Origin of the sequence: Paraburkholderia sp. SIMBA_054 (assembly GCF_046534875.1) — a bacterium.
Classification (GTDB): domain Bacteria; phylum Pseudomonadota; class Gammaproteobacteria; order Burkholderiales; family Burkholderiaceae; genus Paraburkholderia; species Paraburkholderia hospita.
Map to the genome: position 1 here is coordinate 171,253 of NZ_JAWRXV010000013.1, position 55,584 is coordinate 226,836.

At 62.6% G+C, this 55,584-nt stretch carries 46 protein-coding genes and 1 pseudogene (1 of these 47 only partly in view); 29 read left to right on the top strand and 18 right to left on the bottom strand.

Annotated elements, in window-relative coordinates:
• The 8 genes from SB822_RS18160 to SB822_RS18195 form a co-directional block, all read right to left on the bottom strand.
• Positions 1 to 506: the 5' portion of a Fe2+-dependent dioxygenase gene (locus SB822_RS18160; protein WP_410855306.1), read on the bottom strand. 178 nt of this gene lie to the left of the window's left edge; the window shows 506 of its 684 coding nt (coding positions 1-506); the start codon lies at positions 504 to 506; the stop codon falls past the left edge of the window.
• A gap of 100 nt (positions 507 to 606) precedes the next feature.
• On the bottom strand, positions 607 to 2,844 hold the full coding sequence (locus tag SB822_RS18165; RefSeq protein WP_007744082.1) for a TonB-dependent receptor: 2,238 nt from the start codon (positions 2,842 to 2,844) through the stop codon (positions 607 to 609).
• Positions 2,845 to 3,183: 339 nt separating this feature from the next.
• A complete protein-coding gene (locus tag SB822_RS18170; RefSeq protein WP_007587603.1) occupies positions 3,184 to 4,926 on the bottom strand; it encodes an ABC transporter substrate-binding protein in 1,743 nt (580 codons plus the stop codon).
• Positions 4,927 to 5,012: 86 nt separating this feature from the next.
• On the bottom strand, positions 5,013 to 5,294 hold the full coding sequence (locus SB822_RS18175; protein ID WP_007587602.1) for a DUF2160 domain-containing protein: 282 nt from the start codon (positions 5,292 to 5,294) through the stop codon (positions 5,013 to 5,015).
• Positions 5,294 to 6,106 (bottom strand): carbohydrate ABC transporter permease, encoded by an 813-nt coding sequence (locus SB822_RS18180; RefSeq protein WP_410855307.1) that lies wholly within the window; start codon positions 6,104 to 6,106, stop codon positions 5,294 to 5,296. Before SB822_RS18180 ends, SB822_RS18175 begins: the two co-directional genes overlap by 1 nt.
• Positions 6,099 to 6,992 carry a carbohydrate ABC transporter permease gene (locus SB822_RS18185; RefSeq protein ID WP_035537215.1) on the bottom strand — a complete coding sequence of 298 codons (894 nt, stop codon included), beginning with the start codon at positions 6,990 to 6,992 and terminating at the stop codon, positions 6,099 to 6,101. Before SB822_RS18185 ends, SB822_RS18180 begins: the two co-directional genes overlap by 8 nt.
• A complete protein-coding gene (locus SB822_RS18190) occupies positions 6,989 to 8,095 on the bottom strand; it encodes an ABC transporter ATP-binding protein (protein WP_007744079.1) in 1,107 nt (368 codons plus the stop codon). The genes SB822_RS18185 and SB822_RS18190 overlap by 4 nt, the downstream gene beginning before the upstream one ends.
• A complete protein-coding gene (locus tag SB822_RS18195) occupies positions 8,082 to 9,194 on the bottom strand; it encodes an ABC transporter ATP-binding protein (RefSeq protein WP_007587587.1) in 1,113 nt (370 codons plus the stop codon). Before SB822_RS18195 ends, SB822_RS18190 begins: the two co-directional genes overlap by 14 nt.
• Positions 9,195 to 10,097: 903 nt before the next feature.
• On the opposite strand from SB822_RS18195, the gene SB822_RS18200 reads away from it, so the two are divergent.
• The 4 genes from SB822_RS18200 (at position 10,098) to SB822_RS18215 (ending at position 14,541) form a co-directional block, all read left to right on the top strand.
• Positions 10,098 to 11,492, top strand: a complete 1,395-nt coding sequence (locus SB822_RS18200) for an FAD-binding oxidoreductase (protein WP_007587586.1) — start codon at positions 10,098 to 10,100, stop codon at positions 11,490 to 11,492.
• Between the two features lie 172 nt (positions 11,493 to 11,664).
• Positions 11,665 to 12,498, top strand: a complete 834-nt coding sequence (locus SB822_RS18205; RefSeq protein WP_410855335.1) for a DMT family transporter — start codon at positions 11,665 to 11,667, stop codon at positions 12,496 to 12,498.
• Between the two features lie 102 nt (positions 12,499 to 12,600).
• Positions 12,601 to 13,125: a hypothetical protein gene (locus tag SB822_RS18210; RefSeq protein WP_410855308.1), complete on the top strand. Its 525-nt coding sequence runs from the start codon at positions 12,601 to 12,603 to the stop codon at positions 13,123 to 13,125.
• Positions 13,126 to 13,224: 99 nt separating this feature from the next.
• Positions 13,225 to 14,541 carry a DUF2325 domain-containing protein gene (locus SB822_RS18215; protein WP_410855309.1) on the top strand — a complete coding sequence of 439 codons (1,317 nt, stop codon included), beginning with the start codon at positions 13,225 to 13,227 and terminating at the stop codon, positions 14,539 to 14,541.
• A gap of 25 nt (positions 14,542 to 14,566) precedes the next feature.
• On the opposite strand, the gene SB822_RS18220 is transcribed toward SB822_RS18215, so the two are convergent.
• The 3 genes from SB822_RS18220 to SB822_RS18230 all read right to left on the bottom strand — a co-directional run bounded on the left by SB822_RS18220 (position 14,567) and on the right by SB822_RS18230 (position 16,138).
• Positions 14,567 to 14,890, bottom strand: a complete 324-nt coding sequence (locus SB822_RS18220) for a winged helix-turn-helix domain-containing protein (protein WP_007744075.1) — start codon at positions 14,888 to 14,890, stop codon at positions 14,567 to 14,569.
• A gap of 164 nt (positions 14,891 to 15,054) precedes the next feature.
• Entirely contained in the window at positions 15,055 to 15,546 is a 492-nt protein-coding gene (locus SB822_RS18225; RefSeq protein WP_410855310.1) for a molybdopterin-dependent oxidoreductase, read from the bottom strand.
• Between the two features lie 166 nt (positions 15,547 to 15,712).
• On the bottom strand, positions 15,713 to 16,138 hold the full coding sequence (locus tag SB822_RS18230; protein WP_410855311.1) for a TOBE domain-containing protein: 426 nt from the start codon (positions 16,136 to 16,138) through the stop codon (positions 15,713 to 15,715).
• Positions 16,139 to 16,335: 197 nt separating this feature from the next.
• Between SB822_RS18230 and SB822_RS18235 the strand changes: the two genes are divergently transcribed.
• From SB822_RS18235 to SB822_RS18255, 5 genes are all read left to right on the top strand, one after another.
• On the top strand, positions 16,336 to 16,725 hold the full coding sequence (locus SB822_RS18235) for a DUF3022 domain-containing protein (RefSeq protein ID WP_410855312.1): 390 nt from the start codon (positions 16,336 to 16,338) through the stop codon (positions 16,723 to 16,725).
• A gap of 125 nt (positions 16,726 to 16,850) precedes the next feature.
• Entirely contained in the window at positions 16,851 to 17,555 is a 705-nt protein-coding gene (locus SB822_RS18240; RefSeq protein WP_410855313.1) for a YceH family protein, read from the top strand.
• 298 nt (positions 17,556 to 17,853) lie between these two features.
• Positions 17,854 to 19,551, top strand: coding sequence for an acid phosphatase (locus SB822_RS18245; RefSeq protein ID WP_410855314.1), 1,698 nt, complete (start codon positions 17,854 to 17,856; stop codon positions 19,549 to 19,551).
• Positions 19,552 to 19,582: 31 nt separating this feature from the next.
• Positions 19,583 to 19,819, top strand: a complete 237-nt coding sequence (locus tag SB822_RS18250) for a hypothetical protein (RefSeq protein ID WP_007587576.1) — start codon at positions 19,583 to 19,585, stop codon at positions 19,817 to 19,819.
• Between the two features lie 228 nt (positions 19,820 to 20,047).
• The gene (locus tag SB822_RS18255; RefSeq protein WP_079488400.1) at positions 20,048 to 20,938 is read left to right on the top strand and encodes a M23 family metallopeptidase; all 891 of its coding nucleotides are present in this window, start codon (positions 20,048 to 20,050) and stop codon (positions 20,936 to 20,938) included.
• Positions 20,939 to 21,016: 78 nt separating this feature from the next.
• Here SB822_RS18255 and grxC read toward each other — a convergent pair whose 3' ends face one another.
• The 3 genes from grxC to SB822_RS18270 form a co-directional block, all read right to left on the bottom strand.
• Positions 21,017 to 21,283 (bottom strand): glutaredoxin 3, encoded by a 267-nt coding sequence (gene grxC, locus SB822_RS18260; protein WP_410855315.1) that lies wholly within the window; start codon positions 21,281 to 21,283, stop codon positions 21,017 to 21,019.
• A gap of 33 nt (positions 21,284 to 21,316) precedes the next feature.
• The gene (locus tag SB822_RS18265; RefSeq protein WP_410855316.1) at positions 21,317 to 21,655 is read right to left on the bottom strand and encodes a DUF4148 domain-containing protein; all 339 of its coding nucleotides are present in this window, start codon (positions 21,653 to 21,655) and stop codon (positions 21,317 to 21,319) included.
• A gap of 253 nt (positions 21,656 to 21,908) precedes the next feature.
• On the bottom strand, positions 21,909 to 22,925 hold the full coding sequence (locus tag SB822_RS18270; protein WP_410855317.1) for an AraC family transcriptional regulator: 1,017 nt from the start codon (positions 22,923 to 22,925) through the stop codon (positions 21,909 to 21,911).
• A 198-nt stretch (positions 22,926 to 23,123) separates the two neighbouring features.
• Here SB822_RS18270 and SB822_RS18275 point away from each other — a divergent pair, with 198 nt between their 5' ends.
• From SB822_RS18275 to SB822_RS18325, 11 genes are all read left to right on the top strand, one after another.
• Positions 23,124 to 24,518 (top strand): dihydrolipoyl dehydrogenase, encoded by a 1,395-nt coding sequence (locus tag SB822_RS18275; protein WP_410855318.1) that lies wholly within the window; start codon positions 23,124 to 23,126, stop codon positions 24,516 to 24,518.
• A 733-nt stretch (positions 24,519 to 25,251) separates the two neighbouring features.
• On the top strand, positions 25,252 to 25,422 hold the full coding sequence (locus SB822_RS18280; protein WP_410855319.1) for a hypothetical protein: 171 nt from the start codon (positions 25,252 to 25,254) through the stop codon (positions 25,420 to 25,422).
• Positions 25,423 to 25,730: 308 nt separating this feature from the next.
• Positions 25,731 to 29,537 carry a nitrate reductase subunit alpha gene (locus SB822_RS18285; RefSeq protein WP_410855320.1) on the top strand — a complete coding sequence of 1,269 codons (3,807 nt, stop codon included), beginning with the start codon at positions 25,731 to 25,733 and terminating at the stop codon, positions 29,535 to 29,537.
• Entirely contained in the window at positions 29,534 to 31,060 is a 1,527-nt protein-coding gene (gene narH / locus SB822_RS18290) for a nitrate reductase subunit beta (protein WP_410855321.1), read from the top strand. Before SB822_RS18285 ends, narH begins: the two co-directional genes overlap by 4 nt.
• Position 31,061: 1 nt before the next feature.
• The gene (gene narJ / locus SB822_RS18295; protein ID WP_410855322.1) at positions 31,062 to 31,778 is read left to right on the top strand and encodes a nitrate reductase molybdenum cofactor assembly chaperone; all 717 of its coding nucleotides are present in this window, start codon (positions 31,062 to 31,064) and stop codon (positions 31,776 to 31,778) included.
• Entirely contained in the window at positions 31,775 to 32,458 is a 684-nt protein-coding gene (gene narI / locus SB822_RS18300) for a respiratory nitrate reductase subunit gamma (RefSeq protein ID WP_007745182.1), read from the top strand. Before narJ ends, narI begins: the two co-directional genes overlap by 4 nt.
• Positions 32,459 to 32,468: 10 nt before the next feature.
• Complete coding sequence (locus SB822_RS18305) at positions 32,469 to 33,263, top strand: peptidylprolyl isomerase (RefSeq protein ID WP_410855323.1); 795 nt, start codon at positions 32,469 to 32,471, stop codon at positions 33,261 to 33,263.
• Between the two features lie 14 nt (positions 33,264 to 33,277).
• Positions 33,278 to 34,540 carry an MFS transporter gene (locus SB822_RS18310; protein ID WP_086915121.1) on the top strand — a complete coding sequence of 421 codons (1,263 nt, stop codon included), beginning with the start codon at positions 33,278 to 33,280 and terminating at the stop codon, positions 34,538 to 34,540.
• Between the two features lie 562 nt (positions 34,541 to 35,102).
• The gene (locus tag SB822_RS18315; RefSeq protein ID WP_007583536.1) at positions 35,103 to 36,269 is read left to right on the top strand and encodes a porin; all 1,167 of its coding nucleotides are present in this window, start codon (positions 35,103 to 35,105) and stop codon (positions 36,267 to 36,269) included.
• Between the two features lie 199 nt (positions 36,270 to 36,468).
• Positions 36,469 to 37,221 (top strand): NAD-dependent epimerase/dehydratase family protein, encoded by a 753-nt coding sequence (locus SB822_RS18320; protein WP_410855324.1) that lies wholly within the window; start codon positions 36,469 to 36,471, stop codon positions 37,219 to 37,221.
• A complete protein-coding gene (locus SB822_RS18325) occupies positions 37,218 to 37,736 on the top strand; it encodes a cupin domain-containing protein (RefSeq protein ID WP_410855325.1) in 519 nt (172 codons plus the stop codon). The genes SB822_RS18320 and SB822_RS18325 overlap by 4 nt, the downstream gene beginning before the upstream one ends.
• Positions 37,737 to 37,746: 10 nt before the next feature.
• Here SB822_RS18325 and SB822_RS18330 read toward each other — a convergent pair whose 3' ends face one another.
• On the bottom strand, positions 37,747 to 39,261 hold the full coding sequence (locus SB822_RS18330; protein ID WP_410855326.1) for a PLP-dependent aminotransferase family protein: 1,515 nt from the start codon (positions 39,259 to 39,261) through the stop codon (positions 37,747 to 37,749).
• A 235-nt stretch (positions 39,262 to 39,496) separates the two neighbouring features.
• On the opposite strand from SB822_RS18330, the gene SB822_RS18335 reads away from it, so the two are divergent.
• The 5 genes from SB822_RS18335 (at position 39,497) to SB822_RS18355 (ending at position 46,333) form a co-directional block, all read left to right on the top strand.
• Entirely contained in the window at positions 39,497 to 41,395 is a 1,899-nt protein-coding gene (locus SB822_RS18335; protein ID WP_079501453.1) for an AI-2E family transporter, read from the top strand.
• A 204-nt stretch (positions 41,396 to 41,599) separates the two neighbouring features.
• Complete coding sequence (locus SB822_RS18340; protein WP_007583545.1) at positions 41,600 to 42,685, top strand: alpha/beta fold hydrolase; 1,086 nt, start codon at positions 41,600 to 41,602, stop codon at positions 42,683 to 42,685.
• Between the two features lie 244 nt (positions 42,686 to 42,929).
• Complete coding sequence (locus SB822_RS18345; RefSeq protein WP_410855327.1) at positions 42,930 to 43,898, top strand: hypothetical protein; 969 nt, start codon at positions 42,930 to 42,932, stop codon at positions 43,896 to 43,898.
• A 606-nt stretch (positions 43,899 to 44,504) separates the two neighbouring features.
• Positions 44,505 to 45,140, top strand: a complete 636-nt coding sequence (locus tag SB822_RS18350; protein ID WP_079501455.1) for a VC0807 family protein — start codon at positions 44,505 to 44,507, stop codon at positions 45,138 to 45,140.
• Positions 45,137 to 46,333 (top strand): amidohydrolase family protein, encoded by a 1,197-nt coding sequence (locus tag SB822_RS18355; protein WP_410855328.1) that lies wholly within the window; start codon positions 45,137 to 45,139, stop codon positions 46,331 to 46,333. The genes SB822_RS18350 and SB822_RS18355 overlap by 4 nt, the downstream gene beginning before the upstream one ends.
• Positions 46,334 to 46,429: 96 nt before the next feature.
• Here SB822_RS18355 and SB822_RS18360 read toward each other — a convergent pair whose 3' ends face one another.
• From SB822_RS18360 to SB822_RS18370, 3 genes are all read right to left on the bottom strand, one after another.
• On the bottom strand, positions 46,430 to 48,583 hold the full coding sequence (locus SB822_RS18360) for a phosphocholine-specific phospholipase C (protein ID WP_410855329.1): 2,154 nt from the start codon (positions 48,581 to 48,583) through the stop codon (positions 46,430 to 46,432).
• Positions 48,584 to 48,690: 107 nt separating this feature from the next.
• Positions 48,691 to 49,053: a hypothetical protein gene (locus SB822_RS18365; protein ID WP_410855330.1), complete on the bottom strand. Its 363-nt coding sequence runs from the start codon at positions 49,051 to 49,053 to the stop codon at positions 48,691 to 48,693.
• 198 nt (positions 49,054 to 49,251) lie between these two features.
• Positions 49,252 to 50,745 (bottom strand): amino acid racemase, encoded by a 1,494-nt coding sequence (locus SB822_RS18370; protein WP_410855331.1) that lies wholly within the window; start codon positions 50,743 to 50,745, stop codon positions 49,252 to 49,254.
• 373 nt (positions 50,746 to 51,118) lie between these two features.
• On the opposite strand from SB822_RS18370, the gene SB822_RS18375 reads away from it, so the two are divergent.
• The 4 genes and pseudogenes from SB822_RS18375 to SB822_RS18390 form a co-directional block, all read left to right on the top strand.
• A complete protein-coding gene (locus tag SB822_RS18375) occupies positions 51,119 to 51,562 on the top strand; it encodes a response regulator (RefSeq protein ID WP_042308177.1) in 444 nt (147 codons plus the stop codon).
• 235 nt (positions 51,563 to 51,797) lie between these two features.
• Positions 51,798 to 52,385 (top strand): YSC84-related protein, encoded by a 588-nt coding sequence (locus SB822_RS18380; protein ID WP_007731118.1) that lies wholly within the window; start codon positions 51,798 to 51,800, stop codon positions 52,383 to 52,385.
• A 422-nt stretch (positions 52,386 to 52,807) separates the two neighbouring features.
• Entirely contained in the window at positions 52,808 to 54,430 is a 1,623-nt protein-coding gene (gene glgA / locus SB822_RS18385; RefSeq protein ID WP_410855332.1) for a glycogen synthase GlgA, read from the top strand.
• Positions 54,431 to 54,539: 109 nt separating this feature from the next.
• A pseudogene (locus SB822_RS18390) lies at positions 54,540 to 55,584 on the top strand (IS3 family transposase); the annotation flags it as partial.

The following is a 55,584-nucleotide window of genomic DNA, read 5'->3' on the forward strand; positions in this document are numbered from 1 at the left end:
GCACCGCGTGTCACGGGCCGCACCTGATGCAGGCTCGTGCCCGGATACACAATGGCGTGTCCGGCAGGCAGCTTCACTTCCTGCACGCCGAAGGTATCTTCGACCAGCAGTTCGCCACCGTCGTATTCGTCCGGCGGCGTGAGAAACAGCGTGATCGAAATATCGGTGCGTACGCGCACGCCGCTGCCCGGCACGAGCCGGATCGCGCCGTCGACATGACTGCCGAAGTGCATCCCGCCTTCGTAGCGGTTGAAGAGCGGCGGATACACCTTGTTCGGCAGCGCGGCGCTGATGAACAGCGGATGACGCTCCAGCGACGCGACAATCCGGTCGCCCATGTCCAGAGCGATCTGCGAGCCTTCCGCGATCTGCTGGTTGCGCTTGACGGGCGCGCCCTGGTAGCCGGCCGTCGCGCGGCCATCCACCCATGCGTCGCTGGCTTCGAGCGCCGCGCGCATCGCGGCGGCTTCGGCGGGACTCAGTACGTCCGGGATCGAGACAATCATGGTTCAACGTTCCTGCATAAGCAGCAGCGCCGCGCGCCTCCGCATGAATCGCTTCATGCGGGCGAGCGCGCGGCGTGCCGTGGGCTATCGCTTCGTGCGATCAGAAGAAGCGATAGTTTAGCGTCGCGAGGAACGTACGGCCGTAACCCGGCACCGCGCGTCCGCCGTCGGACGGAATCAGCGCGTCGTAGTAGTTCTTGTCGGTCAGGTTCAACACGTTGATCTGGACGTCGTAGCGCTTCGCGTGATATGCGGCCATCGCATCCCAGCGCGTGTAGCCGCCAACCTGCACGAAGTTGTTGTTCGCCGCATAGCGCGACGACATGTACGTCGGACCGCCGCCGATTTCCCAATGCGGTGTGAACTGATACGTCGTCCACAACGTCAGCGTATTGCGCGGCGTATTCGCGGGCGTCTTGCCTTGCGTGCCGTCGAACGCCTGCAGAATCACGCCGTCCATGTACGTATAGCCGCCGAACACCTGCCAGTTGCTCGTGATGTGGCCGGCCAGGCCGAGCTGATAGCCGCGCACGCGGATATCGCCGTCGAGCGTGTAGCTGCCGTCGGGGTTTGCGGTCCGCGCATTCGTCTTCTCGATGCTGAAAAGCGATTGCGTCACCGACAGGCCGCCGCCGAGCAGATCCAGCTTCGCGCCGACTTCATACGACTTGTTGTGCTCCGGCGGCAGATTCTGCTGTCCGTTCGTGAGCGTCAGCGCTTCGAGCGACGGATCGAACGACGTGCCATACGACACGTAGTACGACTGCCAGTCGGCCGGCTGATAAATGATGCCGCCGCGCACGCTGGTGAAGTAATTGGTCTGCGTCGCGTAACCCGGCAGGTTGATCGAGTTCTTGATCGACGCTTCGTAGCGGTCCCAGCGCACGCCGCCCACCACCTTCCAGTGCTCGCCAAGCGAGATCGTGTCGTTCAAATACAGGCCCACGTCATTCGCGCTCGATTCCGCGAGATTGGTCGCCACTTCCTTCACATTCGCGGGACGCGTCGTGTACGGCGGATTTATCAGCGGCACCACGCCGATCGTGTTCGACGTCATGCCCGGCGAAGTCGCCGTGAAGCTCTGGTTGCTGTACGTTTCGTGGCTCAGATCGACGCCGGCGAGCAGGTCATGTTTGACCGGCCCCGTGTTGAACTTCCACTCGACGTCGGTCGAGTTGTAGACCGAATGGTCGTTGATGTTTCGGTCCTTGCCCTGCAGCTTGACGAACAGCTTCGACGGATCGATGTTCGTGAAGTTGCCGTTGGCGAGCGCCGTCGACGTCGAGAGCGGCCCCGTCAGCACCGACGCCGCATTGGTCGCACGCGCTTCCGTGCTGTAGTGGCTGAACTGCGTCTGGTTGCGCACCGTCACGTCTTCGTTGAAGCGGTGCTTGATGCGCGCGCTGAACGTCTGCACGTCCTGAATCGTGCGGTCGTCGGTGTAGCCGTAGAACGTGCCGCGATTCACCGGCGCGGGATGGCCGTTCAGCGGCGGAACGCCGTAGTCGGGCTGATCGCGGTTGTGCTGGATCAGCGCGGACAGCGTGATTTCCGTCGGCGTGCCGATGCCGAACTTCACTTCGGGCGCGACGCCATAGTCCTTGTTCTTCATCACATCGCGCGACGAACCGAGGCTCTGGCCGAATGCGTTGATACGGAACGCGGAGGTATCGGTGATCGGCGTGTCGAGGTCGACTGTGGTGCGGTAACGGTCATGCGTGCCCGCCTGCACGGAGACGTCGGCGCGCTTTTTCAGTTGCGGCTCCTTGCTGACCTGGTTGATCACGCCGCCCGTCGAACCGCGTCCGAAGTACAGCGACGAAGGACCGTACAGCACGTCGATCGAGTCGAGGTTGAACGTGTCGCGATAGTACTGGCCGCGATCGCGGAAACCGTCGAGGTAGATGTCGGTACGCGCCGAGAAGCCGCGCAGGTTGATGTTGTTGCCGATCTGGCCGCCTTCGGCGGCGCCGATCGTGATGCCGGGCACGTTGCGCAGCGCGTCGGAGAACGAGTTCGCAGCCTGCGACTGGAGCACGGCCTTCGGTATGACGGTGACGGCCTGCGGAATATCGCGCAGCGCGGTCGGTACCTTGGCGCCGACACTGGATGTGTCGGACTGGAAGTCGGTGGCGTTGTCGACCTGCCCCGTCACCTTGACGGCGGGCAATGTGTTGCTTTCGGAAGGCTGGCTGGCCGAGGGCTGGCTGGCGGGAGAAGCGGACGTTGCAGCCTGGGCAACCTGTGCTGCCGGTGTGGCTGGCGTCGTCGTTTGAGCAAAGAGCGGCGTCGCAAAGACGGCCATGACGGCCGCTGCGAGTGGCGTGGTTCGAAGCATCACGATTCCCTGTCGTTGTAACTGAATTTTTTATGTGTAACGAGCGGTGCCTGCCCGTCAGGTTCGCAAATTTCGCGAACTGGTCCGCCTGGCAACGGATTCCGGCCGGTCACATCTAAATGAGAATCGGTATCATTACATGAACAGTAATGGTTCGCAATCATCCGTAAGGCATATGTGGTCTTTATGCATCAAACGTTTAAATGACAATTTGCTTTCGATCGATGAATGGGTCGCGCCTGTTTAATCGCGCGTTCTTGCGGCATAAAACCAATAAAAAACGGGCGGCGTCTTTCGACACCGCCCGCCTCAACCTTCCCGCTCTTCTACGTCAAATAATTAGCGAACCTTGCCCGCCTTCCATGCCGCGAGCAGCTGGTCGTACTTGACCGTTTCGCCCTTCGGCTTCTCGTTCGCGAGCTTCTTCCAGGGCGCATGCTGATCCGAGAGCCATTTCGACGGATCGCTTTCCGGGTTCAATTCCGGCGCGCACACCTTCATACCGGCGCGCTGCAAACGGCCCAGCACCTGGTCCATTTCCTTCGCGAGGCTGTCCATCGCGGCTTGCGGCGTCTTCTCGCCAGCAGCCGCTGTCGCGACGTTCTTCCACCAGAGCTGCGCCATCTTCGGATAGTCCGGCACGTTGTTGCCCGTCGGCGTCCACGCGACACGCGCCGGGCTGCGATAGAACTCGATCAGGCCGCCGTACTTGTCGGCGTTCTTCGTGAAGTAATCGCTATGAATGTCGGAGTCGCGAATGAACGTGAGACCGACAATCGACTTCTTCAACGACACCGACTTTGACGTCACGAATTGCGCGTAAAGCCATGCGGCAGCACGCTGGTTCGCGGGCGTCGACTTGAAGAAGGTCCACGAGCCGACGTCCTGATAGCCGTTCTGCATGCCGTCCTTCCAGTACGGGCCATGCGGCGACGGCGCCATGCGCCACTTCGGCGTGCCATCCGCATTCGTCACGTTGCCGGGCTTGAGCATCGACGCCGTGAACGCCGTGTACCAGAAGATCTGCTGCGCGATCTTGCCTTGCGCGGGAACCGGGCCCGCCTCGCTGAACGTCATGCCGGACGCTTCCGGCGGCGCATATTTCTTCAGCCAGTCGACGTACTTGGTGGTCGCGAAGACGGCAGCCGGGCTATTCGTGCCACCGCCGCGCGACACGGATGCACCCACGGGATGACAACCATCCGGCGTCACGCGAATGCCCCATTCGTCGACGGGTATGCCGTTCGGAATGCCTTTATCGGCTTCGCCCGCCATCGAAAGCCACGCGTCTGTGAAGCGCCATCCAAGCGACGGGTCTTTCTTGCCGTAGTCCATGTGGCCATAGACCTTTTCGCCATCGACGGTCTTCACGTCGTTCGTGAAGAAGTCGGCAATATCCTCATACGCGGACCAGTTCACGGGCACGCCGAGATCGTAGCCATACTTTGCCTTGAACTTGTCCTGCAGATCTTTGCGCGCAAACCAGTCCGCGCGGAACCAGTACAGATTGGCGAACTGCTGGTCGGGCAACTGATAGAGCTTTTTATCCGGCGCGGTCGTGAAGCTCGTGCCAATGAAGTCCTTCAGATCGAGGCCCGGATTCGTGTACTCCTTGCCCTCGCCCGCCATGTAATCGGACAGCGGCACGATCACGCCATAACGATAGTGCGTGCCGATCAGATCCGAGTCCGAAATCCAGCCGTCGTAAATACTTTGACCGGATTGCATCGACGTCTGCAGCTTTTCGACGACATCGCCTTCCTGAATGATGTCGTGCTTGACCTGAATGCCCGTGATTTCCGTGAATGCCTTGGCAAGCGTCTTCGATTCATACATATGCGTGTCGATCGTTTCCGACACCACGTGCACTTCCTTGACGCCTTGCGATTTGAGTTTTGCAGCTGTATCGATGAACCATTTCATTTCGTCCATCTGCTGCTGCTTGCTCAGCGTGCTGGGCTGGAATTCGCTATCGACCCATTTCTGCGCTTCTGGCGTACCCGCCAGTGCAGCGTGATTCGCACAAGCCCCCGCGACCACTCCTGCCACTGCGAGCGCGACGATCCGTCTCCTGTGTTGCATGGTCTTCTCCTGTGTCTCCACACCCCTTTGGATCATCAGCCGGTTGCCGCCCGGGGCATCAACGAAACCGGTTTATTCTTGATGCTTTATCCCTTCCACATGATCACGAGCAGCACGACGACAGACGCCGCAAAGCCCGGCCATGCGCTCGCGCCTTCGCCGCTAATCGCAATCCACGCGAGATTCACATAGGCCGCCGTCAACAGTCCGATAAAGAGCCTGTCGCCACGCGTGGTCGCAATCGGCAAAAAGCCTTTGCGTTCGATAGTCGGCGCGCGAAACTCCCACAGCGTCATGCCTGCGAGCATCGCGACGACGCAGCCAAAGAAGATCCCGACTTCGGGTGTCCAGTACATCCACGTGAACATCACACTCTCCCCATCGCAAAGCCCTTCGCGATGTAGTTGCGCACGAAGTAAATAACGAGCGCGCCGGGAATGATGGTCAGCACGCCGGCTGCGGACAGCACGCCCCAATCCATACCCGCCGCCGATACCGTGCGCGTCATCACAGCGGCAATCGGCTTGGCGTTGACGGTGGTCAGCGTGCGCGCAAGCAGCAGCTCGACCCAACTGAACATGAAGCAGAAGAACGCCGTCACGCCGACACCCGCCTTGATCAAAGGGAGAAAGATCTTGATGAAGAATGCGGGGAACGAATAGCCGTCGATATACGCGGTCTCGTCGATTTCACGCGAAACGCCCGACATGAAGCCTTCGAGTATCCACACCGCGAGCGGCACATTGAACAGCATGTGCGCGAGCGCGACGGCGACATACGTGTCCATCAGCCCGACGCTCGAATAGAGCTGGAAGAACGGCAACAGGAACACGGCGGGCGGCGTCATCCGGTTGGTGAGCAACCAGAAGAACATGTGCTTGTCGCCGAGAAAGCGATAACGCGAGAACGCGTACGCGGCCGGTAACGCGACGAGCACCGACATCACCGTATTCATCAATACATAAACGATCGAATTGATGTAGCCCCAGTACCACGACGGGTCGGTGAAGATCACCTTGAAGTTGTCGAACGTCACGTGATGCGGCCAGATCGAGAACGCCGACATCGTTTCTTCGTTCGTGCGCAGCGAGATCGACAGCATCCAGTACAGCGGAATCAACGCGAACGCGATATAGCCGAGCAAGACGAGCCCGCGTATCCAGCGGCGGTTATCACGCATTGTCTTCTCCCGTCGTTGCAGGACCGCCCTTGCCGACGCGCTCCATCCAGTTGTAGAGAATGAAACAGAGCAACAGGATGATCAGGAAGTAGATCAGCGAGAAAGCCGCCGCAGGCCCGAGATCGAATTGACCGACGGCCTTTTGCGTCAGGTACTGGCTCAGGAATGTGGTCGAGTCGCCCGGACCGCCGCCCGTCAGCACGAATGGCTCCGTATAGATCATGAAGCTGTCCATGAAGCGCAACAGCACCGCGATCATCAGTACGCCGCGCATCTTCGGCAGCTGGATATAGCGAAACACCGCAAAGCGGCTTGCACCGTCGATTTCCGCGGCCTGATAGAAGGCATCGGGAATAGCGCGCAACCCTGCATAGCAGAGCAATGCAACGAGCGGCGTCCAGTGCCAGATATCCATTACGAGCACGGTGACCCATGCGTCGGTGGGACTCGCCGTGTAGTTGTAGTCGACGCCGATGCGATTCAGCACGTAGCCGAGCAAACCGATATCGGGTCGGCCGAAGATCTGCCAGATCGTGCCGACCACATTCCATGGAATCAGCAGCGGCATCGCGAGCACGACGAGCGCCGCCGATGCGCGCCAGCCGGAGGCCGGCATCGCGAGTGCGAGTCCGACGCCGAGCGGAATTTCGAACAGCAATACACAGGCCGAGAAAATGATCTGCCTGCCCAATGCGCCGCGCAGATCGGGATCGGTCATGATGTTGCGAAACCATTCGGTACCGACGAACACATGCTGCGTCGGGCTGATGATGTCCTGCACCGAGTAGTTGACGACAGTCATCAGCGGCAGGATCGCGGAGAACGCGACGCAAATGAAAACAGGCACGACGAGCAGCCACGCCTTCTGGTTGAGCGGCTTCATCACGCGCCTCCTGCGGCTCGCACCGCAATGCGTTCGTCGTTGCTGAAATAGACGGTTTCGGGCGCAGCGACGCGCAACCACACGGGGCCATCCACGACGCGCAAATTCGGCTCCATCTTTGCGTTGAAGATGTGACCTTCGCAGTTCGCCGTCACGAGCTGATAGTTGCCGAGCTGCTGCGCGCGCGTGACTTGCGCGCGGACTGCGCCCGCTTCGCCGTCGTCGGCGAGACGCACGAACTCGGGCCGAATGCCGAGCTTCAGATCGCCGTTCGTGCTCTTGAGGGTCGCGAGCGTATTCGCGTCGACGGCGACGCGCTGCGAGCCCAGCCTGATCGCGCCTTCATCGAGACTCACGGGGCACAGGTTCATCCCCGGACTGCCGATGAAGTAACCGACAAACGCATGATCGGGGCGAAGAAACAGCGCTTCCGGCCCGCCCTTTTGCACGACGCGCCCATTCGTCATCACGACCACTTCATCCGCGAATGTCAGCGCTTCGACCTGATCGTGCGTCACGTAGATCAGCGTGAGCTTCAATTGCTGGTGGATCTTCTTCAGCTGACGCCGCAGCATCCATTTCATGTGCGGATCGATGACGGTCAGCGGTTCGTCGAAAAGAATCGCCGCCACATCCTTGCGCACGAGTCCGCGTCCAAGTGAAATCTTCTGCTTCGCATCCGCCGACAGATTGCTCGCCTTGCGCGGCAACTCACGCGCCATGTCGAGAATGTCGGCCACTTCATGTACGCGCGTGCGGACTTCGGCGGCAGGCAGCCCGCGATTGCGCAGCGGAAAGGCGAGATTGTCGAACACGGTCATCGTGTCGTAGATCACCGGGAACTGGAACACCTGCGCGATATTGCGTTCGCGCGCGCCTTGCACGGTGACATCGCGTCCATTGAAAAGCACTTTGCCTTCCGATGGCGTCAACAGGCCCGACACGATATTGAGCAACGTCGATTTGCCGCAACCCGAAGGACCGAGCAGCGCGTATGCGCCGCCGTCTTCCCACACCATGCTCATCGGCTGCAGTGCGTAGTCGTCGAGCGAGGCGGGGTTTGGCCGGTACGCGTGACCGAGATTCTGAAACTCAATGCGCGCCATATGCCACCTCCTGGACCTTGGGACGCGCGACAAGATTGGCGTCCGCGCCGAACACGAACAGTTCGTCGGGGTCGATATAGACGTCGAGCTGCGTGCCGAGCGCGATCTGATGCACGCCTTGCAATTGCGCGACGAGATCGATGCCGCCGTGACGTGTATGCAAGTGAAGGTACGTTTCTGAGCCGCTCAGTTCGGCGAGTTCGAGCAGACAGGGCACGGCAATCGAATGCGCGTTGCGCGGCGCAAGACGCAAATGGCCAGGCCGGATGCCGATCCGGCAGGTGCCCGTTCCGACAGCCGTGGCCGCGGCGCGGCGCACGGGCACGTCGATGCCGATGGGCAGACGCGCGTCGCCGCTCTCGAGCAGTTCGCTCGTCAGCATGTTCATGGGCGGATCGTTGAAAACGGCGGCGACATCGACATTCGCGGGCGCGTTGTAGACGTCGAGGGTCGGGCCGAACTGCAGCACGCGGCCCTTGTCGACGACGGCCGTGTAGCCGCCTAGCAGCAGCGCTTCGAGCGGATCCGTCGTCGCATAGACGACCGTGGTCTTGCCGTCGGAAAAGAGTGTCGTGAGTTCGGCGCGCAATTCCTCGCGCAACTTGTAGTCGAGATTCACGAGCGGTTCGTCGAGCAGCACGAGCGACGTGCGCTTGACGAGCGCGCGCGCCAATGCGCAACGCTGCTGCTGGCCACCCGACAGCTCCCCGGGACGCCGGTCGAGCAGATGCTCGATGTGCAGCTTCGACGCGACCTCGTTCACGCGGCGGCGTATTTCGCCCGCTTCCGTCTTTTGCAGCTTGAGCGGCGACGCGATGTTGTCGAACACCGTCATCGCGGGATAGTTGATGAACTGCTGATAGACCATGGCAAGGTTGCGCTGACGCACGCTCACGCCCGTCACGTCCTGGCCGTCGGCCAGCACGCGCCCCGTCGTGGGCCTGTCGAGTCCTGCCATCACGCGCATCAACGTGGTCTTGCCTGCCTGAGTGGGACCCAGCAGTACATTGATCGCCCCCGGGACGAGCCGCAGATCGACGCCGTACAGATGCGTCAGCCCGCCCGAAACGACGGTGACCCGCTCGAGTTCCAAAACCAAATTGCTCTCCTTTGTTCGATGCTTCTGATGCAGCTTCGCTTTTCTTCTGCTTGTTCTTTGTTCAACCGCGGCTTCGACGCAAATGCAGATGCTTTGGTACGGCTACAGCAGTGATTCGATTACGGCGTTCGCATACGCCGGGCGCCGCAAGGCGCGGCCCGGTTTGCTGACGAGAGGCAGGGCAAGGGATAGCGCCGCACGGGCGCCGGAGAAGCTGTTATCGATCCATTGTCCCGATGGTTTTTATTCGGGCACTTCAAAAACAGGCCATACGACCCATGTTCAAAAAGGAAATCAAAACAACAGCAACAATGTTCTCTTTTGTTCGTTTACGTTTAAATCGGGGTTAACCATACAAAACGTGAACAATCACCATCTACTGTACTTACGGACAGTAGAACAATCTATTACGCATTGACGCTGGTTTACTTACAGAGAGCAAGTTGGCGGTCAGCGTAACAGAAGAAATGCGGTGCACCGGGCGGCAGTGCAATTCGTCTGAGCTGTCGAAACCGCCGGTCCGGAAAACCGCAATCCGCGTGCGCGAGTCAATCGCATGCGTTTGATGTTCGCGCGATGAAACGACAGCAGGCTTAGTGTTTCTGATGGTTCGTCCGGCACAGTTGAAAAACGTCGCTGCGTGAGCGAGCACGAGCTGAACTCACTATTTACGAAGCACTCCATCCGCGAGTCTTTTCAGAAAGGGCCCTGTTTTTCGGGCTTTTCACGTGTGCTAGCCCGTATTCAAAGGAACCTGGATGAAACGCGAAGGCGTGCGGGTATACGTTAATTTGTGAGCGCCGGTCAGCCTCGTTTACTGAACGAAAGCCAGGTCGTCCGAACTACTTTGATCAGACATGATCGAGGGGTTCGGACGTTGTTTGTCCGTACCGGAGGTGTAGCATGGCGAATCTGTCCAGCAGTGCAATCGACGAATTCAAAGCTCTCACGCGGGGCCAGGTCGTATTGCCCGGCGATCCAACGTTCGATGAAGCACGCAGTATCTGGAATGGGATGATCGACCGTCGACCCGCGATCATCGTTCGCTGCGCGGGCACGGCCGATGTCCGTCGCGCCGTCAATTTCGCGCGCGACAATAAATTGCTGCTCGCCGTGCGCGGCGGCGGCCACAACATCGCGGGTAGCGCCATGTGCGAAGGCGGCATGGTGCTCGACCTGTCGCAGATGAAGTCCGCGCGCATCGATCCCGTCGCGCGCCGCGCCTATGTCGAGCCGGGCTGTCTGTTGCGCGACTTCGATCACGAAGCGCAAGCCTTCGGGCTCGCCACGCCGCTCGGCATCAATTCGACGACGGGCGTCGCGGGCCTCACGCTTGGCGGCGGGTTCGGCTGGATCAGCCGGCGCTTCGGGATGACGGTGGACAACCTGATTTCAGCCGATGTCGTCACCGCCGACGGCGAATCGATCCGCTGCAGCGCCGATTCGCATGAAGATCTGTTCTGGGCGATTCGCGGCGGCGGCGGCAATTTCGGCGTCGTCACGATGTTCGAGTTCAAGTTGCATGAAGTGGGACCCGAGGTCTATGGCGGTCTCTACGTGCTGCCGATGGATCAGGCGCGCGACGCGCTCGTCAAATACCGCGCCGCGCTCGAAACCTGGCCGGACGAACTGACCGTCTGGGCCGTCGCGCGCTTCGCGCCACCGCTGCCCTTCCTGCCCGCCGACGTGCACGGCAAGCCGATCATCGCGTTTGCGGTCTGCTACACGGGCCCTGTCGCGAACGGTCCGGCCGTGGTCGAAGAAGTGCGCAAGTTCGGCACACCCTACGGCGAACATCTCGGGCCGATGCCGTTCACCGCCTGGCAACAGGCATTCGATCCGCTACTGACGCCGGGCGAGCGCAACTACTGGAAGTCGCACAATCTCGCAACGCTCGACGACGGCCTGATCGACGCGTTCGTTGATGCCATCGGCAATCTGCCGTCGCCGCAGTGCGAGATCTTTTTCGGCGCAATTGGCGGCCAGACGATGCGCGTGGCACCCGATGCAATGGCTTACTCGAATCGCGACGCGAAGTACGTGATGAACGTGCACGGCCGCTGGACGGAAGCCGCCGACGACGAGCGCTGCATTGCATGGTCGCGCGCGTTCTTCAATGCATCGGCGCCGTTCGCGCTCGGCAGCGTGTACGTGAACTTCATGACGGAAGAAGAATCCGCGCGCGTGGGCGACGCATACGGTCCGAACTACGCGCGGCTCGTCGCAGTGAAAGACCGTTACGATCCGCAGAACCTGTTCCGCCATAACCAGAACATCAAGCCATCCGCAATGGCCTGAACGCTGCGCCTCCGACATGCCGGATAGCAATCGTTGTCTCGTTGCTATCCGGCATTGTTTTTCAACGCCCCGCTTCCATCGATTCACGTTGCACCGCGCCATGCGTAGACGCATCGCCTCACGCTAAAGTATCGTGCACGCCCACGACGCCACCCCTTCCGCCCAACGCACCATGCCGCGCATGCGCATCGCCTTGCTGACGATCGTCGCCATGTTCGCCTTCGCGGGCAATTCGCTGCTATGCCGCATCGCGTTGAAGGGCACGTCGATCGATCCCGCAACGTTTACGTCTGTGCGCATCGTGTCGGCTGCCATCGTGTTGTGGATCATTCTGCGCAGCCGCGGCCAGTCGCAACCCTTCGCCGGCAACTGGCTTTCCGCTTTCGCGCTTTTCACGTACGCAGCGGCGTTCTCATTTGCCTATGTATCGCTGGCGGCGGGAACGGGCGCACTGCTGCTGTTCGGTGCGGTACAGGCGACGATGATCGGCTATGCGCTCTGTCGCGGCGAACGTCTGCGCATGCTGCAATGGACGGGTCTCGCATGCGCGCTCGCCGGCCTCGTCGCGCTCGTGCTGCCCGGCGTGAGCGCGCCGCCTCTGCTCGCGTCGCTGCTGATGCTGTGCGCCGGCATCGCGTGGGGCGCGTATTCGCTGCGCGGCAAACGCGCCGCCGATCCGACGGCCACCACGGCAGGCAACTTCATCCGCGCCATTCCCTTCGCCGCGGCGATCAGCATCGCGATGTTTGCGCGCGCATCGATCGACAGAACGGGCCTGCTTTTCGCGGCGATATCCGGCGCGTTGACGTCGGGTGTCGGCTATGTGATCTGGTACGCCGCGTTGAAGGAGATCAAGGCCACCACGGCCGCGACGGTGCAATTGAGCGTGCCGCTGATCGCCGCCATCGGCGGCATCGTGCTACTCGGCGAACCACTGACCACGCGCCTCGCGTTGAGCGCGGCCGCGATACTCGGCGGCATCGCGCTCGTGATCGGCCGCCGCTGACTATCGAACGAACGGACGAACGAACGATCGAATCGCGACGTGACAAGCGCACCGATATATACGATAGAATACATCGATCGTTCTAATCTCGGGAGAGTCGGGGTGGGCAGCACTCGTCGCGATGCGCCAACGGATGCGCTATCCGGGAAAATCAGCACGCTCAAGCCGATGTCGGCCGACGTGCGCGCGCAGCAGATCCGTGACGTAGTCGATGCGTTCAGGCGTCTGCGCAGCAGCGTCACGCGCTTTGTCCAGATGTTCGCGGCTACGCGAGACGCGGCGTTGGCGGCCGAAGGCCTGTCTTCCGCGTCGCTGCGTGAATTGCTGTCGATGCTCGGCAACGAAGCGCAAGCCGCCCATTTTGCGCGGCTGCGCGAGCTGAAGATCGCGATCCGCCAGGCACGCGTGCTCGAACGCACACGCGACGCGGTGTTTTCCGAGTCCTTCAGCACGAACCCGACGGCGATGCGCGAAACGGTGACGGCGCTGGAGCGCGTCGATGCGATCCTCGTCGGACTGTGCGTCGAGCACGTGCTGGAGCGGCACAAGCCCGCGCCGCCGCGCACGGTCGCGCTCAAGCCCGCGCCGCTGCCAACGCGCAGGCGTCAACCCGAACCGGTGCACTGATTTTCGCCCCGGCGCGCACCCGATATATTCGATGGTATATTTCGATAGCCCGTTCGCGCATCCACCCCGGTCCGCCGTCATGTCCGGATAGAGGTCTTCATGCACGCTCCGCCCTTTCGTCTCGCCCACCCGAGCATCGATACGTCCATCGGTTCCGCACAACGCGCCGATCCCTGCTGCGCGCCGTCGAAGGCGCAACTCGCCGATCTGAAACGACGCACCCGGCTCGCGGAACTCGATGCGCATCTGCACTGCTCGATCATCGGCACGTGTCTGAGCACGCATGAACTGCGCAAGCTCGTGCCGAAGTTCACCGACCTCGACCGTCAGCGCGCCACCGACCTCGAAATTCATCACACGGCTGTAGAGCTTGCGATCGAAGGCGGCGCGGGCGGCAAGGCGCTGCAAAAGGCACTGGACGAGCGCTATGCCGGCGCGCTCCGGCTGTTCGACAAGGCGAAGGAGCCCGACGCGGTGCTCGCGCTATGGAAAGAAGCGCTCAAGAGCGGTGACATTCCGCCCGCCTACTGGGCGCTGATGACGCATCCGCAAACCACCATGAGCGTGCGGCAATCGGCGTTCGGCGATCTGCACATGCTGTCGCATCTGGTCGGCGCCGCGAATCGTGCGGATATCCGGCGGCTCGTCGCACTGGAAGAAGACAATGCCACGTTGCGCACGAAGATCGATCGCCAGCAAAGCCGTCTGCAGGAGATGAGCTTGCAGCGCGACGCCGCTGCGCAGGAACTGGAAACGCGCGCGGCGCACGCCAAGGCGCAGGATGCCGGCACCGACGACGCGCTGCGCGCCGAAGTGCACCTGCTCCGTGAAGCATTGACGGCGCGTGACGAGCGTCTCGCGCTGCATACGAACCGTCGCGAAGCCGCCGAACAGCGTGTCGCCGCCGAACAGGAAAGCGCCCGTGCGTTGCGAGCGCGGCTCGATGAAATGGACGCGCTCGTGAAAACGCTGCAAGCGGAAGCGAGCGCGCTGGAACGTACGCTTCAGGCCACGGCGGGCGACGACCCGTCCGGGCGTTCGGCCTCGCTGGCGATCCTGGAGCGCATGCGCATCGTGTATGTCGGCGGAAGGCCGGGTTCGAATGCGGCGATCAGGCGGATCGTCGAATCGGCGGGCGGCGAGATGACCGTGCACGACGGCGGCATCGAGGATCGTAAGGGACTGCTGGCGGCTGCATTGCCGGGCGCGGATATCGTGGTGTTTCCCGTCGACTGCATCGATCACGACTCGATGAACATGCTCAAGCGTGTCTGCGAACGCGGCCACATTGCGTGGTATCCGCTGCGCACCGCGAGCGTCGCGAGTTTTGTCGAACTGATCGGGCGCCTCAATGCCGACGCGCAGACGAACACCCAATCCGGTGGAGCGCCGCGCTTCTGTCTGCGTCACGGTTAGGCGTCACGCGCAAACAGTTCAAGATCTACCGCCGCACCATTTTCGTAAGCGCGGCGATATCGTCGGCGCATGCGGCATACGCCTGCGCTTCGATGCCGCGATAGAGCCGGATGATCTCTTCGCCGACAGGCGTGAGCGCGCTGCCGCCGCCGCTCTGGCCGCCGTGCTCGGATATCGTCGCCGGCGATTTCAGCGAGCGGTTCAATTCATCCATCAACAGCCACGCGCGCCGATACGACATGTTCAGGCTGCGTGCCGCTGCCGAAATCGAACCATGCTCGCGCACCGCTTCGAGCAGCGCGACCTTTCCCGGTCCCAGCGCGATCGTGCCTTCCTGCTGAATGCGCATTCTGAAGCGCACCTCGGGCTTCGGATGTGCCGATGTCTTCATGTTGTTTGCCGGTTGACTCATGCGCGCAAGCATACACGATGCCATACGCTGGACTTCAATCGGCACTTGCACCAGTGCGCGGCGGCCAGCTCACGCCGGCAAACACGACCACGTTGATCGCATCAAAGCTCGAGCACGCGCGCAACCACACCCGCCAGCCGTTTCACATGACGCGGCGCGGGCAGAATGTCAGCGGCTGAAAACAGAACGGGCGCGCCTTCGTCGACGGAAAGCGCCTGGTCGCCGCGCTCGAACGCGACCAGCACGCGTTCGCCGATCGGCGTGTTGAACAGCTCATGCCATGAGAACGTCACCGCGTAGCCGTCGTGAGCGTGCGCGATGAAAATGGTCCGCTTGAAATCGCCCGGCCGGTCGTTGCGCAGGCCCGCCATGTCGATCAGATCCTTCAGCAGCACGCCGCGATACTGATCGACCTTGCGGATGAAGCGGTTCGTCGTGTAGCAGCGCAGGTCGAAGGGATCGGCCGTCACGCTTGCATGCTGCCGCAGATCGTCGATCGTCACCTGCATCGGACGCAAAAAATCGCCCGCCAGCATGACGGCGCCTGCCGTCGTCTCCTGCAGCGGCAGCGCCGCCGAGCCAGTCATTCCCATCGTCCATCTCCATTGCGTTGCGACGCTGTCATGCCGCACGATGTATCGGTGGGTATATTACGCTGCTAACTGGCTGGCTGCCGAAGGGGAACGCGACATAGGCGGCATATCGCACGGCTTATGACATGCGAGGCGCGGGGCCGCCGCCCGCGCCCGGCGTCGACGCTCAATCGACGCCGACGATCACGCTCGAAGCCTTGAAGATCGCCGCAGCCGCCTTGCCGCTGGCGAGGCCGAGACGGTCGACGCTGTCGTTGGTGACGATCGCAGCGACCTGGGCGCCGCCCGCCGCCGAAATGATGACCTCGCTGTTGACGGCGCCCTTCGTGACCGACGTGACCGTGCCCGCGATGCAGTTGCGCGCCGACACCTTGCTGCTGTCGGCATCGACCATCACGATCACCGACGAAGCCTTGACGAGCGCGAACGCCGGCTTGCCCGCCGCGAGCCCGAGCGACGACGCGCTGCCGTGCGTGATTACCGCGACGATTTCGAGTCCGTCCTGGGTGCGGAGCGTGATTTCGTCGTTGACGGCGCCGGCCTTGACGGCCGTGACCTGACCGGCGAAATGATTACGGGCGCTGGTACGCATGCGACTCTCCTTCGGGTTGCCCCTGTGTGTTGTTCAGTATGGACAAACGGCAAGTCCGCAGTGTACCGCGCGGCCTGTGACAGCCCACCATCGGCGCTGTCGGCCCTTCACGGCGCGCAATGTGACGCGTGCATGACGGGACAGTGGCATCCCGGTTGCTCATACATATTCAGAGGAAAACAGATAAAGGAGCAGCCATGGACACGATTGGATTGTCGCAGCGCATCGAGGAAATCGAACTGGCCCTCGTCGGGACCTTCGAATCGCCGAAAGCGCCCACTGTCAGCGCCTATCAGGAAGGCCCGACGACCTATCTGATGCTCTCCTGGGTCGTCGAAACGGGCCGCGACACGACGCTCGATGCGCGCTGCGTCGTAACGCTCAAGCTCGGGGATGCCCAGATCGACCGCTATACCGCGCTCGATACGGCCAAACGGCGCGTCGTCCAGGATCGTCTGAGGGATCTCGTGCGGCAGCATGTTGAAGTGTCGAGGGCGCAGCCGGCTTCGACGGACAGCTGTTCGATCGAACTCGACGTGGACGACACCGTCTTCGACGTGCCCGACGATCCGTACGACATGCCGTAGCGCCCCAGCGAAGCGACGGCCGGAACGCTTCCAGTCCCGCCGCCAACGGCAATAGACTATGCTAACGCGCGAGCCTGTGCGCTCGCGCCGTCGCACACGCGGCTTTCCATTCGAGTCTATTGCCCATGAATTCCACCACCGACGATACCCCGCGCCCCGCCATGCGGGCGCTCACGCCGCTCGAAGCCCGCGTGCTGGGCGTGCTGTTCGAGAAGCAGCACACCGTACCCGACACCTACCCGCTGTCGCTCAATTCGCTCGCGTCGGGCTGCAATCAGAAGACCTCGCGCTCGCCCGTGATGAACGTCAGCGAATCCGAGATTCTCGACGCGATCAACTCCATGAAGCGCCTTTCGCTGGTGCTCGAAGGCAGCAGCAGCCGTGTGCCGCGCTTCGAGCACAACATGGAGCGCGTGCTCGGGCTGCCGCGCCAGTCGGCGGCGCTGCTGACGGCGCTGCTGCTGCGCGGCCCGCAGACGGCAGCCGAGCTGCGGCTCGCCACCGCGCGCCTGCACGGCTTCGCCGATACGTCGTCCGTCGAGGCGTTTCTCGAAGAGCTTGCCGACAATGATCCGCCGCGCGTCGTCAAGCTGGGGCGCACGCCGGGCGAGCGCGAGAGCCGCTGGATGCATTTGCTGTGCGGCGAGCCCACGCCCGAACAGATCGGCGCCGCGGCACTCTCCGACGAGCCGCTGCCGCCCGGCGAACTCGAAGCGCTTCGCGCCCAGCAGCGCGAGTTGAGCGAGCGCGTCGCGCGGCTCGAAGCGCTCGTGACGCACCTCGCGGGCGAACTCGGCGTGTCGCTCGATGAGCTGAAGGGAAGCCTGTAGCCGCTGCCACCGGGCAGGTTTGCCGCGCGTGGTTCGCGGCAAACCGCCAGCGCGCCATCACCGTGTGACCGCGCCCGCCGCATGGCCGGGCCAAGCCAGATCAGCAAACTATCCAAAACGCAATCGCCTTGCCAAACAGAGCACCAAGCAGGGCGCAAAACAAGCCGCCAAACGGGTTGCTAACCGCCCTTGACGAATGCGACGATGCGGTTGGCGCGCGGCCGATGCCAAGGCGCGCCGCCTATCGCCCTGCCCCGCTGTGCCTCTTTTGCGATTCACTGTGCCAGGAGACTGACCGATGAACGAGCACGACGACCCCAATCTGCCCACCGCTTCCGACCTCCCCGCCGACGACCGCCCCGACGATCCCGACCGCCGCCGCGTCCTCACAGGCCTTGCGGCAGCGGGCCTCGGCCTCGCGCTGGCGGGCTGCCAGTCGGTGGACAGCGCCTCGACGGGCGCGCCGCGCAGCGCGGCCGACGCGCGGCTCGACAACGCGTTGCGCGATCAGGTCAAGCGCATCGTCGTGATCTACGCGGAGAACCGCAGCTTCGCGAACCTGTTCGGTAACTTCCCCGGCGTGCAGTATCCGCTGTCCGCCGTCACGCCCGAGCGCTACGTGCAACTGGACCGCGACGGCAACACACCGCTCGCCACGCTGCCGAAAATCTGGGGCGGCCTCGTGCCGCAAGCGCAGGAAGTCGACGGCAAGCGCTACATGATTGCCGAGCGCGATATCGCCGGATTGCGCAACCAGCCGTTCCATCTGACCGACGCGCACGGCGCGCCGCTGCCGAACAGCGTGATCACCCGCGATCTCGTGCACCGCTTCTATCAGAACCAGATGCAGATCAACGCAGGCCGCAACAACCAGTTCGCCGCATGGGGCGATTCGGGCGGTCTCGTGATGGGGCATTACCAGAGCTCCGGCGAATCGCTGAAGCTGTGGGCGCTCGCGCAGCAATACACGCTGTGCGACAACTTCTTCATGGCCGCGTTCGGCGGCTCGTGGCTCAACCACATCTTTCTGATTTCCGCGCAGGCGCCACTCGTGCCGGACATCGGCAGCGGGCCGGGGAAGAAGCTCGTATCCGTCGTCGAAGGCGACGACCCGACGGGCACGCGGCTGAAGCAGGCGCCCAATTCGCCGAAGACGGCCCTCGAAGGCCCGCCCGTGTTCGTCAGCGACGGCCCGTTCACACCCGACGGCTACGCGGTCAACACGATGGCGCCGCCCTATCAGCCGAGCATGGTGCGCCCCGCCGAGGGCGGCGATCCCGCGCTCGCCAATCCGCGTGACCCGAAGGTGCTGCCGCCGCAGCGTTACGCGACGATCGGCGACCGGCTGAGCGACAAGGGCGTCGACTGGGCGTGGTATAGCGGCGCCTGGCAATACGCGCTCGATCATCGCGATACGGGCGCCGTGCCCGACTTCCAGTATCACCATCAGCCGTTCAACTACTTCGCGAACTTTGCGCCCGGCACGGCGGCGCGCGCGCGGCATCTGCGCGACGGCGGCGTCGGCGACGACGCATCGACCAACCGCTTCATCGCCGATATCGACGCTGGGCGCCTGCCCGCCGTGACCTTCTACAAGCCACAGGGCAATCTGAACATGCATGCGGGCTACGCGGACGTCGAGTCCGGCGACCGGCATATCGCGAACGTCATCGAGCATATCCAGCGCGGCCCACAATGGCAGAACACGGTGATCGTCGTCACGCACGACGAAAACGGCGGCTGGTGGGATCACGTCGCGCCGCCCAGGGGCGACCGCTGGGGACCGGGCTCGCGGATTCCCGCGCTCGTCATTTCGCCGCTCGCGAAGAAGGGCTACGTCGATCACTCGGTGTACGACACCAACTCGATCCTGCGTCTGATCAGTCGCGTGCATGGGCTAGCGCCACTGGATGGCGTCGCGCTGCGTGACCGTGCGCTGGTGCAGAACGGGCTGACGCCCATCGGCGATCTGACGGGGGCGCTCGATCTCGCGTGATGCCGTTGTCGAAGTTGATTGAAGGAAACACATGTTCGTCGTGTATTGGCTGGAAGAAGGCACGTCGACGGGAACCGCTCGCTTCGAGCGGTTCGCCGCCGACGAAATGACCAAAGCGCTCGCGTTCACCGAAACGCTGCGCAAGAAGCAGGCTGCCGGCGATGACGTGAGCTTCGTCACGCTCTGCAGCGAGAACCCGCGCTCCGTCGGCAAGGCCGGCGCGTCCGATCCGCCCGCCGATTACGCGTGGAAAAAGCGCCGCCCGTGATCGCGGCTGTGTGGCACACATGCCACACAGCAGTCGACGCTTCGCAACACAATTGCGCGCGTAAAAAGCAAAAACGCGAAGTACCGTAAAACATTCAGGATTCCAGAAACATCCGTCACGGCTGTCTGTCAGATTTCCGTTCTGCGCTGCCCGGTCCGCGCCACGCCGTTCGCCCGGCACGCGCGAACCGATGCCGCGGCATCGCAGAACGACAAGAGGAAGACCGACATGACACCTACGCAACCGAAGCGCCGCACGCATGCGCGCGCGAGCGCGGGCCTCGCCCTGCTATCGCTCATCGGCGGCTGCACGACGCTGCCCTGGCAGATGACGCCCGAAGATCGGTCGCTCCAGCAGCCTCCGCAGCAGGCAGCGTCGCCCGCTTCGACCGAACGTCCGGCACGGCGCCCGCCCGTCAATGCCGACAAGCCGCTGTCCGACGGCTACTACCGCGTGAAGCCCGGCGACACGCTCTATCGCATCGCGACGAGCCACGGGCAACGCAGCGAAGACATCATCAAGTGGAATAACCTCACCGACCCGGGCCACATCGAAACAGGCGGCGTGCTGCGCGTCACGCCGCCATCCGACGCAGTCAGCGGCAGCGATGCCCCTGCGTCATCCGCTCAGGCAAAGCAACAGCGCACGAGCGCGCCCGCAAAGCCCGACGACGCCGCGAAGATCAATCCAAAAACTGACAAGGCCGATAGCACCGACAAGAAGGACGGCAAGAGCGCGGACACCGGCAAGCCAAGCTTCGTCTGGCCTGCGCGCGGCACGCTGAGCGCGGCGTATGGACAGGGCAAGTCAAAGGGGATCGTGATTGCGGCCAAAGCCGGCGATCCCGTCAAAGCGGCGACGTCGGGCCGCGTGGTGTTCGCGGGCGACGGCGGCAAGCCCTATGGCAAGCTGATCGTCATCAAGCACGACGACACGCTCGTGACCGCGTACGGACACAACCGCAAGCTGCTCGTCAAGGAAGGCACGAGCGTCAAACGTGGCGAAACGATCGCCGAGATGGCGGCGACGGACCACGGCAACGGCTCGATGCAATTCGAAGTCCGCAAGGACGGCAAGCCCGTCAATCCCGCGATGTATCTGCCGCACGTGGGTTCATGACGCGCGAACGGAAAGTAAAAAGCCGCGAACGGCGTGATGCCGTTCGCGGCTGAATCATTCTGGACTTGCGCTTCGCGCTTAGCGCACCGCGTTGGCCTCGACCAGTGGATCGAGATTCCCCGCGGTTTCCAGCGCGTTGAGATCGTCGAATCCGCCCACATGCGTTTCGCCGATGAAAATCTGCGGCACCGTGCGGCGTCCCGTGCGTTCCATCAACGCCAGCGCCGTGGCGCGGTCGCTCTGCACGTTGATTTCCTCGTACGGCAGACCCTTCTTCTTGAGTAGCGCCTTCGCGGCGAGACAGTACGGGCAGGTCGGTGTCGTGTAGATCGTGATTGCGGACATGATTATCTCCGTGAGCGTAGTGAATGCGGCGCGTTACTGGCCGCGATAGATGTCGTCGAATGCGGACGATGCGCCTGCCAGCGAGCGGGCGCGCGTCGTGCGGAAACCCGAGCCGGCGCTGCCGCTGGCCGACGGACCATACGAAGTCGCGATCAGATCATGCGAGCGATGGAACACGTGAGGCGCAGCGGCCGAGTAATTTGCCGGCTCCGGATAGTTCGTGTCGCTTTGCGGGTACTGGCCGGATTGCTGCGCGCCGACCAACTCGGCGCGAACCTGCGCGCGCGTCGCCGTCGATTGAGATTCAGCGTGGCTTGCGAGCGGCAGACCCAATGCCGCCGCGAGAACGAGAGCTTGATAGACGCGTTTCATGTTGAGCACCTTCGAGAAGCATTGCCGTCGGCGACGGGATGGCTCAACTGTAGGTGCGCATCGGATGGCCGTTAATGTCGGCGCGTCTCATGAAGATGCTCGATCGGCTCACCGCTTTTAGGCGCAGGCGTCGTGAAGCGTCACGCGCGGCTTCTGCGTAATGGCTCGACGCCTTGTGCGGCAAGGGTTTCCGAGAGATGCACACGGCCGGTCGCAAGGGCCCCGGCGCATGCTGTGCGGTTTATGAAATTCTCTATTGCTCTGCGTCCGCCGCAGCTTCATCCGCCGCGGCATCCTGCGCCAACTGCAAGTGCCCGCCTGATGCACGCCAGCGCGCGGGCGTCACGCCGATCTGCTTCTTGAACACGCGCTGGAACGCCGCTTCCGACTGATAGCCGACCGTCTCGCCGATATCGCCGACGGGCGTCGTCGATTCGAGCAGCATGCGGCCCGCGATCGTCATGCGGACTTCGGTGAGCACGTCGGTCGCCGAGCGGCCAATCGCCTCCTGGAACTGCCGAACGAAGGTCGCACGTGACATGTTGCACAGCGCGGCGAACTGATCGAGTGTCCACGGCTTGCCGGGCGATTCGAACATCGCCGAGACGGCCGCCTGCAGGCGCGGACGCCCCGCCAGCGCCAGCAGCCCGTGCGGCGGATGCGCCGCTTCGCTCGCAAAGCGCAGCGTCAACGCGAACAGCGCCGCCGACAGATGATTGACGAGGGTTTCGCTGCCGGGGCATTCGTCCGTTGCCTCTTCTCGCATCAGTTGAATGAGCCGCGCGAGCCGTGAGCCCGCGACGCCGCCCGGCTGTTCGCCATTCGCCGCCGCGTCGGCATGGGTCTTCGTCTGCGCGCCGCTGCGCACCACCAGTCGCGACGGCAAATGATCGCGCAGCAGCCGGTCCGGCACGGCGCCGAGCAGGAAGCGGCCGCACAGGATGTCGACCGTGTCGCCCGTGCCGCTATTCTCCGCGACCGTCAGCATGATGTTGCGCCGCTCCGTGACGGGGACGGGCTGCGCGCCGCTGCCGTCGTGGATGCGGTGCGGGATGCCCGTTGGAAACACGATGATGTCGCCCGCGGCCAGATGCTCGGGCGGCCCGTTGCCGTCTTCGAGCACCGCGCGGCCCGACAGCAGCACGTGATACGGAATCTCGCGCACGCCCGCAGGGCCTTCTTCGATCGCCCATGGCGCGCCGAAATGGCAGCGCACATCGACACGCCCGCTCACGGGCATCAGCGACAGGAAGCGGCTTAGCAGATCCATTTGAGCCGCCGTTTGAGCCGCGAGTTGAGCCGCGAGTTGAGCCGATTAAGCATGTTTTTGAATCGTTCGAGGATTAGCAACGCGCACGCAGGACCGTAAAGTGGAACCGTGCAATGCAAACCGATTCTACTGGACGGCAGCGATGCGCGCGGCACAGCACACTGATTCCGCCACCGCCCCGTCAGAACGAGGAACATCATGAAGACGCTTCAGATCGATGTTGCAGTGATTGGCGCGGGCAGCGCGGGCTTGTCCGCCTTCCGCGCCGCGAAGGCCGCGGGCGCGAGTGTCGTGCTGATCGAAGGCGGCGCGTACGGGACGACCTGTGCGCGTGTCGGCTGTATGCCGTCGAAGCTGCTGATCGCCGCCGCCGAAGCCGCGCATGCGGCGCGCCGCATGGCACCGTTCGGCGTGCATGTCGATGGCGCCGTGCGGGTCGACGGACGTGAAGTGATGGCGCGCGTCAAGGGCGAACGCGACCGCTTTGTTGGGTTCGTCGTCGAATCGACGGAAAGCATTCCCGATGAAGAGCGGCTGATCGGCTACGCGCAGTTCATCGACGACAACGTGCTGCAGGTCGGCGAGCACACCCGCGTGCACGCGAAGCGCATCGTGATCGCGACGGGCTCGTCGCCGTACGTGCCCGCGATGTACCAGGCGCTCGGCGACCGCGCGATCGTCAACGACGACGTGTTTGCGTGGGACGATCTGCCGCGCAAGGTCGCGGTGGTCGGCGCGGGCGTGATCGGGCTGGAACTCGGCCAGGCGCTCGCGTGGCTTGGCGTCGACGTGACGATGCTTGGCGCGCGTGGGCGCGTTGGGCCGTTGAGCGATCCGGCGATAAAGAATTATGCGCGTGATGTGTTCAGGGATTCTTTTCACTTCGAGACGCATGCGCAGGTGGAAGCGGCGACGCGCGAAGGTGACAGCGTGCGTTTGCGTTATCGCGATGGCGCGGGGGAATTGCACGAAGACACGTTCGATTATGTGCTGGTGACGGCGGGCCGTCGGCCGAATATGGACAAGCTTGCGCTGCATAACACGACGCTCGAGGTCGATGCGCGCGGTGTGCCTGTGTTTGATCCGTTGACGTTGCAGGCGGGCAAGCATCCCGTGTTTATCGCGGGCGATGCGAATGATGTGCTGCCGCTCTTGCACGAAGCCGCCGATGAAGGTCGCGCTGCGGGCGACAATGCCGCGCGGTATCCCGATGTGAAGCCGCTTGTGCGGCGGGCCGCGATTTCAGTTGTGTTTTCTGAGCCTGGGATTGCGATGGTTGGGGCGCGGTTTCTGGATCTTGCTGATGGGTCGTTTGTGACGGGTGAAGTGAGCTTTGAGGATCAGGGTCGTAGCCGCGTGATGCTGCGGAATCGTGGGTTGATGCATGTGTATGTGGATCGCGATACGCGACGGTTTGTGGGTGCTGAGTGGATCGGGCCGGATGCTGAGCATATTGCGCATTTGCTGTCGTGGGCGTTGCAGATGGGACTTACCGTTGATGCGATGCTCGCGATGCCTTTTTATCATCCTGTTGTTGAGGAGGGTTTGCGCAGCGCGTTGAGGAGTGCTGCTGCGCAGCTTGCCGTTATGTGATTTGCGTTTGGTTTTTTGCTTCGGCGGGGGCTGTGATTTGGCTTCGCAGTGCTGGTTCGGTGTGTTGGCCTCTGCGCTGGCATCCGGTTTGGTGTTTTTGCTTTTGCGCTGGCATCCGCGTTATGGTGTTTGCCGTTCACGCGTCGCCCCTGTGCGGGGCGGCACCTACTTTTCTTTGCCGCCGCAAAGAAAAGTAGGCAAAAGAAAGCGGCTAACACCGCCAATCCTTGTTCCTGCCTGAGGGCCCCCAACCGGTCCCTCACTTCACGCGGCAATCACGTGACTCATGTTCGTTGCCAACGCTCCGAATTGACGCCTCACCCGCTTCACGCACCCGCGTCACGGCACACCGTGCCAGATATTCCGCTGCCGCCCAGGTGGCAAACTGTGTGTAGGCCGTAGAGCCTCATACGCCTCACTTCGGACTGATAGCGCACGCGTTCCGCCCTGTAAGAGCGCCAAGCTATACGACCCGACAACCTACACACAGTTTGCCACCTGGGCGGCACATACCATTCGCTGCCGCTTGCCCGTGCAGGGGTATTTGAAGCGGGTGAGGCGCTCATACAAAGCGTTGGCAACGCAGGCGGACAGATAGTTGCCGTGTGAAGCATAGGACCCTTTGGGGGCCCTCAGGCAAGAACTAGAACTGGCGGTGTTAGCCGCTTTCTTTTGCCTACTTTTCTTTGCGGCGGCAAAGAAAAGTAGGTGCCGCCCCGCACAGGGGCGACGCGTGAACGGCAAACACCATAACGCGGATGCCAGCGCAAAAGCAAAAACACCAAACCGCTTGCGCAGCAAACCCCGCCTCCCGGATGCCAGCGAAAAACTAAAGAAGGGCGACGCCCAACATCACGTAATGCACCGGCACAATTCCCGAAGGCGTTATGAAAAGTTTCTTTAATCAATGTTGTTATCGATTACTCAACGAGCTGTAAGCACTGCCTTGCAACATCCATCAGCGCCGTGTGACGCAAAAAGTTCACAGATATATCACAACATGTGATAACGGCGCCGGAACGCCCGCTCCATCTGCTTGCCCCCACCCCGACTAACCAGGTCATCCCCCCTTAGCGAGCAGCTTCAATTGCGACCTTCACGGGAAAAATTGATAAAGATCAGTACGGCGACGCAAAACATGTGTCAACTTTACTTATTGAGGTTCGCATACTTTAATGCTTAAAAACGTCCCCCGATAGAACCAGGATCTCCATGAGCCACTTTCTGGACAGGTTGCGCTATTTCACAACGGCCCGACCGCAATTCTCTGATGGTCACGGCGCCGTTACCGACGAAGACAGAAAGTGGGAGGACGCCTATCGGCAACGATGGCAGCACGACAAGATCGTACGCTCGACCCATGGCGTGAACTGCACCGGCTCATGTTCATGGAAGATCTATGTCAAGGGCGGCATCGTCACATGGGAAACGCAGCAAACCGACTATCCGCGCACGCGTCCCGATATGCCGAACCACGAGCCGCGCGGATGCTCTCGTGGCGCCTCGTACTCGTGGTATCTCTATAGCGCGAACCGACTCAAGTATCCGCTCGTGCGCAGCGCGCTCGTCAAACTGTGGCGCGAACGGCGCCGCACAATGGAACCCGTGCAGGCATGGCTATCCATCGTCGAAGACGACGCGGCGCGGCGCAGCTATCAAAGCCGACGCGGGCTCGGCGGCTTCATCCGCGCCACATGGGACGAGGTCAACGAGATCGTCGCCGCGGCCAATGTCTATACCATCAAGCGGCACGGCCCCGACCGCGTGGTGGGCTTCTCGCCGATCCCCGCGATGTCGATGGTGTCGTATGCAGCCGGCTCGCGCTATCTGTCGCTGATCGGCGGTGTCTGCCTGAGCTTCTACGACTGGTATTGCGATCTGCCGCCGGCATCCCCGCAAACATGGGGCGAGCAGACCGATGTGCCCGAATCCGCCGACTGGTACAACTCCACGTTCATCATGATGTGGGGCTCCAATGTGCCGCAGACGCGCACGCCCGATGCGCATTTCATGACCGAGGTGCGCTACAAGGGTACGAAGATCGTGTCGATATTCCCGGACTACGCGGAAGGCGCGAAATTCGGCGACATCTGGCTTCACCCGAAGCAAGGCACCGATGCGGCGCTCGCACTCGCAATGGGCCATGTCATTCTCAAGGAGTTTCACCTCGCCGGCAAAAGCGACTATTTCATCGACTATTGCCGCCGCTTCACCGACATGCCGTGTCTCGTGCGCCTCGTCGCGCGTGGCGACCGCTATGTGCCCGAGCGGCTCGTGCGCGCTTCGGATTTCGACGACGCACTCGGCCAGGCCAACAACCCCGAGTGGAAAACGGTCGTTATCGACGCCGTCACTAACGAGACCGTCGTGCCCGTCGGCTCCGCGGGCTTCCGCTGGGGCCAGAAGGAAGGCGGGGACAAGGGCAAGTGGAATCTTAAGGAGGAGTCGGCATCAGGCACGCCCATCGAGCCGCGCCTTTCCTTCGTCGACGCGCACGATGAAGTCGCCGATGTACTCTTCCCCTACTTTGGCAATATCCGGCATCCGCACTTCAATCACACGTCGCATGCTTCGGAACTGTCGCGCAAAATCGGCGCGCGAAGAATCGCGACGCGCAACGGCGACATGCTGGTCGCTACCGTCTACGATCTGTTCATCGCGAACTACGGGATCGATCAGGGTCTGGGCGGCGAGCACATCGCCGCGAGCTACGACGACGATCTGCCCTATACCCCCGCGTGGCAGGAAGCGATCACCGGCGTCAAGCGCGCCGACGTGATCAACGTCGCGCGCCAGTTCGCCGAGAACGCGCACAAGACGCAGGGCAAGTCGATGGTGATCATCGGCGCGGGCATCAATCACTGGTTCCATATGGACATGTCGTACCGCGCGATCATCAACATGCTGATCATGTGCGGCTGCGTCGGCAAATCGGGCGGCGGCTGGTCGCATTACGTGGGCCAGGAAAAGCTGCGTCCGCAGACGGGCTGGACGCCGCTCGCGTTCGCGCTCGACTGGAACCGGCCGCCGCGCCACATGAATTCGACGTCATTCTTCTACGCGCATACGGACCAGTGGCGTTACGACCCGATGGACCCGAGCGCCCTGCTTTCCCCTCTTGCCGACAAGACGCACTTTCACGGCGCGCCCATCGACTACAACGTGCGCGCCGAACGCATGGGCTGGTTGCCGTCCGCGCCGCAACTCCACGCCAATCCGCTCGATGTCGGCCGCGCGTTGAACGATCCGGCGCAAGCGGGCGCGACGATCGCGCAGGAGCTGAAATCGGGCAGTCTGCGCATGGCCTGCGAAGACCCCGACAATCCGGCGAACTTTCCGCGCAACCTGTTCGTGTGGCGCTCCAACCTGCTTGGCTCGTCGGGCAAAGGCCACGAATACTTCCTCAAGCATCTGCTCGGCACGACCAACGGCGTGCAAGGCGAAGAGGTCTTCAAGTCGGGGCATCCGCGTCCGGAAGAAATCACGTGGCATGACGATGCACCACGCGGCAAGCTCGATCTGCTCGTCACGCTCGACTTCCGCATGTCGACCACCTGCATGTACTCCGATGTCGTTCTGCCCACCGCGACGTGGTACGAGAAGGACGACATGAACACGTCGGACATGCACCCGTTCATTCATCCGCTGTCGGCCGCCGTCGATCCCGCGTGGCAATCGAAAAGCGACTGGGAAATCTTCAAGGGCATTGCAAAGCGCTTTTCGGAACTGAGCGTCGGCCATCTAGGCGTGGAACGCGATGTCGTGCTCGCGCCGATCGCACACGACAGCCCCGCCGAACTCGCGCAACCGTTCGACGTGCTCGACTGGAAACGGGGGGAATGCGAACCCGTACCGGGCAAGACGATGCCTTCTGTAATCGTCGTCGAGCGCGACTATCCCGCCACGTATGACAGATTTACGTCGCTCGGTCCGCTGATGGATAAGCTCGGCAACGGCGGCAAAGGCATCACGTGGGACACGAAGGAAGAAGTCGCGTTGCTCGGCGAACTCAACTATCGCGTCGCGAATGGTCAAGGCGGTGGTCAAGGCGGCACGACCGTCAACGGCACAGCGGGACGCCCGCGTATCGACACCGCGCTCGACGCCGCCGAAGTCATCTTGTCGCTTGCCCCCGAAACCAATGGCGCCGTCGCGGTAAAGGCATGGCATGCCGTATCGTCGCTGACGGGCATCGAGCATGCGCATCTGGCGGATGCGCGCGCGGACGAGAAGATCCGCTTTCGCGACATCCAGGCGCAGCCGCGCAAGATCATCTCGTCGCCGACGTGGAGCGGCATCGAGTCCGAGCACGTGTCGTACAACGCGGGTTATACGAACGTTCACGAACTGATTCCGTGGCGCACGCTCAGCGGCCGCCAGCAGCTCTATCAGGACCACGTTTGGATGCAGGCATTCGGCGAAGCATTGTGCGTCTACAAGCCGCCTATCGAAACTGGCAACTACGAGAAGATGCTCGGCGCACGCTCGAACGGCAACCCGGAGATCGTGCTGAACTTCATCACGCCGCATCAGAAGTGGGGCATTCACAGCACCTACACGGACAATCTGCTGATGCTCACGCTGTCGCGCGGCGGGCCGATCGTGTGGCTGTCGGAGATCGACGCGCGGACCATCGGCGTATCGGACAACGACTGGATCGAGTGCTACAACGTCAATGGCGCGTTGTGCGCACGCGCCGTCGTCAGCCAGCGAATACCGCACGGCATGGTGATGATGTATCACGCGCAGGAGAAGATCGTGAACACGCCCGGTTCCGAAATCACGGGCACGCGCGGCGGCATCCACAACTCGGTCACTCGCATCGCGCTCAAGCCCACGCATATGATCGGCGGCTACGCGCAACTGGCGTATGGCTTCAACTACTACGGCACCGTCGGCTCGAACCGCGACGAATTCCTGATCGTACGCAAGATGAAGCATATCGACTGGCTCGACGACGCCCCGCCCGATCCCGTCAACCCCGCCAAGCATAAACACCGTCAAGGAGAAACCTCATGAAGGTGCGTGCGCAGATCGCGATGGTGCTCAACCTCGACAAATGCATCGGTTGCCACACGTGCTCGGTGACCTGCAAGAACGTGTGGACGAGCCGCGAAGGGATGGAGTACGCGTGGTTCAACAATGTCGAGACGAAACCGGGCATCGGTTATCCGAAGGACTGGGAGAACCAGGACCGCTGGCACGGCGGATGGAAACGCAAGGCCGACGGCAAGATCGAGCCGCGCCTGGGCAGCAAGTGGCGGCTGCTCGCGCAAATCTTCGCCAATCCGCATCTGCCTGAGATCGACGACTACTATGAGCCGTTCACGTTCGACTATGCGCATCTGCAGGACTCCCGCGATACGAAGGCAATGCCCGTTGCGCGGCCACGTTCGCTGATCAGCGGCGAGCGGCTCGAAAAGATCGAGTGGGGGCCGAACTGGGAAGAGATTCTTGGCGGCGAGTTCGACAAGCGCTCGAAGGACTACAACTTCGAGAATGTGCAGAAAGACATCTACGGGCAGTTCGAGAACACCTTCATGATGTATCTGCCTCGACTGTGCGAGCACTGCCTGAATCCGGCGTGTGTCGCGTCGTGTCCATCCGGTTCGATCTACAAGCGCGAGGAAGACGGCATCGTGCTGATCGATCAGGACAAGTGCCGCGGCTGGCGCATGTGCGTGTCCGGTTGCCCGTACAAGAAAATCTACTTTAACTGGCACAGCGGCAAGGCGGAGAAATGCATCTTCTGCTATCCGCGCATCGAAGTGGGGCAACCCACGGTCTGCTCGGAAACCTGCGTGGGCCGCATCCGCTATCTCGGCGTAATGCTGTATGACGCGGATCGCATCAGCGATGCAGCCAGCGTCGAAAACGAAACGGATCTGTATGAGGCACAACTGTCCGTGTTCCTCGACCCGAACGATCCCGAAGTGATCGCGCAGGCCGAACGCGACGGCGTGCCCGCGGCTTGGCTCGACGGCGCGCGCCGGTCGCCCGTCTACAAGATGGCGATCGACTGGAAAATCGCCTTCCCGCTGCACCCGGAATACCGGACCCTGCCGATGGTCTGGTACGTCCCGCCCCTCTCGCCGATCAACGCGGCCGCCAATAGCGGCGAACTCGGCATGAACGGCTATTTGCCCGACATCGAATCGCTGCGCATTCCGCTGCGCTATCTCGCGAATCTGCTGACGGCTGGCAAGGAAGAACCCGTCAAGCTCGCACTGGAACGGCTGCTTGCGATGCGCGCGTTCATGCGTGCGCGCCACGTCGACGGGATCGAGGCGCCCGATGTGCTGAAGCAGGCCGGACTGAACATCGCGCAGGTCGAGGACATGTACCGCTATCTGGCGATCGCCAACTACGAGGATCGTTTCGTGATTCCGACGTCGCATCGCGAATATGCGGAAGACGCGTTCGATCTGCGCTCGTCGTGCGGCTTCTCGTTCGGCAATGGCTGCTCGGATGGCCGTTCCGAAGCGAGTCTCTTCACGACGAAGAAGAGCAACCGCAAGATTCCCATCCGCCAGGAGTTTTAACATGGGTTCGCATGCCCCGATTCCGCCCGGCGCGGCGTATGCCGTGCTGGGCGCGTTGCTGAGCTACCCGGACGCGCCGCTGCTCGACGCATTGCCGGAAGCCCGTGATCTGCTGCAAGACGAACGCGGGCTGACGCGCGACGCGCGCGCGGGCCTCGACCAGTTCATCGACTACTACGCGCAGCGCGATCTGCTCACGCTACAGGAGAACTACGTCGCGCTGTTCGACCGTGGACGCGCGACGTCGCTGTATCTATTCGAGCATGTGCACGGCGAATCGCGCGATCGGGGCCAGGCGATGGTCGATCTGCTGCGAATGTACGAGGAGCATGGGCTGCATCTCGCTGCCGGCGAACTGCCCGACTATCTGCCCGTGTTCCTCGAATATCTGTCGCGTCTTCCGCCCGCGGATGCACGTGCGCTGCTCGCGGAGACGGGCGAAATACTGCAATCGATCACCACGCAGCTCGCGAAACGGGGCAGCCCCTACAGCTTCGTCGTGGGCGCATTGTTGCCCCTTGCTGGCATCGGCAAGGGCGAGAAGCCCGATACGCTGCACGACGACGACGCGCAACAGGTCCCGACGCCCGCCGACTATCGCGCGCTCGACGCCGCATGGGCCGACGAGCCGGTTCGTTTCGTCGGCGCGGCAACGCCCGCTCAAGCGCCCATCCACTTCTACGACAGCCGCACAGGTACCCGGGAGAACAGGTCATGAGCGACTATTTCCATCAGTTCGTGTTCGGCATCTATCCGTACATCTGTCTTGCCGTACTCCTGCTCGGCAGCCTCGTGCGTTTCGACCGCGAGCAGTACACGTGGAAAAGCGATTCGTCACAAATGCTGCGGCATGGCGCGCTGCGCCTGGGCAGCAACCTGTTCCACTTCGGCATCCTCGTCGTGGTGGGCGGCCATTTCGTCGGTTTTCTCGCGCCGCACTGGCTTGTGTCGCCCTTTCTATCGGCGTCGATGCATCAGTTGCTTGCGATGGTCGCGGGCGGTGCGGCGGGCGTGGTGGCCATCATCGGCCTGACGATCCTGATTCACCGGCGTCTCACCGACGTACGCATCCGCCGCAACAGCCGCGTGTCTGACATCGTGATCGTGCTGGTGCTATGGGTACAGCTTGCGCTCGGCCTCGGCACGGTCGCGTTGTCGATGCGTCATATGGACGGCGCGATGTTCGAACAGCTGACCGACTACGTCAAAGGTGTCGTCACATTCCAGCCGAATATTGCGAGCCTGCTGGTGGGCGTGCCGCTGACGTATCAGGTACATATCGCGCTTGGCTTCACGATCTTCCTCATCGCGCCTTTTACGCGGATGGTGCATATCTGGAGCGGATTCGCGGCGATTGCCTACTTGATCCGCCCGTACCAGCTCGTGCGCAAGCGTTGAGGACCATGCGATGAGTACGATAGCCCCTTCCACATCGGCGGATCATGATCGTGCGTTGCGCGTGAACGGCATCACCATCGACGCAGCCGCCATCGACAACGAACTCGAGCATCAAGCGGGCGCGTCCGATCCGCACGAAGCCGCGCGGCATGCACTCGTGATCCGCGAATTGCTACGGCAGCGCGCCGTCGAACTGAAGCTGATCGCGGACAGCGCCCCGTTGGATGACGCATCGCTCGACCGGCTTCTGGAATCCGAGCTGAGCGTGCCGACGGCGACCCGCGCGGACTGCGAGCGCTATTACGAAAGCCACCTGGTCCGCTTTCGCCACAACGACATCGTGTTCGCCAGCCACGTTCTCTTTGCCGTTACCGAACACGCACCGCTTGCGCTCATCCGGCACAAGGCGGAGGCCACGTTACAGCAGATTCTCGCCGCGCCCGAAACGTTCGAAAGCACTGCCCGTGAAGTGTCGAACTGTCCTTCGGCCGGTGTCGGCGGCAGCCTTGGACAATTGCTGCGCGGCGACAGCGTGGCCGAGTTCGAACGCGCCGTGTTCGACACGCAGGAAACGGGCGTGCTGCCGAGGCTCGTCAATACGCGCTTCGGCTTTCACATCGTTCGTATCGAGCGGCGTGTCGACGGCGAGCAGCTTGCGTTCGACACAGTCCACGCCGATATCGCGCGCTTTCTTGACGAACGCGTCCGGCACAAGGCGATCCAGCAGTACGTGACAGTGCTCGCGTCGCGCGCGCGAATCGAAGGTGCACATCTCGGCGAGGCCAATGGGCCGCTGCTTCAATAAAAAGGGAAACAGGTATGAACGCACACAGCGGTGCGAAGAATCTGGGCTCGGCGCCCGCCATCACCATGCAGGCATGGTCGGTGTTGCTCGCGAGCACGCTCGCGTTTCTCGTCTGCTTCGTCGTCTGGATGATGTTCGGCGTGCTCGGCGTGCAATTGCGGGAGGACTTGAACCTCAACAGCACAGAGTTCGGCCTGCTGACCTCGACACCCGTGTTGACGGGCGCGTTGATGCGTCTGCCGCTCGGCGCATGGACCGACCGCTTCGGCGGACGTATCGTGATGACCGTGCTGCTGGTCGTCTGCGCGATTCCCGTCTACATCGTGAGCTACGCGACGGCGTTGTGGCAATTCTTGCTGATCGGGCTCTTTCTGGGCTGCGTCGGCGCGTCCTTCGCTGTGGGCACGCCCTACGTCGCACGCTTTTTTCCACCGAAACGGCGCGGCTTTGCAATGGGATTTTTCGGCGCGGGCACATGCGGCGCGGCGGTGAATCTCTTCGTTACGCCGTCTTTGCAAGCTGCTTATGGCTGGCGCTTCGTGCCGCGCGTCTATGCCGTCGCGCTGCTGGTCACCGCGTTGATCTTCTGGTTCGCGTCGGCACGCGACCCCGGCGCCGGGAAGACACAAGGATCGTTGCTCGACTCGTTCAAGGTGCTGCGCAATCCGCACGTGTGGCGCCTGTGCCAGTATTACTCGATCACTTTCGGCGGCTTCACGGCACTGTCGCTGTGGATACCGCAGTATCTGAAGGCCGAATACGGAATGTCGCTGGTAATGGCGTCTGCATTTGCCGCCGGCTTTTCGCTGCCGGGGTCGGTCCTGCGCGCGGTGGGCGGCGGACTCGCGGACCGCTTCGGTGCACACAGCGTGACCTGGTGGGGACTTTGGGTCGCGTGGATCTGCCTGTTCCTGCTATCGTATCCGTCCACCGATTTCGTGGTTCACACGATAAACGGCACCATGACGCTGCATATCGAGGTCACACTCATCGCCTTCGTGCTGCTGACATTCGTGCTCGGCGCGGTGTTCGCATTCGGCATGGCCTCGACCTTCAAATATGTGGCCGACGACTTCGCCGACAACATGGGCGTGGTGACGGGTATCGTCGGGCTTGCAGGCGGATTAGGCGGCTTTCTGTTGCCGATCCTGTTTGGCGTGCTGCTCGACTTCTTCAAGATCCGCTCGACGTGCTTTATGTTTCTCTATGGCATCGTCTGGGTCTCGCTGATTCTGATCTATCTATCGGAAGTCAAACGGACGCCCGTTACGGGGTGAGCCGCGAATGCCTGAAAACCGATGCGTGACGACGCGTGTGAATCACCAAAGCGCACCGTCACGCACCTTCCGAATGCGGCGGCAGATACTCGATCTTCGCCTCGTGATAAGCCGTGCTGCCCGTGGGTGGCGGCGATCAGGGCTGACGTCTCCAGCGCAAATCAACACGCGAAAAAAGAACGCGGCGCGAGGCCGCGTTCAAGCGTGTTGTCCGCTGCGTGCAGACTGGATGAAACGCAGCCAAGTCTAAAGCATTGCGCGAAACGATAAACCCCGCAATAGACAATTCATTATCGTCGTTCCCGCAATATTCCCAGATGCATCATGATGCCGCGAAATTTTTGCGGCAATACGCGTTAATTTTCGTTTGCCAAAAACAATCCGCTAAGACATCCCTAAAGAAAGATGATCGCAGAAATACTGTTTGTATGAAGCCGCAATAATCGCGTCATTGCGTGTTGTGAATTTCACTAATGCGTTTTTTTGGCGTTTTTACATTTGTTGTGTGCGCCTTTAGTCTCTCGCTCATTCAACGCTTTACCACACGCAGGAGAAGAGAAGAATGAAGCGCACTGCCCTCTCGATGATCTCACTGGCCGCACTGGCCACGGCCACCAGCGCCGCTCACGCACAAACCAGCGTCACGCTGTATGGCACGATCGACACGGGGATCACTTATGTTCACAACGCATCGGGCAATAACAGCCTGTGGTCGCTCGGCAATACCAGCGCAGGCAATCTGTCAGGCACGCGTTGGGGCCTCAAAGGCAGCGAAGATCTGGGCGCAGGCCTGAAGGCGATCTTCCAGCTCGAAAGCGGCTTCGATTCGAGCACGGGCAAGTTGGGCCAGGGCAGCCGCCTGTTCGGCCGTCAGGCATTCGTCGGCCTTTCGCAGGATCAATACGGTTCCATTACGCTCGGCCGTCAATACGATCCGCTGATCGACCTCGTGCAAGGCATCACCGCCGACAACTACTTCGGCAGCGCATTCGCTACAGCAGGCGACGTCGACAACTACGACAACAGCTTCCGCGTCAACAACGCAGTGAAGTACACGTCGCCCGTTTTCGCGGGACTGCAGTTCGAAGCGATGTACTCGCTCGGCGGCGTCGCGGGCAGCACGGGTTCGGAGCAATCGTATTCGGGCGCAGTCGCGTATAACAACGGCCCGATCGGTCTTGCGGCAGGCTACTACTACGCGTCCAACAGCCCGGCATCGGAAGGCATTCGCACCACCTGGAACAGTACCTCCGACGGCACGTTCGACGGCCCCGTCAATCTCGGCTATCAGACAGCGCATTCGATCGGCATTGCACGCGTGGCAGGCCAGTACACGGCCGGTTCATTCACGTTCGGCCTTGGCTACAGCAATGCGCAATACCGCCGCGACGACAGCTCGGTGTTCGGCACGAACGAACGCTATAACACGGGCCAGGGCTTCGTGAACTATCAGGCCACGCCCGCGATGCTGCTCGGTGTCGGCTACAGCTACACGCATTCGAACGGCGACACGTCGGCGACGTACCATCAGGTCTCGCTGGGCGCCGACTACAACCTCTCCAAGCGCACCGACCTCTACATGACGGCCGCGTATCAGCATGCGAGCGGCCAGACGCGCGACGCGGACACCAACACGATCACGGACGCGCAGGCATCGATCGGCTCGTATGGCTATGCGGGCACGAGCCATCAGGAGATGGTGAACCTCGGCATTCGTCACAAGTTCTAAAGCGCTTCGCTGATCGTCATAGACGGCGGTTTCGTTCCGGCACGCAGATCCTGTCGGTTCGAAGCCGCCGTTTTTCATTTCCCGCACCCATCGATAATGGCCTAATCATTCTGTCGATAATGGATCTTTGTGTGGACCATTATCGGCTTTACTCTCCGGGACGTGGGCTCCAGGGCCCGGCATACACGGAGATCATCGGATGGAAACGAAAGTCTTTCTGGCAGGCGCGGCGGGCGCGATCGGCAGCGCGCTGGTGCCGCTGCTGGTCGATGCGGGATACACCGTTTACGGCAGCACGCGCCGCGCCGAGCGCGCGTCGCAGATCGAACGTGCGGGCGCAACACCCGTGATCGTCGACGTGTTCGACGCGCGCGCGTTGACCGAGGCGCTGCGGCGCATCGAACCCGCCTGCGTGATCCATCAGTTGACCGACCTGCCGCCCGCGCTCGATCCCGCGAAAATGCAGCAAGCGATCGCAGGCAACGCGCGCATTCGCGACGAAGGCACGCGCAACCTGATCGCAGCGGCGCGCGCGGCGGGCACCAAGCGCTTGGTCGCGCAAAGCATCGCGTGGGCCTATAGCGAAGGCGTGCACCCCTATGACGAAACGCAGCCACTCGATACGGAAGCCGAAGGTAATCGCCTCGTTACGGTGCGCGGCGTCGTATCGCTCGAGACGCAGGTTCTGAGGGCGCCGCTGATCGGCACGGTGCTGCGCTATGGGCAACTGTACGGCCCCGGCACGGGCGCCGACCACGCGAAAGGCGCAAGCCCCGTTCATGTCGAAGCGGCCGCGCACGCCGCCGTGCTCGCGTTGCGGCATGCACGAGCCGGCGCGTTCAACATCGCCGAGGACAATCCCGTCGTGTCGACGGAAAAGGCGAAGCGCCAGCTTGGCTGGTCGGCGGACTGGAGGCGCAGCACAGCGAACGCGCAGCACTCGGTGCAATGAACCCCGCTCACCTGTTCGCAAGCGCGAACGCGCGGCATGCGCGCACGTTCGCCACGGTCGCCGTCCTCGCGCTCGCCCCGCTTGCCGTGCTGCCGACGCGCCCCGCCATTCAATGGCTCGACGCGATGTGCAGTACGCCGCTGCTCAGCGACGCATCGTCGTCCTCCGATGCCGCCGCCCAGCGCCCAACGACGACCTCGCGCGTACTGTCGTGCGAGCCGCTCGCGAACGTGCCGGGCAAATCCGTGACGACGGTCGTGGTCGACTTTCCTCCGCGCGCCTACACGGGCGCGCACCGGCATCCCGGCTCGGTGACGGCCTACGTCATCTCCGGGACGCTGCGTTCGCGGCTAGACAGCGGCCCGGCCGTCGACTATCGCAGCGGCCAGACATGGTTCGAACCACCTGGCACACTGCACGACTTCGCCGAGAATCCGGACACCGCGCAGCCCGCGAAACTGCTCGCCGTGTTCGTCACCGATTCGAACTGCGGTCCGCTCGTACTGCCGCCTTGATCGACAGGTATCAGGTTTTGTAGAGCATCTTCTGAAGAACACGCGCGAGCGTCCGGGCGCCTGCGTCGATCTCGTCCACGCCGACGCCCGCAAAGCCCAGCACCAGGCCGGCGGGCGCCGGGCGCTGCACGGCGTACGACGACAACGGCCGTGTTTCGATGCCGGCTTCGGCGGCGAGGCGCGCGGCCAGCGCATCGTCGGCACCCGCTGGCAGAAACGCAGGCGCATCCAGCCCCGCGACGATCGGCGGCAACGCGAGGAGTCCCGTCCAATGGCGGCGCGCCGCTTCGCGCAGCGCTTCGGCGCGTTCGCCATACAGTTCGCGCATGCGCCGCACATGACGGCCCGCATGCCCTTCCGCGATGAACGCGTGCAGCGTCGCCTGCTGATCGAGCGGCACGTGCCGGCCCGTCAGCGACCATGCAGCAACGAACGGATCGACCAGTCGCTCCGGCAGCACCGCATACGCGATGCGCAGCGCGGGAAACAGCAGCTTGCTGAAGGTGCCGCAATAGATCACATGGCCTGCGCTATCCAGACTCTTCAGCGCAGCGAGCGGCCTTCCTTCAAAGCGGTACTCGCTGTCATAGTCGTCCTCGATCACCAGCGCGCCGCGCGCGTGCGCCCAGTCGAGCAACGCGAGTCGCCGTTCGAGCGACAGCGCGGGACCGAGCGGCGCCTGGCGCCCGGCCGTCACGTACGCGAGCCGCGCATCGGGTGCGAGCGCACGGCCCGCTACCACGTCGATGCCGTTGGTATCGACGGGCACGGCGGCAATGCGCGCGCCCGCCGCTTCGAGCACGAGGCGCGCGCCCTGATAGCCGGGGTCTTCCATCCACGCGGTATCGCCCGGGTCGAGCCAGAGACGCGCGGCCAGATCGATCACCTGCTGCGCGCTGCCGACGATCGCAACGTGATCCGCCGTGCAAGCGATGCCGCGCGTCATACGCACATGTTCCGCGATCACTTCACGCAACGGACGGTAGCCTTGCGCTTCGCCGTCGGCGAGCATCGAGCGGTTCGACAACCGCGAGCGGCGCGCCGCGACGCGCGCCCACAACGCGAACGGAAAGAACTGCAAATCGGGCTGGCTCGGACGAAATGCGCGCGTCGGAAACGAACGGCCTTCGACGGCGAACGCGCTGCGCGCCAGCAAGCGGCCGCGCGCGGACAGAGCGATGCCTTCGTTGCCGCCCGCGTCCGCTTTCTTGCGTGTATGTCGCGCAGTATCGGACACGGGTGCGGATTCGAAGCGCCCGTCCGGCAATTCGCTCGCAACGAAACTGCCGCGCCCGACCGCGCCGGACAGATATCCTTCCGCCGCGAGTTGCGCGAACACACCCAGCACCGTGCCGCGCGACACGCCATGACGCGCGGCGAGGTCGCGCGTCGCGGGCAGGCGCGCGCCCGGGCCGATCCGCCCTTCGAGTATTGCCGCACGCAGTTCGCCATAGAGCCAGCGCTGTAACGGCATACCGTCGGGCCGTGCGTTCAATGCCAGGTCGATTTCCGTTGCGCGGCGCATGCCGTTACCTCGTAATTGGATCAGCGCCCGGAAGAACAACTAGAAATTCGACCAGGCCAATTTCGCAATTATGCCTGCCGCACCGCCTCGCCGCCTTCATACAAATTCGCGCGACGCAGTTGATACACTGAACTGAACGGGCTGATATGCACCCGCTCGTTTTACGCCCGGGTCTGCGTCTTGCTTACAATAGCTGCCCCTTGTATCGATCGCACGGCCAACACCGGCACACGCCATGAAAGCTCCGCTCGCCCCGCACCGCCCTTCGTCCAACCGTGTCTACCCGCCGGGAACGCCGGGGCTGCACGGCCTGACGTCGGTGATTACATTCGTCGTGGTGGTCAGCGGGTTGTACTTTGCGCGCGAGGTGCTGATTCCGATCACGCTCGCCGTGCTGCTGAGTTTCCTGCTCGCGCCGCTCGTCGGCCTGTTGCGGCGTCTTCATTTCGGCCAGCTGCCGTCGATCTTCGTCGCCGTGCTCCTTGCCGTCGTCACGCTGCTCGCCGTCAGCACGCTGATCGGCGCACAGATCGCGCAGCTTGCGGGCTCGCTGCCGCAGTACCAGGCGGCCATTGAGCGCAAGGTCGAGACCGTGCAGGAGAAAACGGTCGGACGCGCCGATGCGCTGCTGTCGCGCGCCGCGACTGCGCTTGCGCGCGTCACACCCGACCGACCCAACACGCCGCACGAAGCGGGCCGCTCGCAGAAACCGACCGTCTCCGCGCCGTTGCCCGTCGAAGTGCACGAGCCGATTCCGTCGCCGCTGCAACTCGCGCAGCGCGTGTTCTCGCCCGTCGTCGGGCCGCTCGAAACGATGTTCATCGTGCTGGTCGTGACGATCTTCATCCTGCTGCAGCGCGAAGACCTGCGCGACCGCCTGATACGCCTGTTCGGCGCGCGCGACCTGCATCGCACGACCACCGCGATCAACGACGCGGCGAGCCGCCTGTCGCGTTACTTCGTCGCGCAGCTCGGCGTGAACCTCGGCGCGGGCGCGACGATCGCAATCGGCCTCGCGATCATCGGCGTGCCGGGCGCGCTGCTGTTCGGCGTGCTGACCGCGCTGCTGCGCTTCGTGCCGTATATCGGCACGTGGATCGCGGCGCTGCTCGCCGTGATACTCGCGGCCGCGATCCAGCCGCAATGGACGATGGCCGTGTGGACGATCGTGCTGTTCGTGACCATCGATGTCGTCGCGGGCCAGGTGGTCGAGCCGCTGTTGTATGGGCATAGTTCAGGGCTGTCGCCGCTCGCCGTGGTCGTCGCGGCAATTTTCTGGAGCTGGCTGTGGGGGCCGATCGGCCTCGTGCTGTCGACGCCGCTCACGCTGTGCCTCGTCACGCTGGGCCGTTACGCGGAGCGCCTGAAGTTCCTGACGGTGCTGCTCGGCGATCAGCCCGCGCTCACGCCCGCGCAGAACTTCTATCAGCGCCTGCTCGCCGACGATCCGCACGAGGCCATCGTGCAGGCCGACCGGTTCCTCAGGGAAATGGCGCTCACCCGCTATTACGACGACGTCGCGCGCGAAGGCCTGCGGCTCGCGCGCAACGACACGCTGCGTGGCGTGTTCGCGCCCGAGCAGCTCGCGCGCATGAACGAGACCTTGCTCGATATCATCGAGAACCTCGAGCAATTCGACGGCACGCCCGAAGAGAAGCCCGATCCGAATGCGCCCGATGCGCCGCCTGCCGTGCTGCCGGAAGACGCCGCGCAGTTGCGCGTCGTGTGTGTCGCGGGCCGTGGCGCTTTCGACGAAGTCACGACGGCCATCGCCGTGCAGTTGCTGACGCGCCGCGGCTTCGCGCCCGTCACGGCGAACTACGCGCAGTTCCGCCGTGGCCACACGGACACGCTTGGCATCGACGGCGCGGCCATCGTCTGCGTGGTCACGCTCGACGCCCCCGAAGCGCCGCCCTATCTGCGCAATCTGCTGCGGCGCATCCGCGATCGCGCGCCCGGCGCGCAACTGATCGTCGGGATTGGCGGGCAATCGGAGCGCGTCGATGAAGTCGGCGCATTGAGCGACACGCAAAACGCCAACGCGTTCAGCGACCTCGTCAATCAGTGCGTGCAGGCGGCGAACGCGGTATCCGCGCCGCTCGTCGAGAAGGCGCCGCGCAGCGTCGGCGCTTGAATGTGCATGAATAATGCGCGTGCCGCGGCTTTGCGCGCGAATACACCATCCACTTCATACGTTCGACCGCACGCGCGCGGATGAAGCGTCGTTTGTCTGCATCTTCGTGCAGCAAAGCCCTCCCGCGGTGATAAGCTGAATGAAAGCGCGCGTCATGCGGCCCGCAAGCTGACTCGTGCTTCTTCCATCGCCGCCGGGAGGCTCATGTCCGCGACCGCCCCGAAGTGGAGGCAGCAAATCCGGCTGTGCACCGCGCACGACGGCGCGCGCATCGCGTACGCGACCTGCGGCAGCGGGCCGCCCATCGTCAAGGCCGCGAACTGGCTGAGCCATCTGGAGTTCGATCTCGCGAGCCCGGTATGGAGTCACATGATTGCCGAGATGTGCCGCGACCATACGTTGATCCGCTACGATCAGCGCGGCTGCGGCCTGTCGGATCACGACGTCGCCGATATTTCGTTCGATGCATGGAAGCAGGACCTGATCGCCGTCATCGATGCGAGCGGCGCCGACCGCTTTGCGCTGCTCGGCATTTCGCAGGGGGCGTCGATTGCCATCAGCTATGCCGTCGCGTTTCCGGAACGCGTCTCGCATCTGATCCTGCATGGCGGCTACGCGCGCGGACGGCTGGTCCGCTCGCGCACCGAGCAGGCGCGCGATGAAGCCGAAACGCTCGCCAAGCTCGCCGAGATCGGCTGGGGCCAGCACAACCCCGCCTTCCGGCAGTTCTTCACGACGCAGTTCATTCCGGGCGGCACGCCTGACCAGCACCGCTGGTTCAACGAACTCGAACGCATTTCGACGACACCGCAAAACGCCGCGCGCATCATGCGTGTCTTCAACTGCATCGACGTGGTCGATCTGCTGCCGCACGTGCAATGTCCGACACTCGTGCTGCACGCGGTGCGCGACGCACGCGTGCCGTTCGAAGAAAGCCGGCTGCTGGCGAGCCTGATTCCCAACGCGCGCTTCGTGCCGCTCGAAAGCGAGAATCATCTGACGCTCGAATCCGAGAACGCGTGGCAGCGCTGGCGCGACGAAGTACGCGCCTTCCTGCCGCCCGCGAGGCACGCCAATCCCGTGTTCTCGTCGCTCACGCGGCGCGAGCGCGAGATCGTCGAACTGATCGCGGGCGGCCGCGACAACGCGCAGATCGCTGCGCGGCTCGGTCTATCGGAGAAGACCGTGCGCAATCACATCACGAGCATCTTCGCGAAGCTCGAAGTGGAAAGCCGCGCGCAGGCCATCGTGATGGCGCGCAAGGCGGGCTTCGACGCGCCCGCTGCCTGATTGTCCCCTGACGCGCTGCATGACGGGGCGCATGTCCCGGCTTTTCCTGGCTTTGTTGCAGTGCTCACAGCGAGTACCGGGACTCGCGTCTCATGTCCGATCAAACGCCGATCCGCACAATGCGTATTAGCGTTTCGCTACTGCATGCAACACGCCATGGCGCAGCGCTTTGAGTCGGCGCCGCCTCTCTTCGTTCTTCTTTCGGCGCCACCCCACTGCAATCCCGCCGAAATGGAGTTCTCAGATGCAAGCTGTAGAGTATCAACTGCCTTCCCATCGCTACGCCAAATGCGTCGAAGTGTCCAAGCGAATCCGCTGGGATATCGACAACGACGTGATCCGCGGACGTACGCTCGATATCGATCAGAAGTTTCTGCCGGACGGCCTTTCACAGGTGTATCGCCTGCCGTTTCTGAACGACGCTGAGCGCCGCTTCTATTCGCAGGTACAGGGTCGCACGTACGCGAACATGTTCAAACTCGTCGAACGCTTCATCGGCGCAAAGATGCTCGAACTAGGACGCGATCATGCGCTCGGCGACCAGATCGCACTCGAAGCCGTCGTGCGTCTGACCGACGAAGAACTGAAGCACCAGGAACTGTTCCGCCGCATCGAGTTGCTCGCGGGCGCGGACATGCCCGCAGGTTATCGCTTCCTGCCCGATGCCGACGACATCGCCATGTTCGTGCTAGGCAAATCGACGTGGGGGGTTCTCGCGCTGACGTGTTTCATCGAAATATTCTCGCAGGTGCATTACCGTCAGAGCATCGAAGCGGACGACACGCTCTCGCCGCTGTTCAAGGACGTGTTCATGTACCACTGGAAGGAGGAGTCGCAGCACGCGATCATCGACGAACTCGAATGGATGCGCGAGGACGTGAAGCTCGACAAGCCCGCGCGCGATGCTGCCGTCGACGATCTGATCGCGCTGGTGGCGGGCGTCGATGGCGTGGTGCAGATGCAGGCGCAGGAAGACGCCGCGTACTTCTGCCAGCATATGGACCGTACGCTGTTGCACGCCGAAATTGCGGAGGTGCAGGCGGCGATGCTCGACGCGTATCGCTGGCAGTACATCGTTTCTGGTGTCGAAGAGCCGCGCTTTCGCTCGCTGCTCACGAGCATGATTGACGAGGAGCAGGGTCAGCGTATTTTCGCGGCGCTGGCGCCGATCATGAAACCGACACTTGATCGGCAGACGTTGCCGCTTGTCTAAAGCGAGCGACAAAAGGATGAGCAAACGCGATACGTTTTTCGCGTTTGCTCATTCGAAGAATTGGCCCCGCAGTACGCGGGCCATGCGCAACGCTATCGGCGCGAGGCCCTGACACCACCAGCGATCGAAGCCAAAAGAACTATTGCGAACCATAGCGCAAAAAAACGGTTCGCCGCTTCCGGATTCGTATCGAACAAACTACCGGAACCTCGAACCATTCCAAAAAGATAAAGACCGCCCCAAGCGACTACTGTCGCCCCGACGGCGCCGAGCACGGCTCCGAGAAAAATTCGTAGCAACTTCATTTGTCCCAGCATACCTGGTCTCCCATACGAATCGGGTTCTCGACTGAAATGGTGCTCCCGACGAGAGTAACCGCTGTCCCTCATATCATTTGTCAAAAATCGTCGCACCGCGGCAGACGGTAAACTGCTGCCAGAATTTGCCCGTCATGCCACAAAATGAAAAACCGATTTTTGCGGCCGAAATACGGCGACGGCCGCGTTGCCGGTTTCTTGATTCTTTGATACTTAAGCATGTAACCTCCGAACGATCGGAAGGCATGCTCCAAACGCAAACCCATGCCACCGCTAGCGCAGAGGGCGTATGAAGGTTCCGTACCGATACCTGTCCGCGATGGTCATCAATGTCGCGCTGCCGTGGCTCGCGTACCGGCTTGCGCTGCCGCATTGGGGCACGACGGGCGCGCTCGCCGCATCGGCCGCGCCGTTGATCGCGTGGATCGCATGGGACCTGTACCACTCGCGGCATTTCGATGCATTGAGCGCCATCGTGCTGGCGGGCATCCTGCCGCTGCTCGCATGGGCGCTGATAGACCGGGGCGAGCACCGGCGCGCGCTCGAAGACCCGATGGTGGCGGGCGTCATCGGCATCACGTTTCTGCTGTCGCTGCTGCTGCGCAAGCCGATGGTCTACTACCTCGCGCGTTCGACGGCGTCGCGTGAATCGCTTGAAGGTGTCGAAGAGTTCGAGTGCCACTATCGCGAACGTCCCAAGCTCGTCGCGCAGATCCGCCGGATGACGGTGGTCTGGGGTATCGGTCTGACGGCCGAGAATGCCGCACGTTACTGGGTCGTGACGAACTTGAGCGACGCGCAACTGGCGTTGTATATTTCGACGGCGCTGCGCTGGAGCGTCTACGGCTCGCTCACGCTATGGACCCTCTGGACGCGGCGCCGCCTCAAACGCATTGACGCTGAGAGAAAAATGGAGTCTGCATGAAAGAGCCGCTGTTGATCGCCGACGCACGGTTGCCCGATGGAACGCGCGTGGACGTATCGATCGTCAATAGCCGCATCGATGCGATCGGCCCTGATTTACGGGTCGAAAACGACGTCGTGCGCGAAAATGGCACCGGTGCGCTACTGTTGCCTGGCTTCGTCGAAGGCCACACGCATCTCGACAAGACGATGTGGGGCATGCGCTGGTATCGCAACGAAGTGGGACCGAAGCTCACCGATCGCATCGAAAACGAGCGCCGCTTCCGCGCGCAAAGCGGACACGACGCGGCCACTGCATCGCTCGCATTGGCCCGCGCCTTCTTGCAGGCGGGCACGACACGCTTGCGCACGCACGTCGATATCGATACCGACGCCGGCCTGAAGCACCTCGAAGGCGTGCTGAAGACGCGCGACGCACTGCGCGACGTGCTCGACATGCAGACGGTTGCGTTTCCACAATCGGGCATGCTCAAACGTGAGGGCACCGTCACGTTGCTCGACGAGGCGCTGCGCGCGGGCGCCGACGTGCTCGGCGCGCTGGACCCGGCCTTGATCGACGGCGATCCCGTTGCGTCGCTGAACGCGACTTTTGATCTGGCCACACGCCATCAGAAGCCAATCGACATCCATCTACACGAACCCGCCGAGATCGGCGCATTCACCCTGAAGCTGCTGCTCGATCGCGTCGAGGTGCTCGGCATGCAGGGCCGCGTCGTGATCAGCCACGCGTTCTGTCTCGGCGCACTCGCGCCGCGCGAGCGCGATCCGCTGCTCGAACGGCTCGCGTTGCTGAACGTCGCGCTGCTCACGACAGCGCCCGCTTCCGTGTCCGTGCCGCCGCTTGCCGCATGCATCGAGAAAGGCGTCACGCTCTTCGGCGGCAACGACGGCATCCGCGATACATGGAATCCGTTCGGCTCGCCGGACATGCTGGAGCGCGCGATGCTGATCGGCATGCGCTACGACTTACGCCGCGACGATGCGCTCGCCATTGCGTTCGATTGCGTGAGCCACACTGCTGCACGCGGATGCGGGTTCGCCGACTATGGCCTGCACGTGGGCGCGCGCGCGGACCTCGTGCTTGTCGACGCGGAAACCGTCGCGCATGCCGTTGCGGCACGTCCTGTACGCAAGCTGGTCGTGGCGAATGGGCGGATCGTTGCACGCGACGGCGTGCTCGTCGAAGGCGTTTGAACCGCCCTTCCTGATCAACAAATAAAAAAGACCCCGGCATGTGAACCATGCCGGGGCCAAGCTTTGCGCTGTTTTACACGTCCTGGATCAGGCCACTTACGACGCCGTCATGACGGGCACGACAGCCGCCGGATCGCTGATGCTCGTCTTGCCCGTTTCGACGTGACCGGCAAGCCGGCGCTGGAACGACGCGTCGTCGTTGTCGCTCACCGTCAGGTCGTACCAGTGGTGGCTCGCCGACAGCACCCATGCCTCTTCGATCGACGCGTTCGGCGGCACGATCACAGGACGCGGATGTGCGCCATACGCGTTATCGACCACCGACAGCCGCGCGATGCTGTCGCCGTGATTCGTGAACTTCAAATACACGTTGCCATTGCCGACGTCGTAATGCGTCTTCACTTCCGGCAACGCCGGCTTGCGGTTGTGGCCGAACAGGCCCTGCGCATTGGCCTGGTTCGACTGCGGCTGCGCGTTGCCCGCAAAGCGGCGCACGAAACCATTCGGGCCGTACACGGTGAACGCATACACGCCGTTCGTCGACGACAGGTTGAACACGTCCTTCAGCGTCTTACCCGCTTCCACCGTATAACGCCACGGTCCATCCGTGCGGTTGGTCGAGTACACATAGAAGTGCGCGCCCTGATCGCCCGTATTGCCGATTTCGATCGTCAGCGAGTTGGCCTTCTCGTCGACCTTGCCGTTCACATGCAATTCATACGGCAACGCACGCGCGAAACGGATGCCCGCTTCCTGCGGATCGATCGCGCCCGGCACGGCAGGCACCGTCGGCGCGGGCTGCGTCGCGCACTGGTTGTCGGCGATGCTCTTGTAGTTGCTCGTGTCCGGCAGCGCCGGCATCTTCGCGTCCGGCGTGCGGAAATCGAATGCCGTCGTGAGGTCGCCGCACACCGCGCGGCGCCATGCCGTGATGTTCGGCTCATGCACGCCGAAGCGCGTTTCGATGAAACGAATCACCGACGTGTGATCGAACACCTGCGAGCACACGAAGCCTCCCTTCGTCCACGGCGAGACGATCGTCATCGGCACGCGCGGTCCGAGACCGTACGGCAGGTTGTCGGCCGTATAGCTGCCGCCGCGGCCCGGATTGACGACATCGTGAATCTCGCCGTCCGCCGTCACCGTCGAAAGCCCCTGCGCGCGCGACGTCGCCACTTGCGGCGGCACGACGTGATCGAAGAAGCCGTCGTTCTCGTCATACATGATGAAGAGCACTGTCTTGCTCCACACCTCGGGGTTCGACGTCAGTGCGTCGAGAATCTGCGACGTGTACTCCGCGCCGTACGCGGGCGTGTACTTCGGGTGCTCCGAGTACGCGGCGGGCGGGCACAGCCACGACACTTGCGGCAGGCGGTTGGCCTGCACGTCTGCCTTCAGGTCGTCGATCGTGCGCACCGTCTGCGCGCGCTGGAACAGCGACGAGCCCGGTTGCGCATTGATGAAGTTCTCGAAGTTCTGCAGGATGTTCGTGCCGTAGTTGCCATTCAGCGGGTCCGAGCCGTCCGTGCCCTGCTGATAGATCTGCCACGAGATGCCGGCCGTTTCCAGACGCTCCGGATAGGTCGTCCACGACAGCAGCTGATACTTCGGCGGCACGTCGCCATCCACGAAATCATTGTTGTCGAGCAGCGGGCCGCCCTTCGTGCCCGTCGGATCGACCGTGCCCGTCATCAGGTACGAGCGGTTCGGGTGCGTCGGTCCCGGCAGCGAGCAGAAGTACGCGTCGCAGACCGTGAACGCATCGGCCAGCGCGTAGTGGAACGGAATGTCCGAGCGCAGGTGATAGCCCATCGTCATGTCCGTCTTGTTCGCGGGCCACTGGTCGTAGCGGCCACCGTCGATCGCGCCGTGCGTCTTGTACCACGAGTGATCCAGATCGCCGACGCATTGCGCGCTCGTGGTCTGCGTGTTCAGGTGGAACGGCAGCACGGGCTTGGTCGGATCGGCTTTCGACGGCTGATACCAGACGGGCTTGCCATTGGGCAGCGGAATCGGAAAGCGGTCGTTGTAGCCGCGCACGCCGCGCATATGGCCGAAGTAATGATCGAACGAACGGTTCTCCTGCATGAACACGACAATGTGCTCGACGTCACGGATCGAGCCCGTGCGCGAATTGGCGGGGACCGCGAGCGCATTGCGGATCGATTCCGGCAGCATCGTCACGGCGGCGGCTGCGCCCGCGGACGTTGCTGCGGTCTTTAGAAAACGGCGACGGCTATTGGATGTCATGATGTTATTGCCTTCTTCTCGGGGGGAAAGGAATTAACAAGGGATTAACGGCGCCTATTCACGCGCGTTTCTTTGTGTCTTTGTTTCTTTATTGCCTGAACGTCGATTCAATGGCTCTCTTCGCCTGGCGCGTAGCGAAGAACGGGCGCGACCGGCTGGTTGTCGGCAGCAAGGCTGGCCTGCGCGCTGACAATGGCGGCACTGTCCTGCGCGTCGCTTCGCGTGTTGTCGGCTGCGTTCATGCCGCTCGCGGCGGGCGTATTGAACGCATTGGCCGAATTGCCCGTCGTCGAAGACGGCAGCGGTAATCCAGACGGCGAGGCGGAAGGCGTAGCCGTATTGACTTGCGACGCGCCAGGCGTCGAACTGCTGACCGTGGCGGCATCGTCCGCGCCGCATGCGGCGAGGGCGAACGATGCGAGCGCAACGATTGCGCTCACGCGCAAGGAAGAGAGAGGGAGTCCGTTCATTCGAGCGTCCAGGTTCCAGCGGAATCGACCGATGACGGCTTGCCGGGGAAGGCTGGCCGTCGCTGGAAACGCAGTCTGAAGTCGAATGAAGAACTTATTGTGAAACGTTTGATAAGGAAAAGAAATACCTTGAAATACTCCTTATCGGAAAGCCATTAGAAAGCGAAAAGAAACACGAAAGTCATCATGCTATTGTCTTTAAAGTAATTCGGCATTAACTGCCACATTGCTTTCCTTTCGCTTCGCATACGCGGCATATTCGACCGGCAACGCTTCATGTCTTGCGCTCATCGGTATGACGAGCGGCGTGCCTCGCGCGAACTCGACGCAACACCTTGCGAGCACCTCCGTTGGATCGACGAGATGCGCGCTGCGGCCTTTGCGCGTCACCGTCGCCGCTTGCGGGAAAAGAAGCGGCAGCTCGGTGCAGGCAAGCAGAATGACTTCGACCTGCTGCAACAACAGACTTTCGACGGCCGCGATGATGTCGTCAGCGCACTCGCCGTTCGTGAAGCCCGCCTTCACGCCCCGCGCGCCGTAGATCGCATTCATCACGCGCGCCTGCATCGCGAGCGGCGGCAGGACCTGCGTCATGCCGCGCGCTTCGAGCGCCGTGCGATAGACACCGCTTGCAATCGTGCCGTCCGTGGCGAGCAGGCCGATGCGATCGACGGCAGGAAACGCCGTGCGCAGATAGTCGGCCGTCACGTTCATCATGTTGATGATGGGCACGCGCAGGCGCGCTTCGATCGGCCCGATGAACGCATGCGCGGTATTGCACGGAATCGCGATCAGATCGGCGCCGCCGTCTTCGAGCTTTTTGCACGTCGCGTAGAGCGCGAGCGTCGGGTCCGCGCCATCGCCCGTCAGATGATCGGTGCGGTCGGGAATCTGCGGGTTCTGTTCGACGATGACCTTGATGTGATCCTGATCGCGCGCGGCGGGCGTATTGCGCACGACCTTGTGCATGAAGTCGACTGTCGCGGCGGGTCCTACGCCGCCGACCACGCCGAGCTTGATCTGGTGCGCTGGCTTGCGATGATCGGCGAACAACAGATGTTGCGCGTACACCGAATAGCTGTCGACGATGGGCACGGCCAGAGCGCCGAGTCGCCGCAGCGACAATGCGCTATCGGTGCTGCCCGGCAGCAGCACATCGACGCCCTGCCCGATCAGCGTTTCGCATGCTTCTCGCAGCCCCTCCACGCCCTTCAAGGGGACGCTCACGACTTCGACATGCGCGCTCTCGCCGTATCGCTCGAACAGCCGGCGCTCGCATAGCACCGGCGACGTCAGCACGCCGACGCGGCGCGCAAGCGGATAACGCTGGCGAATATGCGCAAACAGCGCAGCGACCATATCGACGATTGCAAGCGTCGTGTTCTGCTGTAATTCGTCGATAAACAAATGGCTTTCGAAGCATGGCAGCGCAACAGCGGGCAAGCCGCGCTGTTCGAAATCGCGTATCGCATCGAATACGCGCAACTTGTGTTGCGCTGAACCCGCGGCATAAGAAATTGACGCACGGCGCTCGATATCCGATACGCGTTCGACAGCAATATCCAATGGCTGAAACGTACGCGCAGCGGCATTGGCGTCATGCATTTTGCGCAACACATCCACGCTCGCGAGGCGCGCCGCGCCGCCGACAATGCCGAGCGCACGGCGTCCCATCCCAGACGATGTATTCATAGTCCCTCGCTTGCTGTCTTATTGGAAGCGCGCATTCCGACGACGCCAATTGCAGGTCGCCGGCGCCTTACAGCGAATCCCGTATCGCGGCGCCGATCAGAATATAAATCCGAATGCGCATTTATGTCGCATGAATAAAACGGAAAGTCTTCCTATAAACAACAGGCTTAGCTAATTCGCCCTTTTTAACGGTTGCCAATTGCGTCTGGTTAACCCCTACATGCGCCGAAATTGCTAATTAACGGCAATTGATTCCATTCCGAACGGCAACCCTATGCTCGCTTGTCCCACTTGTTTCGGGTCCAACCTTTGCTGACTTTGCAGCCTTGGGGAGGCAGAAAGACGCCAAGGCGCCAATTGGAGACCAGCGAAAATGGCAACGAAAAATCCACACGACAGTGATGACGAACTGCAATGGCGCGCAATCGGTGCGCATATGACCGACAACCGGCGCGTGCTGGTCGTCGACGATTACGCCGATGCCGCCGACGCGTTGCAGCTGCTGCTATTCGCAAACGGCTTCGAATGCCGCGCGATGCACCGCGCCGAGGACGTCTGCGAACTCGCGTCCCAATGGCAGCCATTTGCGGTCGTGCTCGACATCGCGATGCCGGGCGTCGACGGGCTCGAGCTTGCGCGCCGCCTGCGCGCCTCTGAATCGACTTCGCATATGTTGCTGATCGCGTGTACGGGCTACGCGTCGCAGCTCGATCGCGAGCGGGCGCGCGAAGCCGGCTTCGATGCGCATTGCGCGAAGCCGCTGACGCCCCAACGTCTGCTCGAACTGTTGAAGCGGGCGACATCGGATGACGCATAGCGCGTGTGTAATTCATACAGTCACGCCTGCGCAGCCCAGTCGCGTCCATACCGTCAAGGACTAGTCACGCCGCTTCACGCATCCTGGGCGACGACGGCGACAGGGCCAGGCACGCGAACTGCTGTCGCATTGTCAGCCCTCGCCGCACAAAGGTTTAGCGCGCCCGGGCGGCTGCGGCGAAGCACCAAGGGAGGCGCTAGCCGGGGATCTCGCGTTGACAGACAGGAGAACAACGATGCATAGAAGAAATTTCATACTGAGCACCAGCGCCGCACTGGCTGCGGGCGGTCTCGCCCTCTCGGGCTGCACGATGACGGGTTCGCATTCCACGACGAGCACCAGCAACTCGGACAAGCGCCGCGCGATCGATTCGAGTGTCGATGAAACGCTCTCGCGGCTCTACACGACCGCGAACGGCTCACGCGAACTGGTCGCGAAAGCGCGCGGCGTGCTGGTGTTCCCATCCGTCGTGCAGGCAGGCTTCTGGATCGGCGGACAATATGGCCAAGGGTCGCTGCGCGTTGGCGGGCAAACGGTGGGTTACTACAGCACGGCAGCAGGCTCGTTCGGCCTGCAGATCGGTGCGCAGTCCAAGGGCGTGATCTTCCTGTTCATGACGCAGGATGCACTCGACAGCTTCCGCAACAGCCAGGGCTGGTCGGTTGGCGGCGATGCGACGGTCGCGCTCGTGAAGGTCGGCGCGAACGGCAACATCGATACGACGACGGCTACGAAGCCCGTGCAGGCATTCGTGCTGACCAACGCAGGTTTGATGGCGGGCGTGTCGCTTGAAGGCGCGAAGATTTCGCGGCTCGATATCTGAGCGCGATAGAGCACCGATGTACGCGGGGCGCGCAATGCGCCCCGTATGAAGTCAATCAAAGTGTCGAACGCTCGTGCGGGATCATCGCACCTGTGTAAAACCCTCGCCCTTTTCTCGACGCGTTTTACGTTCGCACGGCAGCGCCCGTCCATCGCGCACGTTCACCAAGTTGACGCATTTCATCCTCTACAGTGCTTCATGCACCGCAGTCCCGCGTCGCTCAAAGATCTGAAGAAAACGCCGAGCCGCGCTGCAGAAGCTTCACGATATGCGCGTGCCTATGGCACACCGCTTGCTGCTCACCGAAGCCGTCGCCCCTCGCCTCTCTCGCCGACCCGATCCGCCGCACGGATCGCGCCAGCCATCTGCGGCGGCAATTCAAGCGTCTCACTCAATCTACTCTTTCACCGGGAGTCACAACCTTGACGCTGAACGTCCTTCTCGTCGCCTCGGAGGCGATGCCGTTGGCGAAGTCCGGCGGTTTGGGCGATATGGTGAGTGCGTACGCCGCCGCGTTGCGCGACGCGGGCGTCGCTTCGACCATTCTGTTGCCTGCGTATCCTGCGGCACTCGAACGCGCGGTGGGCGTGACGCCCCTCTGCCGCATCAGCGGCTTGCCGGGCGGGGACGCGCGACTGTTGCGCGCGCACATGCCCGATACGGGCGTGCCCGTCCTGCTCCTGCAGATGGACCATCTGTTCAAACGCGACAACCTCTATCAGGACGAGCAGGGCCGCGATTATCTCGACAACGCGATCCGCTTCGCGTCGCTTGCCGCTGCGGCGGCGCGCATTGCGCGCGGCGTGCGCGGCGTGGAGGTGCCCGACATCGTGCATGCGCACGACTGGCACACGGGCCTTACGCCGCTTTTGATGAAGCTCGCAGGCGTCACGGCGAAAAGCGTGTTCACCGTGCACAACCTCGCGTTTCAGGGCAACTATCCGCTCGCGCTGGGCAGCTGGATGGGCGTGCCGCCCGAACTGCTCGCGCCCGCGTTGACGGACCCGCGCAGCATCGAGTTCTATGGCGCGCTCAGCATGATGAAAGCGGGCATCGTGCACGCGGACCAGGTCGTCACCGTCAGCGAGAACTACGCGCGCGAAATTCTCACGCCGCATTTCGGGTATCTGATGGAAGGCGTGCTGCAAGCGTGCTCGCACAAACTGTCGGGTATCACGAACGGCATCGACAGTGCTACATGGAATCCCGCTACCGACCCGCAGATCGCGCGCGCCTATTCCGCCGACGACGTGCGAGGCAAACAGGCCTGCAAGCGCGATCTGCAGCAGACCTTCGGCCTGACGGTCGATCCATTCGCGCCCCTCGTCGCGATAGGCAGCCGTCTGACGTCGCAAAAGCTTGCGGACGTCGTGGTCGAAGCATTGCCGTTACTGCTCGCGCGTGATCCGCGGCTACAGGTGGCGATTCTCGGCAAGGGAGACGCGTATCTCGAAGCCGCAGTGCGCGATCTCGCCGCCGCATGGCCGCAGCGCGTCGGCGCGTATATCGGCTATGACGAACGGCGCGCGCACATGCTGCACGCGGGCGCCGATCTGTTGCTGCACGGCAGCCGTTTCGAGCCGTGCGGCCTCACGCAGCTCTATGCGCTACGCTACGGCACGATTCCCGTCGCATCGCGAGTCGGCGGGCTGCGCGACACGATCGTCGATTACACGCCCGAGCGTTCGCCCGAACTCGGCTTGCCCGAAGAAGGCGCAACGGGCTTTCTGTTCGACGGCGAGACACCCGAGGACGTCGCGGCGGCATTGCAGCGCGCGCTCGACGCGTTCATGCGGCCTTCGTCATGGCATGCACTGCAGCGCAATGCGATGCGATGCGATTTCAGCTGGCGCAAGCCGGTGCAGGCATATCTGAAACTCTATGGCCTGTTGACGGATGCACGCCCGGCGCAACCGCGTGTCGATGTCGAACGCGTTGCAGCGGCCTCGGCGCAACGTCGCGCGAATGCGAGCGGCGCAGCGAGCGCGCAGACTGCGTGGAGCAATGGCGCGGCGTCGCAGGAGACGGTGGCGCGAAGCGCGTGAGTGTGACGCGACAGCCCGCATGCGGGCTGTGCAAATAGCGAATTGAGCTTGCCCGCAAAAAATGGATCCCTTGCTGAGTGTGTGAAACTCACGCAAGGAGGAAGTTAAGATGGGTAATCCGAGAGCGCGGTACACGCAGGAGTTCATGATAGAAGCCGTGCGCATGGTGCGCGGCGGCCAGAGCATGGCGGCGGTGGCGAAGATTCTGGGGATCAGCCCGAAAACGCTGCACAACTGGGTGAAGGCCGATACGGCTGGCAAGCTGAACGGCGCGGGCAAACAGGTTTCTGCTGAACAGATGGAGATTGCCCGGCTGCGGGCGGAGTTGGCGCGTGTAAAGATGGAGCGCGACATACTGGAAAAAGCAGCGGCGTACTTCGCGAAGGGGTCGGCATGAAGTACGCCTGGATTGAATGTCACCGCCGACAATGGCCGGTATCGTTGCTGTGTGAGACGCTGGGCGTCAGCCCCAGTGGTTACCACGCGCGCAAGGCCCGGGACGTCGATACGGACCGCCCCCGCCGACGTATCAGCAACGATGCCTTGCTGGTCCACATCAAGGCCGTACACGCTCAATCCAAGGGCGAGTACGGCTGGCCGCGCGTGTGGAAGATGCTGCTGGCCCAGGGCATTCGCGTGAGCAAGGACCGTGTCCAGCGGCTCATGAAGCTGCATGGCATCAGGGCGAAGACCAAACGCCGCTTCAAGGCCACGACCGACAGCAATCACAGCCTGCCGGTCGCGCCAGACCTGCTGCAGCGCGACTTCTCGCCTGCTCGCCCCGATCAGGCCTGGAGTACGGACATTACCTATATCTGGACTGATGAGGGCTGGCTGTATCTGACGGTCATCCTCGATCTGTTCAGTCGCCAGGTGGTGGGCTGGTCGATGCAGCCGCACATGCGCACGGAGCTGGTGTCAGACGCGCTGCGTATGGCATGGTTTCGCCGCCGGCCGCAAACAGGCCCGATCCTGCACAGTGACAGGGGAAGCCAGTATTGCAGCCATGACTTCCAGGACCTGCTCAAAGGCTACGGCATGCGCAGTTCGATGAGCCGCAAAGGCAATTGCTGGGATAAGGCTTGCGTTTCACACTACACCTCCTCGCGTCGATCGGAAACAACGTCGGGATGGCGACGTCGGCAGGATAGCTT

Excerpts from the sequence above, each read along its gene's own strand:
- SB822_RS18215 (WP_410855309.1), top strand. The coding sequence starts at position 13,225 with ATGCACGCTCCGCCCTTTCGTCTCGCCCACCCGAGCATCGATACGTCC.
- SB822_RS18355 (WP_410855328.1), top strand. The coding sequence starts at position 45,137 with ATGAAAGAGCCGCTGTTGATCGCCGACGCACGGTTGCCCGATGGAACG.
- SB822_RS18165 (WP_007744082.1), bottom strand. The coding sequence starts at position 2,844 with ATGCTTCGAACCACGCCACTCGCAGCGGCCGTCATGGCCGTCTTTGCG.
- SB822_RS18235 (WP_410855312.1), top strand. The coding sequence starts at position 16,336 with ATGGACACGATTGGATTGTCGCAGCGCATCGAGGAAATCGAACTGGCC.
- SB822_RS18265 (WP_410855316.1), bottom strand. The coding sequence starts at position 21,655 with ATGAAACGCGTCTATCAAGCTCTCGTTCTCGCGGCGGCATTGGGTCTG.
- SB822_RS18315 (WP_007583536.1), top strand. The coding sequence starts at position 35,103 with ATGAAGCGCACTGCCCTCTCGATGATCTCACTGGCCGCACTGGCCACG.
- SB822_RS18350 (WP_079501455.1), top strand. The coding sequence starts at position 44,505 with ATGAAGGTTCCGTACCGATACCTGTCCGCGATGGTCATCAATGTCGCG.
- SB822_RS18335 (WP_079501453.1), top strand. The coding sequence starts at position 39,497 with ATGAAAGCTCCGCTCGCCCCGCACCGCCCTTCGTCCAACCGTGTCTAC.
- SB822_RS18240 (WP_410855313.1), top strand. The coding sequence starts at position 16,851 with ATGAATTCCACCACCGACGATACCCCGCGCCCCGCCATGCGGGCGCTC.
- SB822_RS18170 (WP_007587603.1), bottom strand. The coding sequence starts at position 4,926 with ATGCAACACAGGAGACGGATCGTCGCGCTCGCAGTGGCAGGAGTGGTC.
- SB822_RS18270 (WP_410855317.1), bottom strand. The coding sequence starts at position 22,925 with ATGGATCTGCTAAGCCGCTTCCTGTCGCTGATGCCCGTGAGCGGGCGT.
- SB822_RS18375 (WP_042308177.1), top strand. The coding sequence starts at position 51,119 with ATGGCAACGAAAAATCCACACGACAGTGATGACGAACTGCAATGGCGC.
- SB822_RS18330 (WP_410855326.1), bottom strand. The coding sequence starts at position 39,261 with ATGCGCCGCGCAACGGAAATCGACCTGGCATTGAACGCACGGCCCGAC.
- SB822_RS18245 (WP_410855314.1), top strand. The coding sequence starts at position 17,854 with ATGAACGAGCACGACGACCCCAATCTGCCCACCGCTTCCGACCTCCCC.
- SB822_RS18225 (WP_410855310.1), bottom strand. The coding sequence starts at position 15,546 with ATGGGAATGACTGGCTCGGCGGCGCTGCCGCTGCAGGAGACGACGGCA.
- SB822_RS18220 (WP_007744075.1), bottom strand. The coding sequence starts at position 14,890 with ATGCGCATTCAGCAGGAAGGCACGATCGCGCTGGGACCGGGAAAGGTC.
- SB822_RS18305 (WP_410855323.1), top strand. The coding sequence starts at position 32,469 with ATGAGTACGATAGCCCCTTCCACATCGGCGGATCATGATCGTGCGTTG.
- narI (WP_007745182.1), top strand. The coding sequence starts at position 31,775 with ATGAGCGACTATTTCCATCAGTTCGTGTTCGGCATCTATCCGTACATC.
- SB822_RS18190 (WP_007744079.1), bottom strand. The coding sequence starts at position 8,095 with ATGGCGCGCATTGAGTTTCAGAATCTCGGTCACGCGTACCGGCCAAAC.
- SB822_RS18340 (WP_007583545.1), top strand. The coding sequence starts at position 41,600 with ATGTCCGCGACCGCCCCGAAGTGGAGGCAGCAAATCCGGCTGTGCACC.
- SB822_RS18345 (WP_410855327.1), top strand. The coding sequence starts at position 42,930 with ATGCAAGCTGTAGAGTATCAACTGCCTTCCCATCGCTACGCCAAATGC.
- SB822_RS18325 (WP_410855325.1), top strand. The coding sequence starts at position 37,218 with ATGAACCCCGCTCACCTGTTCGCAAGCGCGAACGCGCGGCATGCGCGC.
- SB822_RS18230 (WP_410855311.1), bottom strand. The coding sequence starts at position 16,138 with ATGCGTACCAGCGCCCGTAATCATTTCGCCGGTCAGGTCACGGCCGTC.
- SB822_RS18365 (WP_410855330.1), bottom strand. The coding sequence starts at position 49,053 with ATGAACGGACTCCCTCTCTCTTCCTTGCGCGTGAGCGCAATCGTTGCG.
- narJ (WP_410855322.1), top strand. The coding sequence starts at position 31,062 with ATGGGTTCGCATGCCCCGATTCCGCCCGGCGCGGCGTATGCCGTGCTG.
- narH (WP_410855321.1), top strand. The coding sequence starts at position 29,534 with ATGAAGGTGCGTGCGCAGATCGCGATGGTGCTCAACCTCGACAAATGC.
- SB822_RS18205 (WP_410855335.1), top strand. The coding sequence starts at position 11,665 with ATGCCGCGCATGCGCATCGCCTTGCTGACGATCGTCGCCATGTTCGCC.
- SB822_RS18200 (WP_007587586.1), top strand. The coding sequence starts at position 10,098 with ATGGCGAATCTGTCCAGCAGTGCAATCGACGAATTCAAAGCTCTCACG.
- SB822_RS18320 (WP_410855324.1), top strand. The coding sequence starts at position 36,469 with ATGGAAACGAAAGTCTTTCTGGCAGGCGCGGCGGGCGCGATCGGCAGC.
- SB822_RS18285 (WP_410855320.1), top strand. The coding sequence starts at position 25,731 with ATGAGCCACTTTCTGGACAGGTTGCGCTATTTCACAACGGCCCGACCG.
- SB822_RS18380 (WP_007731118.1), top strand. The coding sequence starts at position 51,798 with ATGCATAGAAGAAATTTCATACTGAGCACCAGCGCCGCACTGGCTGCG.
- grxC (WP_410855315.1), bottom strand. The coding sequence starts at position 21,283 with ATGTCCGCAATCACGATCTACACGACACCGACCTGCCCGTACTGTCTC.
- SB822_RS18180 (WP_410855307.1), bottom strand. The coding sequence starts at position 6,106 with ATGCGTGATAACCGCCGCTGGATACGCGGGCTCGTCTTGCTCGGCTAT.
- SB822_RS18275 (WP_410855318.1), top strand. The coding sequence starts at position 23,124 with ATGAAGACGCTTCAGATCGATGTTGCAGTGATTGGCGCGGGCAGCGCG.
- SB822_RS18250 (WP_007587576.1), top strand. The coding sequence starts at position 19,583 with ATGTTCGTCGTGTATTGGCTGGAAGAAGGCACGTCGACGGGAACCGCT.
- SB822_RS18360 (WP_410855329.1), bottom strand. The coding sequence starts at position 48,583 with ATGACATCCAATAGCCGTCGCCGTTTTCTAAAGACCGCAGCAACGTCC.
- SB822_RS18255 (WP_079488400.1), top strand. The coding sequence starts at position 20,048 with ATGACACCTACGCAACCGAAGCGCCGCACGCATGCGCGCGCGAGCGCG.
- SB822_RS18370 (WP_410855331.1), bottom strand. The coding sequence starts at position 50,745 with ATGAATACATCGTCTGGGATGGGACGCCGTGCGCTCGGCATTGTCGGC.
- SB822_RS18175 (WP_007587602.1), bottom strand. The coding sequence starts at position 5,294 with ATGTTCACGTGGATGTACTGGACACCCGAAGTCGGGATCTTCTTTGGC.
- SB822_RS18310 (WP_086915121.1), top strand. The coding sequence starts at position 33,278 with ATGAACGCACACAGCGGTGCGAAGAATCTGGGCTCGGCGCCCGCCATC.